Genomic DNA, 57,671 nt, shown 5'->3' on the forward strand with positions numbered 1-57,671 from the left:
GATAAAAAAGAAGATAAAAAAGAAGATAAAAAAGAAGATAAAAAAGAAGATAAAAAAGAAGATAAAAAAGAAGATAAAAAAGAAGATAAAAAAGAAGATAAAAAAGAAGATAAAAAAGAAGATAAAAAAGAAGATAAAAAAACTCCGGCGCAAAAAGAGCTTTTTGTGCTTGATGTTAAAAAATTAGATAATGGTATCTTGCTTGATTTAAGTGAAAAAATCAGCCAAAAAGACATTAAAAACTTTACTCTTAAAGGTGATAAGAATTTTCGTTATGTTGCAGATTTTGATGGAATTTTAAAAGGACCTAAGAGAACTTTTGAATTTAAAGATTTTGATATTATCGTGTCGCAATTTAACCCAACAAGTATGCGTTTGGTCTTAAGCTCAAAAAAAGAATTAAAGATCAAAATAGAGCTTAAAGATCAAAGTCTTTTTATGGGGCTTGAAAAAGTAGAAAAAAAAGAAGAACCCAAACCTATAGTTAAAAAGCAAAATGAAGTTAAAAAAACAGAAGCAAAAAAAGAAGTTATTAAAAAAGAGCCTTTATATATTTTAAAATCAAGTAAAGATAAAAACGGTGTTAGTTTAAAATTAAACAATGATATTGATATTGAAGATATTAAAATTAATTCTTTTAAAGATGGTAAAACATATCGTTCTATTGTGAGTTTTGAAGCCATTCTAGAAGGTGATAGAAAAAAAATTGATATTAACAAAAATCAATTTATTACAATAGTGCAGTTTAATAAAACCACAGTAAGAGTTGTTTTAAATTCCACTAGTGATTTTAAAGCTAGTCTTGATTTGGACGATGATGAGTTGTTTATAGGTTTTGAAAAAAAGATTAAAAAAGCATCGACAAAAACTACCTCTAAAACAACAAAAGTTACTATTAAAAAGTCAGGTAAAATCATAGTGATTGACCCAGGTCATGGAGGTAAAGATCCAGGTACTTTGGGTGATAAGGGAGTTAGAGAAAAAGATGTGGTTTTAAGTGTGGCCTTAAAACTTGGAAATGAACTAAAAAAAAGAGGATATAGAATTTATTACACAAGAAGTACGGATAAATTTATAAACTTAAGAGATAGAACTTCTATGGCTAATGAAAAAATGGCAGATTTATTTATTTCTATCCATGCAAATGCAGCTCCAAATAAACAAAGAGCTAAAACTCTTGAAGGTATTGAAACTTTCTTTTTGTCGCCTGCAAGAAGCGAAAGAAGTAAAAAGGCTGCTGAACTAGAAAATCAATCCGATTTCGAAGAGATGAATTATTTTTCTAAGCAAACCTTTTTAAATTTTTTAAACCGTGAAAAAATCGTTGCTTCAAATAAATTGGCTATTGATGTACAAAAAAGTATTTTGAGCAATGTAAGAAAAAAATATAAAGTTGTTGATGGCGGGGTTAGAGAAGCTCCTTTTTGGGTTTTAGTGGGTGCACAAATGCCTGCTATATTGATTGAGACAGGTTATATTAGTCATCCTGGTGAAAGAAATAGATTAACAAATAAGAATTTTCAAGAATTATTAGCTATTGGTATTACTAATGGTATAGAGAGTTATTTTTATAAAAATCAATGAAAAAAGCAAATATTATCATTAAAAACAATGCGCCTTTTTCTTTAGATTTTGATGATTATTATTTTAATTCTAGCGATGGTTTAAGCGAGAGTGAATTTATCTATACTAATGCTTTTGAATTTCAAGCAAAACAAACTATCATTGCAGAACTTGGTTTTGGTATTGGCTTAAATTTTTTCCTTACTTTAAAGCGTTTTATAAAAGAAAAAAAAGAGAATCAAAGACTATTTTATCTTAGTTTTGAAAATTTTTATATAGAAAAAGATAAATTAAGAGAAATTTATAAAAACCTTGGTTTTTATGAGGAATTTAAAGAGTTTTTAGAGCAGTTTTTAAAATTTTATCCCCCATGTAGAGATGGAGTTTATAGATTTTATTTTCAAGATTGTTTTTTAGATTTGGTATTTGGTGATGCTAAAGAAAAGTTGCAAAATTTAGATTTTAAAGCTGATGTTTGGTATTTAGATGGTTTTGCACCTGCTAAAAACCAAGAGATGTTTGATGAGGATGTTATAAACAAAGTTGCTAAAAATTCAAAAATAAGTACCAAGATTTTAACTTTTTCTTCCGCAAGCGTTTTAAAAAAAGCTTTGATTAATAATAATTTTCAAGTGCAAAAGATCAAAGGTTTTAGAAAAAGAGAAATGATACAAGCTGTTTTTAATGGCCTTAGTTTTGAAGATAAATTTGCTTATTTTAACACTCCAAGTTTAAAAAAAGAGATTCAAAAAATAGCTATAATTGGAGCAGGTATAGCTGGAGCGAGTATAGCTTATGAGCTTTCTTTAAGAAATATTCAAGTAGATGTTTTTGAAAAAGAAAATTCATTAGGTAAAGGTGCTTCTGGAAATATCAATGGAATTTTAAGTTCTTTGATTTTAAAACCAGATGTTTTACTGGGCGAGTTTTCACAATATGCTTTTTTAGAGGCAAGTAGATTTTATAGGCAAATTTTAAATTTAACTCCACAAGGGGTTTATGAATTTGCTCATAATGAGCTTATGCAAGAGCGTTTTAATAGTCAAAAAGATAATGTTTTATTTGAAATTATCAATAATCAAGCTTTTTTAAAAGATGGAGCATGTATAAGTCCACAAAAAGTAGTAAAAGAGCTTTTTAAAAAAAGTAAAGCTAATGTTTTTTTTGAGTATGAATTTAAAGATTATTCTTATGAAAATGAAAAGTTTTCTTTGCAATTTAAAAATCAAAAAAAATTAAAAGATTATGATGTGTTAATTTATGCTCAAGGTGCTGGTGTTAAGCAATTTTTAGAGTATAAATATATGAAATTAAGCAGTGTTAGAGGTCAATGTACTCACTTAAAACCATTTTTAAAAAATATTCATGCTCTATCTTCAAAAGGTTATATTTGCCCTATCAATGAAGAATTAAATTTGCAACTTATTGGTGCAAGTTATAATAGGCTCAATCAAGATACAACGCTTTTGAAAAACGATGATTTGCAAAATATTGAAAATATAAAAGAGTTTTTACATGATGAAAATTTAAAAATTATGGGTGGAAAAGTAGGATTTAGATCATATTCTAGTGATAGATTTGCTATAATAGGTCAAGCCTATGATGAAAATTTTTATATGCAAAATTACAAAGCACTTTTATGGCATAAAAATAAAAGTCAAGTAGCACCAAATGAATTTATTCCTTTGTATTTTTCTATCGCTCATGGATCCAGAGCTTTTGCTAGTGCTATTATTGGAGCTAGAATGCTTAGTGCATTAATCTTTGATGAGCCAAAAATAGAAAAAGATTTTTTGCACGCTACTCATCCTGCAAGATTTTTAATACGTCAATTAAAAAAAGGAAAACAATAATTTTATTTTCGCTTTATTTTTAAAAATATAATTATATATTTAATTTAAAAATACGGGGGGGGGAGCAGGTGCAAAAAAATCAACCTACAAAAAATGAAAAATTCTTTAATGATGGACAAATTATTATCTCAAAAACCGACAAAATTGGTAGAATAATATATTGCAATAGAAATTTTATCCTACTTTCGGGATATAAAGAATTTGAGCTTTTAGGGAAACCTCATAATATCGTGCGTCATCCTGATATGCCAAAGGTTGTTTTTGAAATTCTTTGGGAGGGTATAAAAAATAAAAAAGAAGTTATTGCTTACGTAAAAAATTTATCCAAAGATGGATCTTTTTATTGGGTTTTGGCCTTTATTACGCCTTCATTTGACGCTAGTGGCGAGATAGTTGGTTATCACTCTATGCGCTTAAATCCCAGAAGGGAAGCTGTTGAAAAAATAGAAAAAATATATAAAGAGCTATTGCTAGAAGAACAAAAAGGTGGGAAGAAAGCATCAAGAAAGATGTTAGATGAAATTTTAAGCCAAAAGGGGATGAGTTATGAAGAATTGGTTTTATCAATATAATATTAATCAATTTGTGAATTATTTTGCTTTATTTTTATTTTGTTTGATGGCTGTATTGGAAATAATGGAAGGTAAAACATTTGGCTTTGTTTTTTGTGTTTTAGGAACTTCTATAGTGTTATTTGGTATTGCTAGTGCTTATTATAGAAATAAAGAAGTTTTAAGATCTACTCAAGTATTGAATGAACTTGCAAAAGGTAATTTGGAAGCAAGAATTACACATATACCTTTTGAAAAATCTGGTGTAGGACAATTAAGTTGGGTTGTGAATGATTTAGCAGATCAAATAGAAGCTTTTAATAGAGAAATTCTTAATGCGATTTTAGCTGTGAAAGAGCAAAGATTTTATAGAAAAGCAAGATTAGAAGGTTTAATGGGTGCTTTTGCTTATAATGCTAAAATTATTAATGAGGCGACTTTGGAAATAGAAAAAACTCAAAACTTATCTGTAAAAAGCGTTATAGTGGAAAATGTTTCTAAGGATATGTCTAATTCTTTGCAAAAAGAATTGGCGCTTATTAATACAAAGTTGAATGAAACTGCAAATATTATGCATGAGGTGTATGATCAAGCAAATGATATTTCCATCCATTCTTCTAAAAGTGCAAAAAATGCAGAAATAATTTCAAGTGATTTGGGTAATTTGGGTGTAAATATAGGGCAAATTCATACTTTAATGGATACTTTTTCTCAACAAATTAATAGTGTTTCTTCTTTTATAGGTATTATTGAAGATATTACAGAGCAAACTAATCTTTTAGCGTTAAATGCTGCTATTGAGGCTGCGCGTGCAGGAGAGCATGGAAGAGGTTTTGCTGTTGTGGCTGATGAAGTTAGAACTTTGGCTGAAAAAACTCAAGTTGCAGCTAAGGAAATTTCTACGATGATAAATACTCTCATAGAACAAATGGGCAATATTAAAGAAATAACCAATGAAGCTTATGAGGTTGCTAAAAATTCTAATTCGAGTTTAGAAGAATTTCAGGAAGTTTTTACTGGAGTTGATAAAAAGGCTAAAATTTTACTAGATGAAATTTCTAAAACAAGTATGGATACTAATAAAATTTTACTTTATTTGGAATGTTGTTTAAAAACATATTTGGCTTGTTCTTGTGTGATTAATTCTAAAGTAGAATATATAGAAGATAAAAATTTGGCTAAATTTGATTCTAAAGATAATATTTTCATTTTAAATAAAGATTTAAATTCTTATATAGAAGGATTATTTAATTATATAAAAAATGATCAGCTTGTTAAAGAGGAAAGAAAAATTTATGCTCATATTAAGCAAATTCAAGATATAAATGAAAGGATGATAAGCGAAATAGAATATAAAAAGCATATATAAATAAGAGGTTGAGTGAAAAAATACATTTTTTTAAGCTGTATATGCATAAATGCATTTGCTTTAAATTTAGAGGAAAGTTTAAGTGAGGGCGAAGCCAACATTACTAAAAAACAAAAAGCAAATACAGTTTCTAAACAGGTATTTTTTCAAAAGCCACAAGAATATCAAACTCAAAATATTGATTTTGAATCCTTTGCTAGTAAGTCTTTGGGGCAGGTTTTAAATTTAAGTTCCAAAGATAAAACAGAAGCAAGTTTGGATTATAATGCTTTAAATGTAAATATTAAAAATATTAATTCTATACTAGATTATGATAATGCTACTTTGCTTTTAGAAAAACAAGCAAGAATAGGGCAATTAGAACAAGCTTATTCTTTGGGTCTTATTAATCGTTATGAATTTGATGAGTTTAATTTTGGCTTTAATTATTTTAATGATCAATATAAAGAAGCTTATACTAAAAATAGTTTTGGCGCTGAATTACAATTTGGTCATTATTTTAAAGCATATGCTAATCACTACAAGATTAAAGAAAACGATAGTGATGATAGTACAGAGCTTGGAGTTGTATTTGATTTACCATATTTGAATGTTTTAAATGTTAATTCTAATATAAAAGAATTGCAAAATCAATATAATATTACTTATTCTCCAATTTCTATTTTAGATTTATCACTTAATTATCAAGATGAAAAAACTAGTGCTAAAGATCAAACAGCAATGTGGGTAAGATTTAGACTAAATTATGAGCAAAGTTTAAGTAAGCAATTTTATAATAGCTTTTACCGTAAAAATAATATAGGCGAATTTAACCGTTATGATTTTGCCACTAGGGCTTATTAATTACTCATAAAACGCGTGATATCATTATAAGTTACAAACACCATTAAACTTAAAAGCAAAGCCATGCCAAAATAACTAAGATATTCAAAACATACTTTTGGTACTTCTTTTTTAAAGATTAATTCATAAAGATTAAAAAGTATATGTCCTCCATCTAGTGCTGGAATAGGAAGTAAATTTAACACTCCAAGATTGATAGAAATTAAAGCTGTGATTAAAAATAAAACCACTATGCTAGTATTTGCTGCTTTGGAGGTTATATCAACCATAGTGATGATTCCACCCATATTTTTAGCATCTAATTCCCCGCTGATGATTTTAGCAAGTCCTTTAAAAATGAGCAAAGAAGCCTCTATGCTTTCTTCATAAGCGTATTTTAAACTACTAATTCCTGGATGATAAATAGTGACAAACTCACTCTTAGGTGCTATACCTATTAATGGTTTTTGAACTTTTTGATAAAACTCATTATAGCCTTGATCAATTTGCGGGACTAGGGTGACGTTGATGAGTTTACCATCACGTTCTATGCTAAGTAAGGTTGGTTTTATATGTACAAGTTTGCCAATTTCTTCAAAGCTTTGAATTTTAACTCCATCTATAGCTAGGATTTTATCTCCAATTTGTAAATTTGCTTTTTGTGCAGCTGAGTTTGGTGCTATATTACCAATAACAGGTGCAAGTTTTTGCACACCTAAAAAACCTATGGCTACATAAAGCAAAAATGCTAGAAAAAAGTTAAAAAATGGTCCTGCAAAAAGTATGTAAATTCTAGCTAGAGGACTTAGAGTGTTATAGCTATTTGGTTCGTAATTTTTTTCACTAGGATTTAAATCATCTTGTCCTTTAAGTTTAACATAACCACCAAAAGGTAGAGCAGATAAGCGGTATTCTGTATTTTTGTAGGTTTTTTTAAAAACAGCTTTTCCAAAACCTATACTAAAAATCTCTACATCAACTCTCATATGTTTTGCGGCTAAAAAATGTCCTAGTTCATGAAAAAAAATTAAAAAAGATATAACCAAAAGTGTTATTAAAAAGCTAAAAGAATAAAATTTAAAGCCAATAGCTAAGATAATAAATAAAAATAAATATGATTTCAAATTATACCTTTTTTAAATGTTTTATATAAGCTAGTATGTATTCAAAAGCTGAATAAAGTGTAAGCACTAAAGCAATAAATAACAATGTATTAGCAAAAGACCATTGCATGATTAAAAATATAATGGCTATCATTTGAAAGGTTGTTTTTATTTTTCCTGCAAAAGAAGCACTTACATCAAATTTTTCACTCACCATAACCACTCGAAAACCGGTTATAAAAAATTCTCTTACTAAAATAATATAAATCATCCAAGGATCAGCTTTTTGGGTAAGCAATAATCCCAAAAAAGCAGCTAAAACAAGCATTTTATCTGCTAGTGGATCTATAATGGCTCCAAGTTTTGTAGTTTGATTCCAAGTTCTTGCAATATAACCATCAAAAAAATCAGTTAAGGCAGCTATACCAAAAACAACACAAGCAAAATAATTTACCCAACTAGGATGAATATTTTCAAAATCATTAATAAGCAAAAAAAACAAAAGTGGAGCTAATAATATCCTTATAAATGCTAAGATATTAGGTAAATTCATTGTTTATTAATCCTTGTGTTTAAAGAAAATACCCCAAAATGGGGTAATGAATCATTTAAAAGTTGTACCACCATCTACGATTAAGGTGTGTCCTGTGATCCAATTTGCTTTATCAGAACATAAAAATAAACATGCTCCTGCTAAATCTTGAGGCTGTCCAATACGGTTTAATGGACTAAGATTGATAGTTGCATTTTTAACTTCTTCATAATTTGTAAATGCTTTAAGTGCGTCAGTGTCAATTGGTCCACCACTTACTACATTGACACGGATGTTTTTAGAACCAAGTTCAGTTGCAGCATATCTTGCCATAGCTTCTACCGCTGCTTTAGCTGTACCGTGTCCTGCATAGTTTTCAATATGTACCAAATTTCCTGTTGAAGAAATAGATAATATACTACCCCCGCCAACTTTTTCCATTCTTTTTGCTGCTTCTTGTGCTCCAACAACAAAAGCATTTACAGTTGCTGTGAAAATATTATTTATTCCACGAGGTTTTAATTTCATAAATTTGGTATATCCACCTACAACGGCACGACCTGAGATAATAGCATTAGAGATGAAAAAATCTATTCTGTCAAAATCTTGATCGATTTTTTCAAATAACTCTTTATAAGTTTCTGGTTCAAGTATGTTAAACTCATAAGCCTTTGCTTTGATTTTATAATTATTTTCTAAATCTTTTACAATTTCTTGAGCTAAATCTGCATTAGAATTATAAGTAAAAGCTACATTAGCTCCTGCTTTTGCAAACTCATATACAATAGCTTTACCAATCCCTCTTGTTCCACCACTAATTACTAAAGTTTTATTTTGAAAAAAAGTATCCATTAAAATCCTTTGATATTATAGTTTTTCATAATCGCTTCTATTTTTGCTAAATTGCAATCACTAGGTTTACAAAGTGGCAAACGATACTCTAAAGTAGGGGTTAAACCTGCTATATACATTGCCGCTTTAATAGGTATAGGATTGCTTTCGCAAAATAAAATTTTATTGATATTATACAACTCATCATTAATTTTTTTAGCTTCAATATATTTTTCTTCTAAAGCTAGATGAGTTAATTTTGAAATCATATCAGGAAGTAAATTTGAAGTAACTGAAATCACACCTTTACCGCCATTTGAAAGTATAGGATAATTAATTGCATCTTCCCCGCTTAAAAGCATTATTCTAGGCTCATGTGCTAGCAAATCAACGCATTTATCAATACTCCCACTAGCTTCTTTTACTCCATAAATATTTTCACAATCTCTAAATAATCTTATAATAGTTTCTGTTTGAAGTTCACAACCTGTTCTTCCTGGCACGTTGTATAAAAGCACAGGTATATCTATACTTTTTGCTATTTCTTTATAATGTAAATACAAACCTTCTTGTGTGGGTTTGTTATAATATGGAGTAACGCTTAAAATTCCATCGGCCCCATGTTCTTGTGCAAATTTAGCCAAACTTACAGCTTCATGTGTAGCATTGCTTCCCGCTCCTGCTAAAACCTTACAAGAACTTCCCTTGCAAGCATCTAAAGCTATTTCTATACAAATTCTATGTTCTTCATGGGTTAAGGTGGCACTTTCTCCGGTTGTTCCAACAGGCACTATTGCATCAATTCCATTTGCTATTTGTCTTTTGATGAGTTTGTGATAAGTTTGTTCGTCTAATTTTCCATTTTTAAATGGAGTTATTAAAGCTGTCATTGCTCCTATGATGATGTTATTGTCCATTTTCACCCCTTTTTAAGATTATTGTAGTGGATTTGTTTTCATTGAAATATTTTCTAGCACAATGAATTAAATCATCTTTGCTTAGATTTTCTATATTTTTTTCATAATCAAGCAAAGGTTTTAAATCACCTTTTGCAAGATAAGATCCATAAATATTTGCAACGCTACTTGCATTGCTTAATGAAAAAATAAAATCACTTTTTACAGTATTTTTGATTTTTTCCATGATAGCATCATCAAATTTAGCATTTTTTACATCTTCAAGAATTTTCAAAAGCTCTTTTTCAACATCTTCTGCTTTTATACCTTCGTTGCAAACACAAATAAATATAAATAAATTCTCATCTATATTTTCACTTGCATAAGCGTAAAATTCATTGATAAGTTCTAATTTATCAATTAAAATTTCACTTATTAAAGAACTTTTTCCATTTCCTAAAAGTTCACTCAATGCGCAAAGTTTTGGCATATCTTCATGATTAAATGCAGGAATTTTGTATGCAAGTGCTAGTAGTTGCGTATCGCTTTCTTTGTGCAAGATCACGCGTTTAGCACCATCTTGTTCAGGTTCTTTTTCATGAACTATAGGGATTTCTTTGGTGTTTTTTATATCTTGAAAATGTTTTTTAGCTAAAGTAAAAACTTCATCTTCATTAATATCGCCACTCACAAGCAAAATAGCATTTTTGGGTTGATAAAAAGTTTGATGAAAATCTTGTATATCTTCTATTTTCCAATTTTGTATATCTTTAAAAAAGCCTATTGGAGTCCAATGATATGGATGATGTAAAAAGGCATGATTGTATAATCTAAAATATAAATATCCTAAAGGATTATTATCAGTTCTCCAACGTCTTTCTTCTAAAACTACATTTCTTTCGGGTTGAAACTCATCATCCTTTAAATTTAAATTACGCATTAATTCAGCAAAAAGCCATAAGGATTTATCTAAATTTTCACTAGAGCATTTTATAAAATAATGCGTATAGTCAAAGCCAGTGCTCGCATTATCTACTCCACCAAAACCTTTAACTATTTCATCAAATTCACCCGCTTTTAAATTTTTCGTACTTTTAAAATTTAAATGTTCAAGCATATGAGCTATGCCACTTTTTCCCATTTTTTCATTTCTTGAACCAACTTTATAAAAAATATCTATACTTATAACCCCACTTTTTTTATTTACAGGTAAAGTATAAATTTCAAGTTCATTTTCAAGGGTGATTTTTTTATAATTAATCATTTAAAATTAACTCCTATAGCTTGACTAATATGATTAAAACCATCTTGTTTTAAAAGCTCAATTAGTCCTTGATTGATATTTTTAACAATGCTTGGTCCTTTAAAAATCATAGCTGTATAAATTTGAACTAAACTAGCTCCATTTTTAATGCGCTCATAAGCAAGTTCGGCACTATCTATACCACCACTTGCTATTAAAATAGTATCTTTATAAATTTCTTTAGCTACTTCTTTAAAAAATGTCGCACTTTTTTGGGTGATTAATCTACCACTAATTCCGCCAAAGGTTCTTGTATTATCAATCAAAGAATAATCTATACTAGTATTTGCCATGATAATACCATCAGCTTTTGCTTTAATTGCACTTTTGCAAAGTGAAATTGCACTATCTATATTCATATCTGGAGCAATTTTTAAAATCACAGGTTTATTTGTAATTTCTTTTGCTTGATTAAATAAGGTGCTTACAAATTCCTCACTTTGTAAATCTCTTAAATTTTTGGTATTTGGAGAGGATATATTAATCACAAATAAATCACACAAATCTTTAAATTCTTTTAATAAAATAATATAATCATTAATAGCTTCTTCATTTGGAGTGATTTTATTTTTGCCTATATTTGCCACTAAAGGTATGCTAAAAGGATAGACTTTTTTTACTTCTTTTGCGATAGCATCTTTACCTTTATTATTAAAACCCATAGCATTTTGAATACTTTCTTGTTCAACAAGTCTAAAAAGTCTAGGTTTTTCGTTGCCACTTTGAGGTTTTGGGGTGAAAGTTCCATATTCTAAAAAGCCAAAACCTAAAGCACTTAGCGGTCTTATCATAGTTGCATTTTTATCAAAGCCACCTGCTAAGCCCACAGGATTATAAAAATTTAAATTAAAAATTTCTTGATTTAAAATTTCATCATTTATTACACAATCTTTTGCAAAAAAACTAAGCCCTCCAGGAAATATACAATCTAGCGTTCGCATGCTAAATTCAGCTAAAGCATGAGCATTTTCTGGATCTAATTTATATATTAAAGGTTTTAAGCTTTCATAAGTCATATTTTTCCTTTTTTACAAAATAGCATATTGTACTAAAAAAATGATAATTCTTAGTTTTCATTTTCTTTGACTTTATCAGTTTTTTGTGCTTTTTGTTTTAATTTTTGATAAATTTCACAATGTTGCATCAAATAAGTATCATTTCCTACAGAAGCTATTTTTCCTTTATCAAGTACAGCGATTTTATCAGCGTTTTCTATGGTGCTAAGTCTATGAGCGATGATAAGTATTAAGCGATCTTTTTTTAAGTTTTCTATAGTTTTTACTATGGCTTTTTCACTTTCATTATCAAGTGCTGAAGTTGCTTCATCAAAAATTAAAATTTGAGGATTTTTGTATAAAGCTCTTGCTATGGCAATGCGTTGTTTTTGCCCACCTGAGAGATTTTTTCCATGCTCTTTTAATTCAGTATGTATACCACCAAGCTCTTGAACAAAATCATAAGCATTAGCTTGTTTTAAAACCTCTATTACACGCGCTTCATCGTATTCTTTAGCATAAGCAATATTTTGAGCTATAGTGTCATTAAATATATAAATATTTTGAGTTACCAAAGAAACATTTTCTCTTAAACTAACAATATCAAAAGAACTAATGTCTTTTTGATTGATTAAAATTTCACCACTATCTTTTTCAAAAAAATACATTAAAAGATTGATAATAGAAGATTTTCCTCCACCACTTGATCCAACTAAGGCTAGAATTTCTCCTTTATTAAAAGAAAAATTTACATCTTTTAATACCTTTTTATCTTTTTGATAGCTTAAAGAGACATTTTTAAAATGAATATTTTGGATATTTTCTGTAAGTTTTTCTTTACCACCTTTAATCTGTGGTTCTAAATCAGTTAAATAAAAAGTTCTCTCGCTAGCTGCTACTGCATTTTGTAATCTTGTATAAAGTGAAGAAAGTCTTTTAATAGGAGTGTAAGCCATAAATAAAGCTGTAGTAAAGCTAAAAAAAGAACCTATACTTAAACTTCCATCGATTACTTCTTTACCACCCACTATAATCACCACAGCAAAACCAATTGAACCCATAGATTCCATTAAAGGGCTACTTAAAGCCTCAATTCTAATGCCTTTTAAGGAAAGTTTACAAACTTCGCTATTAGTTTGGCTGAATTTTTGCATTTCATTTTTACCTGCATTAGATGCTTTAATAAGCTCTATATTAGAAAAGATTTCACTTAATCTTGAAGTAAGATCAGAATTTTTTTCTTGAGTATTGCGTCCTATTTTTTTGATTTTTTTAGCAAAAATAGCAAGAGGGTAAATTGCTAAAGGTAAAATAACTAAAGCAAAAAAAGCAAGTTTTGGACTTTGATAAATAACAACACTTAAAAGTCCAATCGCGGTTAAACTTTCTCTTAAAATTTCAGGTATGATAGTAGAAACTATATTTTGTAAAGCTCCAATATCAGAAGTACACCGGCTGATTAATTCTCCGCTTCTGTATTTATGAAAAAAGCTCATATCTAAGCGTAAAAGATTGCCAAGAACTAATTCTCTTAATCTTCTTAAAATATCTATCCCAACATAAGATATATAATAAACTTGCATATAAGCACCAAGATTTTTTAAAGCATAAATTAAAACAACAAGTAAAGGCATATAATAAAGCAAATCAACATTTTTTTCTATAAAAATTTTATTTAAAATAGGCTCTATGATGTATGCACTAGCAGCTGTGCCACCACTAGTTAAAAGCATGCCAATAATAGCTAAAACAAAATAAAACCAATAATCTTTATAATAAGGCTTAAAGCGAGTAAATACCTCTTTAAGCTTCATTTCTTTGTAATTTTTATCCATTTTTCTCCCATACCACACCATTTGGTGTATCCATTAAAAGAATATTCTCTTTAGCTAAATCATCACGGATTTGATCTGCTAGGGCATAGTTTTTTTCTTGCTTTGCCTTGTTGCGTAGAGTGATTTTTTCTTCTATTTCTTGACATTTTTCTTCACTAATGCCAAATTGAAAATATTTTATAGTATCTATAAAACCTATACCAAAAATAAAAGCAAGTTCTTTTAAAGTTTTTTCTACTTGTATTTTATAAGCTTTGTCTTTTGAGTTTTTATCTAAATAAATATTACTTTCATTGATAAACTCATCAAGTAAAGCCAAGGCTTTAGAGGTATTTAAATCATCATTTAAAACTTCTAAGATATTTTTAGCTACTTCACTTTCTATGGTAGTTTTTTCATCTATAAAAGCATTTAAATTTAAGCGTTTTTTTAAGCGGTAAAATTTATCAAGTCTTTTTTTAGTAGCTTGTAAGTCTTCTAAAGCATAGTTAAAATGTGCTCTATAATGTACGCTTAAAAGATAAAATCTCAAAACCTCTCCACTAAAAAGTTTTAAAGAATCTTTTAGAAAAAAACTATTTCCTAAGCTTTTGCTCATTTTTTCACCATTAATTTGCACAAAGCCATTATGCAGCCAAAAATTAGCCAACTCATGATTGTTTTTACAACGACACTGACAAGCTTCATTTTCATGATGAGGAAAAAGTAAATCTATGCCCCCTGCATGAATATCAAGTTTATCTTTAAAAATACTTTCTATCATCACAACGCATTCTGTGTGCCAACCTGGTCTCCCTTTACCAAAGCTTGCAGGATAAAATTTTTCATCAAATTTCCACAAGACAAAATCGCTATCATTTTTTTTAGCCACACTTTCTTCTAAGCGCGATTGATTATCTTCTAAGTTTCTTTTAGAAATATAAAAGTATTTATCATCCTTGCTGGTATCAAAATAAATTCCATCTTCAAGTTTATAAGCTAGGTTTAACTCTAAAAGCTTTTCTATATAAGCAATCATTTGCTCAATATAAGCTGTAGCCTTTGGTTTAAAATCAGGTTCTAAGATATTAAGCGCTTGCATATCCTCTTCATATCTTTTAATATAAAAATTTGTAATTTCTTCTAAGCTTTTACCACTTTCTTGCATTTTTTTTAAAATTTTATCATCAATATCAGTGTAATTTCTAGCAAAAATTACTTCATAATCACTTGCTAGTAAAACTCTTCTTAAAAAATCAAAACACACACTACTTCTTGCATGTCCTAAATGTGCATCATCATATACAGTAGGCCCGCATAAATAAATATTTGCTTTTTTTGCCTCATGTGGGATAAATTCGCATTTTTTCTTTAAAACACTATCAAAAAAAATCATTAAAATAAGCCTTTAAAAAAATGATAAATTTCAATTAAAAATTGTATTAAAATATCTTTAATTTCAAATAAGCCTAAAGCAAATAAACTTAAAAATACTATACTTATAAGCCAAAATTTAACCCTAAAAATACCCCAAAGATTTTTAAAACCAAATTCTTTAATATTAGCATACAATAAATAAAAAGCACTAATAGATGAGGCGAGTGCAATACCTAAGCTTTTATAAGCTTCTTCTTTGATAAGTAAAATAATCACTATGCTAAAAAATGCTGATATAAAAAGTGTTTTAAAGGCTATTATAGCGGCTATTTTTTGTTTAAATTTAGCATAAAGCCATAAAGAAAAAAGTTTTTGCAAACCAAAAGGTAAAAGTCCTAAAAGATAAGCTTGTAATAAAAATGCAGTGATTTTTGTATCTTCTTGATTAAAATTTCCTCTTTGAAATAAAAACTCCACAATTTCTTTAGCTAAAATAATCCCTACTATACTAGCTAAAATCAAAAGTACGCTTAAATACTCAAAAGCTTTTTGCATAAAAGCTAAGGCTTTTTGTTCTTCATTTGCTTTTAAATGTCTTAGTATTTTTGGGAAGCTTACTTGACTTAGAGCGATTGCAAAAAGAGCTAAAGGAAGCTGAAAAACCCTATTAGAATAATACAAATACGAAATACTTCCGGCCATTAAAAAACTAGCTATAGTAGTATCTAATAATGAACTAATTTGGTTTGCTGAAGAGCCTAAAAGTCCATGGGTAAAAGTAGAGTGAAATTTATCTAAATTAGTCTTTATTTTTTTAAGTTTTATGCTTAAATACATGCTTTTTAAAATTCTAGTATTTTTTAAAGCAAAAATATGCCATATAAGTTGAGCTAGACCGCTTAAAACAGTCGCATATGAAAAATAATACAAAGCCTCTAAAGGCTCATCTTGATTGACAAAAAAACCTGCAATGACAACAAAAAGATTAAAAAATGAAGCAGAAAAAGAAGTGATGAAAAAATTTTGTTTGTAATTTAACAAAGAGCCTAAAAAAGTTACTAAAAAAATAAAAAACAAATACCAAAAATTAATAGAAACTAAAGGCGCGGCTAGGATAATCGTTTCTTTATTAAAGCCAAAGGCGAAAATTTTTGTAAAAAATTCAGCAAAAAAACTTACTAAAACACAGGTTAAAAAAACAATAATGCTAAATTGCAATAAGATATTTATGCAAAAAGCACCTTTTTTACTTGCTTTTAAAAAACTTGGTAAAAAAGCTTGTCCAAAGGCCCCTTCTGCAAAAATTCTTCTAAAAAAAGCAGGCATTTTTAAAGCTACAAAGAAAATATCACTATAAATTCCAGCTCCTAAATATAAAGCTAAAACAATATCTCTTAAAACGCCCATAATCCTAGAAAATAAAATTCCTAAGGCATTGATGATGAAATTTTTAAAAACAATATTTTTTCTCATTAATTTTCATTCTTTAAACATTAGTTTGAGTATTATAAAATTTTTTTATAGCAATAATTTTAACTAAATTTTGATTTTATTTTTGCTAAAATCAAAATTTTATATACAATAAGGAAGCTTAAGCTATGGAAGAGAAGAAAATTTTATATACTAAAGACCCTTATAAAGAGCTTTTGATGTTTGCTTCTGAAAATAAATGCGAAGTTGAAGAGCTTGATTTTAGATTGTTAAGTTTTAGCACTTCTTATACTTATGATAATCAAAAATGGATAAAAGTTAATGAAAAAGAATTGAAAATTTTTGAAGAAGATGAAAAATTTTTAAATCATGATTTAAATATAGAACAAGAGTATAAAATAGAAATTTATTTTAAAAAATTTGTACGCTCACCAGCTTTTGAGATTAGTTTGCATACCAACGAAATCTGTACTTTATTAAAAGCTAATGTTAGAGCTAGTGAAGTTATTGCCTTTCATGATAAATTAGCACTAGAGCTTTTAGAGGCCATTTATAAAGCGATGATAAAAGAGAAGTATTTGCTTGGATTTAGGAATTTTGATTTTAAAAAACAAATTATTGATTTTAATACCAAAGTTAAGGAAAAACAAAAATTTGATTTTGAAGTTGAATTTGAAGTGTGTAAGGGAGTTGATCCACAAGAGCCTACAAATGAAGAAATTAAATATCACTATCTAGAAAATCTAAAAAAACACAATGACGTGATGAATAGAAATTATGTTGCACCTATAGGAAAAGATGAGGTGGCTATTGAGAAGATTAAGCCAAAAGAAGGTAGTGATGGTAAAGATTTAAGGTTTAAAATTTTAAAAACTCTTCCGCCAAAAACAAACAAAGAAAAAGTTATTTGTTCAGATAATTTTGAAACAAAAGAAGATGATGAAAGTATAAAATATATTGCCAAAAAAGATGGTTTTATTATCCAAAGAAAATCTATTTATGAGATAGAAAATTATTTGGAATTTAATAAGGTTGATTTTAAAAGTACAGGTTCTATTTGGGCGGGTTTTGATAAGCGAGTAATTGTTGTGATCAAAAACACTAACTCATTAGAGGATGCCGTAGGTCCTAGAATTACCGTAGAAGCTCAGGAACTAGAAGTTACTGGTAATATAGCTCAAGATTCTGTTTTAAGAGGTAAAAAAGTGGTTCTTAAGGGTAATATGCATCATAAAAGCACCATTATAGGACAAAAGGTTGAAGTTAATATTTTAAGAGGATATTGTGAGGCTCAAGAACTAGAAGCTGAAACCTTGGAAAATGGAATTATTAAAGCTAAAAAGGTAAATATTAAAAAGGCTATAGGTGGGGAGATTATTGCAGATGAAATTTATATACAGGAGCTCGGAGGAAATTGTTTTTGTAGTGCTAAAAGTCTAATTAATATTGAAAAAATTCAAGGAAGTGGCAATAAACTTGTAATTCAAGATCTTAAAGCTTTTGATAAAGAAAAAAGTGGAGAAGAAATACTTTTACATATTGAAGAGTTAAAAAAAGAGCAAGAAGCCTTAGCTAAAGAAATTGAAGATACTAAGCATATTATTCATGTTAGTAAAGATTCTGTAAGAATTTTACAGCAAAAAGTAAAAGAACTAATGAGCGCAAAAAGAGCTATACCGCAAGCTTATAAAGCTACTATTAAAGATTTTAATCAAAAAATCGAAAGTTTAAGTGTTTTAGCTAACAAAATAGAAACTTCAAAAGAAGAAGAAAAAGCAAATATAGAAAAACTTAAAAAAATTCAAGATGAACTTTTACAATCTAAAATTATTAATAAAAGCGGAAAATGGACAGATCTAAATGAAATTAAATTTAATTTGTTAAATCCTAGAAAAGTGCTAAGTTATCATCCTCATAGTGAGGAAAAAATCCAATGTTTTGAACTTGAAAAAATAGATACTGAAAATGGAACGAGCGTTTATGAAATTCGCTCTATTAGCAATTACAAGGAAGAAGCTAAATGATAGTGGCGATTGAAGGAATAGTGAGTAAAAAAGATCCTACTTTTGTAATTTTGAAAACTTCAAGTGGGGTAAGTTATGGTGTTTATGTGTCGCTTTTTTGTTCAAGTAATTTTGAAAAAGGTCAAAAGGTTGAGTTTTTAATCACTCAAATTATTAAAGAAGACTCTCATAAATTATATGGATTTTTAGACATTAACGAGCAAAGAATGTTTGAATTATTAATTAAAATTAGTGGTATAGGAGCAACTACTGCTATGGCACTTTGCTCAAGCTTAGATACTAATACTTTTTATGCAGCTTTGCAAAATGGCGATGAGAGTGTTTTTAAAAAGGTTCCTGGTATTGGTCCAAAGAGTGCAAAAAGAATTATAGCTGAGTTAAGTGATGCAAAAATCAATATAGAAAATTCCAATCAAGATCAAGCACAAGCTTTAGCAGCCTTACTTTCACTTGGTTTTAAACAAGAAAATATTTTAAAGGTTTTAAGAACTTGTGAGAGTAAAAATACTAGTGAGCTTATTAAAGAGGCTTTGAAAAAATTAGCATAATAAAAGGAAAAATATAATGATATATGGTGTAATTTTTGGTGCAAATTCTTATGAGCATGAAATTAGCATTGTGAGTGCTGTAGTGTTAAAAAAAGTACTCAAAGTGCAAAAAAAATTTATATTTTGTGATAAAAATAAGGAATTTTTTCTTATAGATGAAGAAAAAATGAATGCGAAAACTTTTAGTAGTGGTGCTTATAAAAAAGAAAAAGCCTTAGTATTAAAGCAGGGTGGTTTTTTTATAAAAACTATGTTAGGTGAGAAAAAACTTGACATTGATATAGTGATAAATATTGTACATGGAAAAGATGGTGAAGATGGCAAAATAGCTGCTTTGCTTGATTTTTATGGTATAAAATACATAGGACCGCGCATAGAAGCTAGTGTTTTATCTTTTAATAAAGTTTTAACTAAACTTTATGCACAAAGTGTAGGGGTGAAAACACTTGATTATATGGTTTTAAATTTGCATAAAGAGCAAAATGTTTCTTTAGATTTTCCTTGTATTTTAAAGCCTGCAAGATTAGGTAGTAGCATAGGTATAAGTATGGTTAAAGATGAAAGCGAGCTTAAATATGCTAAAGATGTTGCTTTTGAATTTGATGAGGATGTTGTAGTGGAACAATTTGTAAGCAATATTAAAGAATATAACTTAGCAGGTTGTATGATAGGTGAAAAAATGGAATTTTCTATCATTGAAGAGCCTAGAAAAAATGAAATTTTAGATTTTGAACAAAAATATTTAAGTTTTTCAGAAAGTTCCAAAGTCAGTGAAGCAAATATTAGTGAAGAGTTAAAACAAAAACTAAGGGATAATTTTATAAGAATTTATAATCCTTTGTTTAAAGGAGCTTTGATTCGCTGTGATTTTTTTGTGATAGATGATGAGGTTTATTTAAATGAAATCAATCCAAATCCAGGATCATTAGCAAATTATTTATTTGAAGATTTTACTAATGTGATTAATAATTTAGCTAAAAATATAGAATTAGAAAAGCAAATTAAGATTGATTATGCATTTATTCACAGCATTAATGGACAAAAAGGTAAATTATAATCATGGCTACTTTTAGCAAAGATGAAATTTATACTGCAACTGAAGTGGTAAGAAATTTCAGTACTATGCTTGAAAAAACAAAAAAGAGTGAAAATGGTAGGGTAGTGATTGTAAAAAACAATAAATTTGAAGCTGTACTTTTGAACTTTGAAGAATATGAGCGTTTAAATGAAGCTGTGATGCTTTTAGAAAAGATTTACAAAGATAAAAAAGGCTAGAAATGGCAAAAACTAGAGTATATTCTAATGGGTATTTTTATAATTTAAGTTATGAAATCATCAATCCAAAATGTGAAAAAACAATTCTTATTTTACATGGTTGGGGTGCTAATAAAGAGCTTATGAAACAAGCTTTTGAAAAACCTTTGAGTGATTTTAAACAAATTTATTTAGATTTGCCTGGTTTTGGAAATTCAAGTATAGATGCACCTATGGATTCTTATGCTTATGCCAAGGTTGTAGAAGATTTTTTAACTACGATAGAACAAAAAGCAGATTATTTAATGGGGCATTCTTTTGGCGGAAAAGTTGCGACTATTATGTGTCAAAATACTAATTTTCAAGGTTTGATTTTACTCTCTAGCGCAGGTGTAGTTTTACCAAAAAGTTTTAAAGTGAAATTTAAAATAGCCTTATTTAAAATTTTAAAAAATCTTCCTTATGGGGATTTTTGGAGGAAATTTTTTATTAGCAAAGACGCTCAAGGTATGAATGAAGTGATGTATGAAACCTTTAAAAAGGTTGTTAATGAAAATTTGGAAAATGAATTTCAAAAGCTTAAAAACCCTATTTTGATTTTTTGGGGTAATGAAGATAAGGCTACGCCTTTAAAAAGTGGAGCGATTATTCATTCTCTAGCACAAAAAGGGAAATTTTTTGCATTAGATGGAGATCATTTTTTCTTTTTAAAACATGCTGATTTTATAAATGAAAAAATACATGAGGAATTTTTAAAAAATGATTAGTATGATAGCTTTTTTAAGTTTGAATTTTTTACTTGGATTTTATCTGATTTTAGTCTTACAATGGTACTCTTATAAATTCTCACGTATAATTTTACATTTTGCTAAACCCTTGTGGCATTTATATTTTTTAATAATTCCTTATTTTGCTTTTGTGTTTTCTTTATATGGTGGAAATTTTTATTTATATTTTATAGTTTTTGCTTTATCTTTGCTATATGGTGGATACTTATATAAAAATTTAGATAAAAAGCTAGTTTTTACTGCTAGAATTAAGCGTTATTTTTTATTTCTATCGCTTTTTACTTTAGTATTTATGCCATTTTTTTGGATTGGTTTAGAAGCTTTAGTAGTCGCATTTTTATTAAGCTTTTTGGTAGAACAAATAAGCCAAAATACATTTATAAAAAAGGCAAATAAAAAGATTTGTGATAATCCAAATTTAAAAATTATTCTAATTACTGCAAGTTTTGGAAAAACAAGTATAAAAAATTTTTTATACGAACTTTTAAAAGATGAGTTTAGGTGTTATAAAACTCCAAGAAGTGTTAATACTTTTATGGGTATAGTAAAAGATATCAATGAAAATTTAGAAAATAATACTGAAATTTATATCGTAGAAGCTGGCGCAAGAGAACAAAATGATATTTTAGAAATTACAGAGTTTTTAAATCCTCAAATTTGCATAGTTGGTGAGATTGGTTTGGCGCATTTGGAGTATTTTAAAACTCAAGATAATATCCGCAGTGCTAAGTTGCAAGCTTTAAAATCAAAGCGTTTGGAAAAATACTTTTTACACTCAAGCACCTTATATGAAAATGAATTTTATGATGAGTATTTAAGTGACGTTAGAGCAAGTTTAGAAGGTTTAGATTTTAAAGTAAGATTAGATGATAGTATTTATGATTTTCATGCGAATTTATTAGGTGCTTTTAATGCTTATAATATTAGCGTGTGTATTTTACTTGCACATTATTTAGAAATTAAAATAGAAAATATTATAAAAAGCGTATCGAAATTAAAAGCAGTAGAGCATCGTTTGCAAGTGATTTCTAAAGAGCCTAAATTTATCATAGATGATGGTTTTAATGGAAATTTTAAAGGTATGAGTCAAAGCTATGAGCTTTGTAAAAACTATCAAGGAAGAAAAATTTTGGTAACTCCTGGTATAGTTGAAGTTAATGAAGAAGAAAATATAAAATTATGTAAGATAATCAATGAATGTTTTGATTTTGTAATTATTACTTCAGAGGCTAATAGTGTGATTTTGCAAAAATATATCACATTAGATTTTTATGTATTAAAAGAAAAATCTCAACTTGTACAAGCTTTATCAAAATTAACCCAAAATGGAGATTTGATTTTATTTTCTAATGATGCGCCAAGTTTTATGTAAAACCATTTAGCTTAAAAAGGCCAAATGGTCTCCATAAATTTTGTCCCCCAAGGCTTACGCGTTGATTTGTCAATATCACCTTCGGTTTTGTAAAGAATTTTTGCATCAGCTATGTATTTACTATCTATCATATTATCTTGAGAAATATCATAAGGTCTTATAACCCCACTTAACTGAATGATTTGTTTTTCTCCATTGATTAAAAGCTCACGACTTCCTTCTATAAAATAATTTCCATTAGATAAAACTTTAATCACTCTAGCAGAAATGGTGGTTTGGAAATTTTCACTTCTAGTTTGGCTTCCTGTGCCTTGATATTGTGAAGTACTTGCTGTGGTATAGCCTATATTTGTATAATCATTGATAAAATCTCTAGCTTTGCTAAGTCCAGCACCAGTGGTTATTTGTCCACCGCCTAAATTAACATTATTATTTTTACTTGTGGCTTTAGAGCCTTGTGAATTTTGCGTAGCATTCTCTCTAATGACTACGGTAACTAAATCATTTACATTCATTGCTTTTTTATCAGAAAATAAAGGATTATCTCCTTTACCAAACAGCGATCCAGGGTTACTTTGAGTATTGTTGTTCTGTTTAGGAGCTAGTTCTTCTACATAGGTAGGTGGTTTCATATTAATATGTGGATCGACTGTGGCGCTACAACCAAACATTACAAAAGGTAACAAGTAAAAATTAACATTTTTAAATTTCATAGCTTTATAACCTTATATTATTGTGATGAATTTTAAAATTATTATATTACAAAAAAACAATTATTTTGTTAAAAAAGAGGAAAAAATGAAATCCATGTTTTTATTAAATTGTGTTGATGAGAAATTTTTAACACAGTCTTTAGAAAAAGTTCAAGGTAAAATAGCTTTTTATTTTCCTGTTTTTTGTGAAAAGAAGAAAGAAAAAATTGCTTTAATATGTTCAAAAACCAGTTTCAAGTTAGATTTTTTTAGTAGTTTTGAAAAAAATGATTATCAAAGTAAATTTACTCAAAATTCAAATGATTTTTTTAAAAAAATAATTCAAGATTATGAAAAAATAAAAAAAGAAAATGATTTTGTTATAGTGGTTGGAGTAGATGATTTTGGCTTGATGGGTGATTTGAGTTTAAATATAGCCTTAGCTAAAGAGCTGAATGCTCCATTATATGCAAAAAGTCAAGATGAAAATCATACTATGTTAAATTTTTTATTAAGTCAAAAGCTTGATGGTTTTGTTTTATTAAAAGAAAATGAAGATTTTACTCAAGATTTATTACAAGAATACACTTATAAAACTCAGGCAAGATTTTCTTATGAGCTTTTTGAAAAAGCAAAAGCAGATAAAAAAATAGTAGTTTTACCTGAAAGTTTTGATGAAAGAGTATTAAAAGCTAGTGAGTTTTTAATGCAAAATGAGATTGTTGATTTGATTTTACTAGGTGATAGCAATGAAATTTGTGCTAAAGCTAATAGTTTAAATATTAATATCGATGGTGTACGTATTATAAATCCTAAAAATTCTCAATACAATGAAGAATTTGAAGAGCTTTTGTATGAAGCTAGAAAAAGTAAAGGTATGAGTAAAGAAGAAGCTAAAAAGTTAGTACAAGATAAAACATATTTTGCAACCTTGCTTGTACATACTCAAAAAGCGCATGCTATGGTAAGTGGTGCAAGTACAACTACTGCTGAAACTATTCGTCCTGCTTTGCAAATTATCAAAACAAAACCTGATGTGAGTTTGGTTTCTGGTATGTTTTTTATGTCTTTAGAAGATAAGGTTTTAGTTTTTGCTGATTGTGCTGTTATGCCAAATCCTACCCCTGAACAACTTGCTGAAATTGCTTATGTGAGTGCAAATAGTGCTAAAGCTTTTGGACTTGAACCTAAAGTGGCTTTACTTTCATATTCTAGTGGAGATAGTGGGAGTGGGGCTAGTGTGGATGCAATTAAAGAAGCTACTAAAATAGCTAAAGAAAAATATCCTCAACTTGAGCTAGAAGGCCCTATACAATTTGATGCAGCATATGATATGCTAACAGCAAAAAGTAAAATGCCAAATTCTAAAGTAGCAGGAAAGGCAAATGTATATGTGTTTCCTGATTTAAATGCGGCAAATATTTGTTACAAAGCAGTGCAAAGAGCAGCAAATTCTTTAGCGATTGGCCCGATTTTACAAGGTCTTAAAAAGCCAATTAATGATTTAAGTAGAGGTTGCTTGGTGGAAGATATTGTTAATACTGTGATTTTAAGTGCTATTCAAGCACAAGAATAAGGAGAAAAATGAAAATATTAGTTTTAAATTCAGGTTCATCTTCAATTAAATTTAAGCTTTTTGAAAAAGATGAAGCCCTAGCATCTGGTTTAGTGGAAAAAATAGGCGAGCAAAGCTCTAAAATAGAACTAAAAGATTTAAAAAGTGGTCAAAAATACCAAAAAGAATTAGCGATTAAAGATCATGAGCAAGGTATTGAATTAGTAAATGAATTATTTGCTCAAAGTGGAATTTTACATGATTTAAATGAGCTTGATGGGTGTGGACATAGGATAGTTCATGGAGGCCCAAATTTAACTAAACATTGTTTGGTAGATGATGAAATTTTAAAAGAAATTGATAGGGTTTCTCACATAGCACCTTTACATAATCCTGCACATTTAATAGGTATTAAAACTATGATAAAAGCAGCTCCAAAAGTTCCTAATGTGACAGTTTTTGATACAGCTTTTCATCAAAGCATGCCTGATTATGCTTATATGTATGCTTTGCCTTATGAGTTTTATGAAAAACACCAAGTAAGAAAATACGGCTTTCACGGTACTTCACATTCTTATGTAAGCAAGCAAGCTGCACATATATTTGGTAAGGATATTAATGAATTTAATGCAATTAGTGCTCATCTTGGAAATGGTGCGAGTGTTTGTGCTATAGAAAATGGAAAATGTGTAGATACTTCTATGGGTTTTACACCATTAGAAGGTTTGATTATGGGAACTAGATGTGGAGATATTGATCCTGCTGTGTTGCCATTTTTAGCAAAAGAATTAAATTTAAATCCATCTGATTTAGATACTATAATGAACAAAAAAAGTGGTGTTTATGGAATTTGTGGGTTTAATGACTTTAGAGATATTGAAGCGCAAATTGAAGAAAGTAACGAAAAAGCAAGACTTGCTCTTGATATGTTTTGTTATCGTTTGAGTAAATATATCGGTTCTTATTTTGCGATTTTGCCTAGAGTTGATGCGTTGATTTTTACAGCTGGTATAGGTGAAAATGATAATATTGTTAGAGCAAAAGTTTGTCAAAGACTAGCGCATTTGGGATTTGATATAGATTTAGATAAAAATGCACAACTTAGAAATGGTGAGATTAGTAAAAAAGACTCTAGAATTAAAATTTTAATTATTCCAACAGAAGAAGAATTAGAAATAGCTAAAATTACTACAGAACTTATTAAAGATAAATAAACCTTGAGTTTTAAACTCAAGGTTTATTTTAAAATGCAGGAACTACTGCGCCTTGGTATTTTTCATTGATAAAGTCTTTTACTTTTTGACTTTGTAAAGCCTTTATTAAAGCTTTGATTTTAGGATTATCTTTATTATCTTGAGTAGTTACTAAGATATTTGCATAAGGGCTTTCTTTGCTTTCTATTAAAATAGAATCTTTTACAGGATTTAAATTTGCTGATAAGGCATAGTTTGAATTAATCACTGCAAAATCAACATCATCTAAAGCTCTTGGAAGTTGTGCTGCTTTTAACTCTTTAAATTTGATATTTTTTGGATTATCTTTAATATCAAGTGGAGTTTTTAATGCGCTATTTTTAAAACTAACTAGTTTAGTGCTAGCGATAATATCTAAAGCTCTGCTTTCATTTGTCGGATCATTTGGTACAGCTATAGTAGCATTTTGTGGAAGATCTTGGATATTTTTATATTTTTTAGAATAAACAGCCATTGGTTCGATGTGAACTTTTGCAACGCTAATTAATTTTGTGCCTTTATTAGCATTAAACTCATCCAAATAAGGTTGATGTTGGAAGAAATTTGCATCAAGTTCTTTACTATCTGTACTAAGATTTGGTAAAATATAATCATTAAATTCTTTAATTTCTAATGTGTAACCTTCTTTTTTTAATAAATCTTTAGTTTGTTCTAAAATTTCAGCATGAGGCACAGGTGTTGCACCTACAGTGATAACTTCATTAGCAAATAAACTTGCACCTAAAATTGTGCTTGCAGCGAGCAGTTTTAACAATTTCATTTTAACTCCTTTTTATAGTTTTTAAAATATTTGATTATATTGTAAAAATATTAATAAGATAGGAAAAGTTTTATTTTTGTTTGTTTTTGTATTCTTTGGCAAAATGCTTGAGTTCTTTTATAAAATCCGCATAACCACCCTTATGCCAATTTTTTTGAGCCTTAATGAGTGCTTGTCCGATTTTGTAAGAATAAGTATTTTGGTTTTTAATACCTTCACTTTTATAATCATCATAGCTTGATAAAGGTGGAAGTTTAAGATAAGGTTTTGTCTTTAAATCTTTTTGGTATTGCTTGGCAAGCTTTGTGTGTTTATAATAAATCTTTAATAAAGTAAAAGGCAAAAAAGGAATTTTTTTCTTATTTTTAGCACATTCTATAAAAGCATAGCCTAGTTTGTATGATAAATGATATCTTGTGCGTTGGACGGATTGTTTATTATCTTTATAAAAAGATCCTGTATATTTACTTCCACCAAGTTTTAGCCATTTTTCATAATATTCTTGCCATTTAGGCCATGTTTGATTGCAAAATTTACTATTCCAAAAACGACTATTAGTTCCACAAGCATGAACTATAGAAGCATTTTGCGTAAGATTTGTAAGATAATGAGTACTTCCTGTGTATTTGTCTTTTAAATCTTTAACTTTAAAGTGATTTTCATAAGCCATTAAGGAAAAAATTCCTTGATCTTGCCAGTTTTTAGTATTTTGTGAAAGATAATTATAGATAAACTGATAACACTGTAAAGGATTTGGTATAAGATCAGTAAAAACTAAAATCCCTGTTTGATATACACGCTTATTATTATGATTTTTTTCTAAAGGTAGAGCTGTTTGAAGCAAAGTTTTACCTAATCTTGCACCAAAATGATATTTTCTAGCTCTTAATTTGCTAAGTTCATCTATACTTTTTAAAAGTAAAACATCAAAATCAAGATAAATAATACTTTCGCATTCATCTAAAAACTTAAAAGCTTCAAATCTTGCAAAAGCCATATGCGTCCATCTTTTTAAGAAAAATAAATTATTAATATCATTTTGATTTTTACTAAGAGTGGCTAAAAAATCTTCTTGGGTAAAAGGAAGAAATTTAATTGTTTTATTTTTAACAATTTTTTGCATGATATTTTGATCATTCAAGCTAAAACCATCATGTAAAATATAAAATATATCTACTTTCTTACCCATAACATCCATGATATTAATGAGTAAAGTTCCTATGGTAAAGCTTGAATTTTTAGTTGCTGCTAGCAAAATACCAAGTTTATATTTCATTGTTTATCTTTTGGTGATTTTATAAAGAATATTTCCTATAAATTGTATGATTTGAACTAAAACAATTAAAATCACAACAGTTTGAATCATAATATCAGTTCTAAAGCGCTCATAACCATAGCGAATGGCCACATCACCCAAACCACCACCACCAACAGTTCCTGCCATAGCAGAAAATCCTATTACGATGATTAAAATCAAAGTGATACCATTAATAATGCTTGGCAAAGCTTCACTAAACATTACTTTAAAGATAATTTGAGCTTTGCTAGCTCCATAAGATCTTGCTGCTTCAATGATAGCAGGATCAATTTCTTTAAAAGCACTTTCTATCATTTTGGCTAAATAAGGCGCAATTCCTATAGTAAGTGGTACTATCGTAGCAGTTGTACCTATACTAATACCAATGAGATATTTTGTAAAAGGACTTAAAACTACAATGAGTACTAAAAATGGAAAAGATCTTAAAATATTGATAATAAAATCAAGCACACTATAAATGCTTTTATTTTCCCACAAGCCACCTTTATCAGTAACAGTAAGTATAATTGCAGGGATAAGTGCGATTAAAAAAGCTAAAAAAGTGGCTGTAAAACTCATATAAAGAGTTTCTAGTAATGCTGGATAAAGTATATTTTCAAAATTTTTTAAAATTGTTTCTAAGTTCATTATACAAGCTCCCAAATAACGCCATTTTCTTGTAAATAATTTAAAACTCTTTCTTGATCTTTAGCTTCTATATTGATCACCAAATTTCCTAAAGCATTGTTGTTTAGTTTTTCTATCTTACCCCAAACTATATTAAAATCAATATTTAAACTTCTAGCCATATGAGTGATAATGCTTTGGTTTGCTTTTTCTTTGCAAAAATATAAGCGCACATTAACTCCATTTAGTGGTAAAAAATCACTCTCACCTAAGAATTCACGCATTTTTTCACTTGGCTTTAAGAATAAATCCTCGATTTTCCCTTGACCTATGATTTGTCCATGCTCTAATAATACAGCCTTTTGTGCTATTTGTTTTACTGCTTCCATTTCATGAGTTACTAATACTACGCTGATGTTAAATTCTTGATTGATTTCGGCAATAAGTTCTAAAATGTTATTTGTAGTATTTGGATCAAGTGCAGAAGTAGCTTCATCGCTTAGTAAAATTTTAGGATTTAAAGCAAGGGCTCTAGCTATGGCTACCCTTTGTTTTTGCCCACCACTTAGTTCATTTGGATAAGCCTTGCTTTTAGCTAAAAGCCCCACAAGATCTAAAAGCTCATTAACTCTTTTTTGAATTGTGTTTTTGTCAAAATTATGAATTTCTAAAGGCATAGCTACATTTTCAAACACATTTTTTCTACTCATAAGTGCAAAATGCTGAAAAATCATTCCTATATCTTTTCTAAATATTCTTAACTCTTTTTCTTTTAAGGTAGCTATTTCTTTACCAAAAACCTCTACGCTACCACTTTGATAATTTTCCAAACCATTAATACATCTTAGCAAAGTTGATTTTCCTGCCCCACTGTGTCCAACAAGAGCATAAATTTCTCCTTCTTTAACTTCTAAAGAAACATCATTTATAACTAATTCTTTGCCATAATATTTTTTAAGATTTTGTATTTTTATCACTTATTAGCCTTCTAAATTAGAAATTTCATCATTGATTTTTTCAAGTTGAGTTTTAATGCTTTCAAGTTGAGTTTTATTTTGCTCAACAACCGCAGCTGGTGCATTAGAGATAAATTTTTCATTTTTCATCATAGCATCTAACTTGTTAAATTCTTTTTCAAGTTTTGTTTTTTGACTATTAAGTCTATTTAAAACACCGTTTAAATCAAGATCTTGAGTTGGTATAAATACTTCTAAATTCTCGCTTACATCTCTAATGGATTTTTCTAAATTTGTATTGATAAACTCGATGTTTTCACATTTTGCAAGTGTTGAGATGAAATTAGTGTAATTTTTTAACTCAGCCATTAAACTCTCATCGTTTAATTTTATACAAGCTTTTTGAATTTTTGCATTTGCAAGTTCTACTAGGGTTTTTGCACGGCGTAAGCTTACTATACTTTCTATAATGATATTGAATAATTTTTCTATTTTTTCATCTCTAGAATTAAATTTAGGATATTTTGAAATCATTATAGATTCATGAGTTTGAATAGAAGTTTTGCTTAACTCATGGTATAAATACTCACTAATAAATGGCATAAAAGGATTTAAAAGCTTTAATGCTTCTTTAAAAATGCTTCCAAGTTCTTTTATACTTGATTTTTCAGCCTTGCTAAGCTCGATCCCCCAATCACAAAATTCATCCCAGAAAAATCTATACAAGGTGTTTGCCGCATCATTAAAACGGTAATTGTCTAAATTTTCTCTTGTTTCTTTTACACATACTTCAAAACGAGATAGTATATATTTTGCCAAGTTGGTTTGAATTTTACTTTTATCTAAATCTTCAAATTTTTCTTCATTTAAGAGTAAAAATTTGCTTGCATTATAAAGCTTGTTAGTAAAATTTCTAACTTGTATGAGTTTGTCATTGCTTAATTTTATATCTCTACCTTGGATAGCTAAAAGAGCAAGGGTAAAACGCAAGATATCAGCACTGTATTCATCCACGCTTTGCACAGGATCAATGACATTACCTAAAGACTTGCTCATTTTTCTACCTTGTTCATCTTTAACCAAAGCATGCAAATATATATCTTTAAAAGGAAGCTCACTTAAGGCATTAGTACTTTGAAACATCATTCTAGCAACCCAGAAAAATAAAATATCAAAGCCAGTGATTAATAAAGAATTTGGATAAAAGTCTTTTAAATCATCTTCACGCCAAAGTGTGTTTTTGCCCCAGTCTTTATTACCCCAACCTAAAGTACTCATAGCCCAAAGACCTGAAGAAAACCAAGTATCTAAAACATCAGGGTCTTGTTTGAAATTAGTGTTTTGGCATTTTGGGCATTGACTTGGAGTTTCTTCGCTTGCCCATTCATGGGAGCATTCGCAATAATACACAGGAATTTGATGACCCCACCAAAGTTGTCTTGAAATACACCAATCTTTTAAATCTCTCATCCAAGCATTAAAACTATTAATCCAATGTGCAGGGTAGAATTTACTTCCACCAAGATTAACTTTTTCTATACTTTCTTTTGCAATTTTATTTTTTACAAACCATTGTTTAGAAATGTAAGGTTCTACTACGTTTTTACAACGATAGCAATATCCTACTTGATTGGTATAATCTTCTATTTTTTCAACAAAGCCTTTTTCTTGTAATTCTTTTATAATAATATCTCTTGCTTCTAATCTTTCTAAGCCTTTAAAATGCAAGCAATGCTTATTTAAAATGCCTTTTTCATCAAAGATAGTAATAAATTCAAGTTTATGTCTTAAGCCTACTTCATAGTCATTATGATCATGTGCTGGGGTTACTTTCACAAAGCCTGTACCAAATTCCATATCTACATGCTCATCAGCAATAATAGGAATTTTTCTATCTATTAAAGGTAAAATGACATTTTTGCCTATTAAGTGTTTAAATCTTTCATCGTTTGGATTAACCATCACAGCGCTATCGCCAAAATAAGTTTCTGGTCTTGTGGTGGCTACTACGATGTATTCTTGAGAATTTTCTAAGAAATATTTTAAATAATATAATTTTCCTTTATTTTCTTTGTGTTCTACTTCTATATCACTTAATGCTCCATCATGGGTACACCAATTTACCATATAATTTCCACGCACAATAAGCTTTTTATCATAAAGATCTACAAAGGCTTTTTTTACTGCATTTACTAAACCTTCATCCATGGTAAAGCGCAAACGACTCCAAGCAGGAGTAATACCCAAAATTCGCATTTGCTTAACTATGGTACCACCGCTTTGTTCTTTCCATTCCCATACTTTTTTTATAAATTCTTCTCTACCGAGTTCTTCTTTTTTAATACCTTGAGCTAAAAGTTGTTTTTCTACAACATTTTGTGTTGCAATACCTGCATGATCAAGTCCTGGCTGATAAAGAGTTTTATAACCATCCATTCTTTTATAACGCGTTGTGATATCTTGTAAAGTACAAGTTAGAGCATGGCCTATATGTAAAACACCTGTTACATTAGGTGGTGGCATCATAATACAAAAGTTTTTGCCTTTTTCTTGAATTTTTTCATTACCATTGATTTCAAAATATCCGCGTTCTTCGCAAATTTTATAATATTCTTTTTCTAGTGATTTATCATACATAATTGTTACCTTGAGAATGAAAATAAATTGTTATGTTAGCTTAAAATTGTTAAAGAAGTTTTGAAATTTAGAAATTAGTTATAAAAAACTAATTTCTACTTTACGATTATTTTGTCTTTGAGAATCGGACTTATCTTTAGTAGGATAGGTGTCTTTTCCTAAAGATTCTATTTCTATAACCTCAGTAAAACTAAAGAAATGTTTAGCCACATTCATTGCTCTATTTAGTCCTATCATATAGTTTGCAAAAGTACTACCTCTATCGTCTGCATAACCTTGAATTTTAACTCTTTTGAGTATATCTTCTCTTGCTAGGTTTTGATTGATTTTTTCAAGTAGATTTTCATTGCTGTATTCACTATATCCATTTCTTTCAAATAAAAATTTCAAATCAGAAATTTTAACATCCACATAATTGTATTTTTTCTTATTTTTAGCAAAAACAATATCTTTATTATATATGCTTAATTTCATATTGTCATTTGAAAGCATATCGATAAAAATAGTTAAATTATAATCTTTGGAATTAGCTTTAACAGGATTAATCATTTCTTTTAACATATCAATTCTATAATCACTTAAACTTTTTCCATCTAATACATAAACTTTAACAAAATCATCACTTAATCTTGGCTCATATCTACTAGTTTTACCTTTTGCAATGTATTCTTGCATAGTATTTTTATATTTTGTTGTTTTTTCTTTTTTTACGCTTGTTTGTTTGTTGTTTTCAACGAGAACTTTTTGTTCTTCTTGGGCTACTTTAGGTGCAATAATTTCATTTTTAGAAATTTCGGCTGTGTTTGTTTGAGTCGTTGGCGTGACTTCTTGAGTGCTTGTATTTTCATCTATGATAGGATTATTTTGCACTGGAGTTTCTTCTTTTAAAGACTCCGGATTTATTTGCTGTGATGGATAATAAGTATTATCACTTATATTATTTCTTTCTTGATTGTATTGAGTACTTGGCGGAGTGTAGCTTTGATAAGAACTACTTTTTTTATAATCATATACATAAGTATTTGAATCATCTTCAAAATACCACATATAAAAACCAATACTAGCGCCTATTAGCACCACAAAAGCTATACTAAAAGCAATAATACTTTTCATTTTTATCCTTTGTGAAGTCCTTAAAAGGACTTTGATTATTTATAATTTTTAATAGAATTTTCTAAAATTTCACATGCTTTTTCAATGTCTGCAAATTCTTTTACTTTTACCCATTTATTAGGTTCAAGCATTTTATATGTTTCAAAGAAATTTTTGATTTTATCTAAGCTTGCTTTTGGTAAATCATCTAAACTTTTAATATTATCATATCTTGGATCAATTTTACTTACAGGAACAGCTAGTAATTTTTCATCCATACCGCTTTCATCTTCCATTAACAATACTCCTATTAAACGACAAGGAATCACAGCTCCTGCTTGGATAGGGTATTCATTTAATACTAAAACATCAATAGGATCGCCATCATCTGCAAGAGTATTTGGTATAAAACCATAGTTTGCTGGATAAAACATAGCTGAATACATCACGCGATCAACCATGATAGCTCCGCTTTCTTTATCAAGCTCGTATTTAATGTTTGATCCATAAGGAATTTCAATAACTGCATTAAGTTTGTTTGGTACTTCTCCAACTTTGATTTTGCTAATATCCATTTTTTATCCTTTATTTTAATAAATCATTGATTAAATTTTTCATATCAGTTACGATAGCTTCAATACTTCTTTCACCATTGATTACATGGTGGATATTTTCTTTAGTATAGAAATTTGTTATTTCTTTTAAAGGTTCTAAATAAACTTTCATTCTATTATTGAAAACTTCTTCGTTATCATCAGCACCTCTAGCACGTCCTAAAACTCTTTCTCTAGCAACTTCTTCACTAACTTTAACTTCTATAACACCTTTTAAATTTACTTCATTTTGATTTTTTAATACCTTATCAAACTCAAGCATTTGTTCAACACTTCTTGGATAACCATCTATTAATATAGTATTAGTTGGTGCATTTTTTAAAGCAGTGATGATAGTATTAACTACTACTTCCAAAGGAACTAAATTTCCTTTAGAAATAAAACTATCAATAGTCTTTCCAAGCTCACTACCACTAGCCACTTCTGCTCTTAGTAAATCACCTGTAGAATAATGAGTAATGTTTGCATCATCTTTAGCTATGATGCTTGCATCGGTTGTTTTACCACTACCTGGTGCACCTATGATTAAAAATAATTGTTTCATTTAGTATTCTCCCTTAATCTTATACCTAGTTCTCTCATTTGTTCATTGCTTACTTCGCTTGGAGCTTGAGTCATAAGACATTGTGCTCTTTGGGTTTTTGGAAATGCTATGACTTCTCTAATGCTTGAAGATTTTGTTAAAAGCATGATAAGTCTATCAAGGCCTATCGCTATACCACCATGTGGCGGTGCTCCAAAGCTTAATGCATCAAGCAAGAAGCCAAATTTCTTTCTTTGTTCTTCTTCATCAATATTTAAAAGCTTAAAGACTTTTTGTTGGATAGGGCTTTTATGAATTCTTATGCTACCACCACCTAATTCTACACCATTTAATACCACATCGTGTGCAATAGAATTAATTTCTTCTAAATCTTGCTCATCAATATTTTTTGGCATAGTAAATGGATGGTGCATTGCAGAATAGCTTCCATCATCATTTTGCTCAAACATAGGAAAATCAATAACCCATAAAAATTCTAATCTATCCTCATCAATAATTTTCATTTCATCAGCAAGGAATAATCTAAATCTACCCATATAATCAAGCACAGTTTTCTTAGCTCCTGCACCAAAAAATACTACATCTCCAACTTCTAATTCACATCTTTGAATTAAAGCATTCAAATCCTCTTCGCTAAAGAATTTACAAAGTGGACCCTTAGGACCATCTTCTTTCATTTGTATGAATGCAAGTCCTGCTGCTCCAAATTTGCGCACAAATTCTTCAAATCTTTGCATTTGGCGTTTAGAAAAAATCGTATCGCCTTTTGGAACTCTTAAAGCTTTAATACGATTTTTCTTTGTGTCTTTTGCAATATTTGCAAAAATTTCGTTATTTGATTTTGCAAAAATATCAATCACATCAATAAATTTCATATCAAATCTTAAATCAGGTTTATCAGAGCCATAATTTTCCATAGCTTCTTTGTAACTCATTTGTCTAAAAGGTATGCTAATTTCTTTTCCGCAAGCTTTGAAAATATCTTTGAGTAAATTTTCTGCCATAGCTATGATATCTTTTTGCTCACAAAAACTCATTTCTATGTCTATTTGAGTAAATTCAGGTTGACGATCTGCTCTTAAATCCTCATCTCTAAAACATTTTGCAATTTGAAAATATCTATCAAATCCTGAACACATTAAAAGTTGTTTGAAAAGTTGAGGACTTTGAGGCAGGGCATAAAATTCACCTTGATGTACGCGTGATGGTACTAAATAATCCCTTGCGCCTTCTGGAGTTGCTTTAGTTAAAATAGGGGTTTCAACCTCTAAAAATCCCATTTTTGCTAAAGAATTTCTTGTTGCAATACAAGCAGTTGATCTTAGAGCAAAATTATCATAAAGTTTTTTGCTTCTTAAATCTAAAAATCTATATTTTAATCTTAATTCTTCATTTACACTTTCATCGCCTATAGCAAAAGGTATTACAGCACTTTCATTTTCAATAGTAAGTTTGCTTATAACAACTTCTATTTCTCCGGTTTTTAATTTTGGATTTACAAGTCCTTCACCACGTGGGCGAATTTTACCTTGTGCTATTAAAACATATTCATTTCTCACCGATGAAGCTATATTATGTGCTTCTTGATTATCTGCAGGATCACATACTAACTGTATAAGTCCGCTACGATCTCTAAGATCGATAAAAATTACACCTCCATGATCACGGTAAGAATTTACCCAACCACATAATGTTACTTCCGCGCCAACATTTTGTATGTTAAGCTCTGTATTATAATGAGTTCTCAAAATTTTTCCTTAGCTTAATTTTGTTCAATTTTGTTATTATAGTATTTTATTCTTTTGCTTAGCTAAGTTTTGTTATAATTTTTTTATGAAAAAAAATATAAATATAGAAAAAATTCAAAAAATAGGCTTATTTTGCAGGTTAAATACAAATTTAAATGAGCAAATTGCTTTTTTAAAAACAATTTTTTTGCAAAAAAATATAGAGCTTGTGTTATTAGATCAAGAAAAAATTAATCTAAAAGATTTAAAAAAATTAGATTTTTTGATTTCTCTAGGTGGGGATGGCACGCTTTTATCTTTATGCAGACAAGCTTATCAAGCAAAAAAGCCTATTTTAGGTATAAATGCAGGAAATTTAGGTTTTTTAACTGCTTTTTCTTTTAGTGAGGTAGAAAGTTTTTTTAAAGATTTTTTTAAAAATGATTTTAAAATAGAAAAAGCCAAAATGCTTCAAATATCACTTTGTAAAAAGAATAAAATCATTAAAAAATTTGCTTTTAATGACGCAGTTTTTTCTCGTGATAATGCTTTAATGGCAAATGTGGAAGTTTTTTTTGAAAATAAACTTTTTAATGCTTATTATGGAGATGGTTTAATCATAGCTAGTTCAAGTGGTTCAACTGCTTATAATATTAGTGCAGGTGGGCCTATAGTACATCCTTGGAATGAAATTTTTGTTCTAACTCCAGTTTGTTCTCATTCTTTAACTCAAAGGCCTATAGTTTTACCTTATGGTTTTGAACTTGAATTAAAAGTTGAGCATTGTTTGTTATATTTAGATGGACAAGAAGTGATTGATCCTAAAGAATATGATAAAATTCTTATAGGACTTAGTAAAAAAGAACTTAGTTTTATACATAAAAAAGATAGAGATTATTTCCAAGTTTTAAAAGAAAAGTTAAATTGGGGTAAGTAATGATAGAAAGCATTTTAATTAAAGAAAATTTAGGTTTTAAACAAGCAAAATTAGACTTAGAAGCTGGACTTACTGTTTTTACTGGCTTAAGTGGTGCTGGAAAGTCTGTGCTTTTTAAGGCTATTTTAGCAGCGTTTGCTTTAAGTGAGAGTGAAGCTAAAATGGTGGAAGTTTTATTAAATGATGAGCTTGAGTTAGATGAGTTTGGTATTGAAAATGAAGAAATAAATGTATTTAAACTTTTAAAAGATAAAAGTTCACGTTATTTTATCAATAATCAACTTATTTCAAAAAAGAATTTGGCTTTACTTTCTAAGAAATTTGTAAAACATCTTTCAGCTAAAGAAAATAATGAGTTTTCAAATGAAAGGTTTTTAAACTTACTTGATTTTATGCAATCAAAAGAAGATAAGAAATTTCAAGATTTTTTAAATGAATATAAAAACATTTATAAAGAATATATAGAAAATAAAATTAAATTAGAAAAAATCCAAGAAGAAGAAAAAAAAGTAGAAGAGTTAAAAGAATTTACTAGCTTTGAAATACAAAAAATCCAAAGTATTAACCCAAAAATTGGTGAATTTGATGAATTAATGAGTCTTAAAAAAAGGCTTTCAAAAAAAGACAAAATTGATGCTGCTTGGAATAGGGCAAGTAGAATTTTTGAGTTAGAATCAGCAGTGGTTGAAGCTTTACAAATTAGTGATGTTGATAGTTCATTTTTTTCAGAATGTTTAAATGAGTTAAGGGTGGTATGGGAAAATCAAAGTTTTGATGATTTTGATTTTGACATAGAAGAAGTGCTTGATAGGATAGAAAAACTTTCTTCTTTGATTTCAAAATATGGAAGCATAGAAGAAGCTTTAGAAGCTTTAGGGAAGAAAAAAGCAGAATTAGCTCATTATGAAAATTTAAGTTTTGAAAAAAAGGAATTAGAAGAAAAAGTACAAAACACTAAAATACTTTTAAATGAGAAAAGTCAAAAATTAAGCACTTTGCGTAAAAAAAGATTAAAAGAGCTTGAAAAATTACTTAATTTTTATCTTGAAAAACTTTATATGAAGGAAGTTAAATTAGAACTTAAAGACTGTGCTTTGAGTGTTTTAGGTAAAGATGAAGTGAGTTTAAATATCAATGAAGCTAGTTTGAAAAATTTAAGCTCGGGTGAGATAAACCGTCTAAGACTTTCTTTTATTGCAACTGAATGTAATGTCACTAATAAGGCTAGTGGGATAATATTTTTAGACGAAATTGATGCAAATTTAAGTGGCAAAGAAGCTATGAGTATAGCTGAAGTATTAAAAGAACTTGCAAAATTTTATCAAATTTTTGCAATTTCACATTTACCGCAGCTTTCATCAAAAGCAAGTAATCATTTTTTAGTAGAAAAAATAGGAAATGAAAGTAGGGTAAGAAAAATAGAAAAAGAAGAAAGAGTAAGAGAGCTTGCTAGAATGGTAAGTGGGGAAAATATCACACAAGAAGCTTTGGAATTTACTAGAACTTTACTTTAAAAATAAAAAGTAAATTTCTATATGATATAATTATATTTTAAATTGTTAAAGAGAGTTAATTCATGGAACAAAAAATTTTAATTATTGATGATAATAAAATGCTTACAAAACTTTTGGCGAAAAAAGTGGAAAATACTTTAGGTTTAAAAGTAGATGTTGCTTTTGATATGAATAGTGCTAAAGAATTGGTGAAAAATGATTATTTTATGGCCTTTGTGGATCTTTGCTTGCCAGATGCACCTAATGGAGAAGTAGTGGATGTAATTTTAGAAAAAAATATTCCTGCTATAGTTCTTACAGGAAGTAGCGATGGACAAACGCGTAAGAAATTTATGGAAAAAGATATTATTGGTTATATTCAAAAAGAAAGTGAAAGCTGTATTGATGAAATGCTAAACTCTATTAGAATGCTTCAAAAAAACAATAAAACCAAGATAATTTTAGCAATCGCAAATGTAACTTTACGTGCAGAAATGAAGAAAAATTTAAATAATCAACTTTTTAATGTCTTAGCAGCAGCTCATGGAGAAGAAGCGCTAAGTTATTTAAGTGATAATCCTGATACAAAATTAGTAATTTGTGATGCAACTATGCCAGTAATTAATGGAGAAGATTTACTTGTAGAAATTCGTTCAAAATATTCTAAAATAGAGCTTGGTGTAATTATGGTTGGAGATAAAGATGATGCATTGGAAGCAAGGGCTTTTAGAAAGGGTGTGAATGATTACGTTATTAGACCTTTTCAAAAAGAATCGCTTAATTGCAGGGTAAATAATTGTTTAGATTATATGCAAAAATGCGTTTTACTTGATGAATATAGTTTGGGTAAGGATTTGCTAACAGGACTTGATGATTATGCAAATTTTGAAAAAAGATTTTTAGATTACTTAGAAGATATGCAAGAAAACGAAGAGATGGCTTTGGCTTTGATTGATATTGATAATCTTGCAACAATTAATTATGAGTTAAGCTATGATTGTGGTGATGGAGTGATTAAGCACACGGCTAAAAAAATCAAAGACCAAATTCGCGGTATGGATTTAGCAACCAAGATTGAAGATGGTAAGTTTTACGTGTTGTTGAAAAATACTGGACATAAAGAAGCTTTAAAAGTGTTTTCAAATATAAGAGTTAATATTTCCAAAGAAAGCGTTTTAATAGCTTTAGATGAAGTAGATTATAGTGTTTCTGTAGGAGTTGCTTTTGGTGCTAAAATAAGTCAAATGCAAGATTTATTAGATAATGCTCAAAAGGCACTAGATTTAGCTAAGTCTAATGGTAAAAATAGGGTAGAGGTATGTTTTTAGATTGTGATTTTAGTGAAAAAATCATAGACACGCATTGTCATCTAGATAGTCAAGCTTATTTTGGATATTTAGATGAAATATTAAATCATGCTTTTGCTAATGGAGTAGATAAAATCATCATACCCGGTGCAGATATAAAAGATTTACCAAGAGCAAGAGAAATTACACATAATTATAAAAATGTGTATTTTTCTTGTGGGGTACATCCTTACGATATAGATGATTTTGATTTAGAAGTTTTAAAAGAATTTATAGATGATAAAAAATGCGTTGCAGTGGGTGAGTGTGGACTTGATTATTATCGTTTAAAAGCAGATGAAGAAGAAATAAAAGCAAAGCAAAAAGAAGTTTTTATAACCCAAATACAACTAGCTATTGAATACAAAAAACCTTTGATTGTGCATGTGCGTGAAGCCAATGAAGATAGTTTTAATATTTTAAAAAAGTATGCAAAAGATTTACAAGGCGGTGTTTTGCATTGTTTTAATGCTAGCGAGCTTTTACTTCAGTTAGCTGATGAAGGATTTTATTTTGGTATAGGTGGAGTTTTAACTTTTAAAAATGCAAAAAAATTAGTGGAAATTTTACCTAAAATTCCAAAGGATAAACTAGTCTTAGAAACAGATGGACCTTATTTAACTCCAGAACCATATCGTGGTAAGGTAAATGATCCTATTTTGATGCATTTTGTAGCTCAAAAAATGGCTGAGCTTTTAAAATTATCTAAAAATGAAATAATAAAACTTACTAATTTTAACGCTAATCGTTTATTTTTCCAAGGTTTATAATGAAAAAAAGTTTTTTATTTTTTATTTTAGTATTATTATGTTTAAATGCTAAGGCCTTACAATTTACTCCAGAGCATTACATACAACAAGCACAAATTTTAAGAAATTTAGATATAGAAGCAAGCTATCTTAGTGATATGATTTTTTTAGAATTTAAAGAATCTTCCATAGATATGCATTCTAAAACTTTGGTAGATACTATGAGGGAATTTTACAAAATTACCCCGATTATCCGCAAAATCTTAGAAAAAGAAAATATCCCTCAAGAATTTTTATACTTAGCGATTGTAGAATCTGGTTTGAAAATTCACAGTATTTCAAGAACTAAAGCAGTGGGTGTTTGGCAGTTTATGAAGCCAACAGCACAAACTTTAGGCTTAAGGATAGATCCTTATGTAGATGAGAGAAAAGATTTAGTAAAATCAACTTATGCAGCTATTACTTATTTAAAACAACTAAAAGAGCAATTTGGAAAATGGTATTTGGCTATTTTGGCTTATAATTGTGGTGATGGCAAATTACGCCAAGCTATAAAAAAAGCAAAAAGTGATGATTTAAGAATCTTACTTGATCCTGATAAAAAATACTTACCATTAGAAACTAGGATTTTTATTAGAAAAATTCTTACTATGGCATTTTTGGCAAACAATAATGACTTTTTGATTTCTCAAGATAGTGCTTTGCTTAATTATGCCCTATCAAGTGAGGTTAAAAAAATTTCAGTTCCACCAAGTGTTTCTTTAAGAGAGCTTGCTAAAGTAGCCAAGATGTCTTATAATGAATTTAAGCGTTATAATCCACATTTTAATTATGACTTTACTCCACCTGATAAAAAAGATTATTATATGTATATCCCTTTAAGCAAAAGCGTGGCAGTAGAAAAGGCATTAGAGAATGTAAAATTAGCCAAAGTGGATACAACCATTCCACATACAAAAATTTATATAGTAAAAGAGGGTGATAGTCTTTATACTATTGCAAGAAAACACAAAATTAGCGTTGAAAGTATTAAAGAATATAATAAAATTAAAGGAAATTTAATCAATATTAATCAAAAACTTGTGTTAAAAATTAAGGAGAATAACAATGCAAAAATCAAAACTACTCAAAAATTACCAAAAAACTCTCATACAAAAGTCGTTAGTCGTTAGTTGTGTAGGAGTTTTATTTAGTGCTTGTAGTATGGTGCCTATTAGTACGCCTACTGTGTATTATCCAGAGAGGGACTTTAAAAGTATAAAACATAACAACACTAGTTTAAAAGGCACTATGAAGCCTTATACTATTAATGGCAAAACTTATTATCCAACTGTAGTAGAAGTAGGTGAGACTGCTGATGGTATAGCTAGTTGGTATGGACCGGGTTTTCATGGTAAAAAAACTTCTAATGGTGAAACTTATGATCAACATGCTTATACTGCAGCTCATAAAACTTTACCTATGAATACTATAGTAAAAGTAACTAATTTAAAAAATCACCGTCAAACTACTGTTAGGATTAATGATAGAGGACCTTTTGTGGCAGGTAGGATTATAGATTTATCTAATATGGCTGCAAGAGATATTGATATGATTCAAGCAGGAACAGCTCCTGTAAGACTTGAAGTAATTGGCTTTGGAACAAGTGCAAACTCAGGTTCAGTGCATACTAATTCTAATTTAGGTAGTAGTGGAGAGATTGCTGATAGTGGCCATATTTTCCAAGGTGGATCTTTTATGGTGCAAATTGGTGCATTTAGAAATAAAAGCGGTGCAGAGTTAATAGCAAGTAGGTATAAAAACTATAACTCTTACACTTCGACTATACAAACAAGTGCTAAAGATGGTTTACATAGAGTATTTTTAAAAGGCTTTAGAAGCGAGCAAGAAGCAAGAGATTTTGTTGATAGCGGATCTTTTCCAGGTGCGTTTATAGTAAGAGAGTAAAATTATGATAGAGCTTATTTTTTTAGATGTAGATGGTTGTCTAACAGATGGTAAAATCATCTACACACAAAATTATGGTGAAATTAAAGAGTTTAATGTAAAAGATGGCGCAGCAATTGAGGCTTGGCAAAAGCTTGGTAAAAAAGTTGCTATTATTACAGGCAGGACTAGTGAGTGTGTGTATTTTAGAGCTAGAGATTTAAAAATTGATCTAGTATATCAAGGTATTAGCGATAAACTAGCTTGTGCTAAAGAAATTTTAGAAAAATTAAATTTAGATTTTTCTCAATGTGCTGCTATTGGGGATTATTATAATGATATGAGTTTACTTGAAGCAGTTGCTTATAGTTTTAAGCCAAAAGATGCACATAAGGCTTTAAAAACTGATAAAGTTTTAAACAGAAAAGGTGGTAATGGGGCGGTAAGTGAGATGATAGAAATTTTAATTGAACATAATAATATGCAAGCTCAATGGGATAAACTTTGGCGATAAAAATTTTTGCTATATTAATGAGTTTATTTGCCTTTGTTATGGTGATTTTAAGTACTCAAGATCCTTATTTATTTGCCATAAAACCGCAAAAGGTAGATGTGGCAAATATGCAAGCGTTTGATGTGTTTGATTATGAGCTTAATACATCTGTTACAAAAGCTAGCTATCAAGCAAGTCGTTGGGTAAAATACCAAGATAAAGATATTTTTGATGATTTTAAAGTGCAAGCACTTGATTATAATTTAAGTTCGGATTTATTAGTAAGAAATGATGAAAAATCCATTTTAGAAGGTAATGTAAGTTATTTTGATCATAATCAAACTTCTATTTTTACCCAAAAAGCAACTTACGATATGAAAAATAAAATTTTATTTTCTAATGATAATTTTAAAGCATATGTAGGTTTAAATGAGATTTTTGGGGATAATTTTTTATATGATGTGAATCAAAAAGAATTAAAAATTCAAGGAATAAAAGCATGGTTTTTAGAGCAATAATTTTTTTGTGTTTGTTAAATTTATTTGCATTTAGTGCGCAAAAAATAGAAGTTTATGCTAAAGATTTTTATTTAGATGAAAAAAATGAAACAAGTGTATTAACCGGTGATGTAGAAGTTAAAAAAGGTAATGATGTTTTAAATTCGCAAAAATTAGTCATTTATATGAAAAATAAACAACCTATTAAGTATATAGCTACTAAAGATGCTAGATTTAAAATCATGATGAAAGATAAAACTTATCATGGAAGTGGTGATGAGTTTATTTACAATGTAGCTAAGGATACATATGAGATTAATGGCAATGCAAAAATTATAGAAGTACAGTCAAAAAAGGAACTCATAGGGGATAAAATCATAGTAGATAGAAAAAATATGACTTATAGAGTAGTGAGTAAAGATAAAAAACCTGCTAAATTTGTATTTGAAGTAAAAGAATGATATTAAATGCTAAATTTTTAATTTCTGCTTCTAAAATAGATGAAGCTCCACAACCTATATACACTGAAATCGCTTTTTTAGGACGCTCTAATGTGGGTAAAAGTTCTTTGATTAATACACTATGCAAAAATAAAAATTTAGCAAAAAGCTCTTCAACTCCGGGTAAAACCCAACTCATTAATTTTTTTGAAGTTGATTGTAAAAAAGATGAGGATAAATTTAAACTAATATTTATTGATTTGCCTGGTTTTGGTTATGCTAAAGTGAGCAAAAAAACTAAGGCTATTTGGAATAAAAATTTAGACGAGTTTTTAAAAGAGCGCAGTTCTATCAAGCTTTTTATCCATTTAATAGATTCAAGGCATGAAAATTTAGATATTGATGCAAATTTGGATTTATATTTAGATTCTTTTATTAGAGCTGATCAAAAAAAAATAACAGTTTTTACAAAAGCAGACAAGCTCAATCAAAGTCAAAAAGCAAAAATTTTAAATGCAAATAAAAATGCCATTTTGGTGTCAAATTTGAAAAAAAGTGGTATTGATAAATTAGAACAAAAAATTATTTTAGAGAGCTTGGGTTTTAATGAGGAGTAGAAATTTAGTAAAAAATAGATTTGATTTTTCTTATTTATTTTTTTATTTATCTTTGATTTTTTATCAAGTGCTAAGTTCTGTGTATTATTGGATGCCTCCTTTGTTCGGGGTATTTTTTTGTTACATGATAGTGCTTTTAAAAGAAAAAGAAAGAACCCTTAATAAGCTTGATTTTAGATGGTATTTTTCTTTGTTTTATCTTTTATTAATTGATATTATCCATGGATTTTATCTTTTTAGTTCTTGGATAGCCTTTTTTATCTTTTATCATTTTTTTGTCGATTGGTTTAAGAGCAAGTTAAAGTTAGGGCATTATTTACTCGTTATATTTACTTTTTGTGCTTATATTTTTATCTATCTTTTTGATGTGTTTTTGGCTTATTTGGATAATAGTGAAATTTTAAAATTTGGTATTGAATATTTATGGTTTTTTGCTGTTGAAGCTTTGATTTCTTTTGTTATTTTTAAAGGGAAAATCTAATATGCGTATGCGTTTAGTAATGGGTTTTATAGCTTGCTTTTTTATGCTTTTACTTGCTAGAGTGTATTATATAAGTATAAAATCTAATGTTTATTATGAAGAAATAGCCAAGCAAAATGCCATTAAAACACAATTTTTAGCGCCTGTAAGAGGGCAAATTTTAGATGTTAAAGGCAGACCCTTAGCGGTAAATAAATTAGGTTTTTCAATCTCTATAAAGCCATATTTGCATATAAAAAAGAAAAATAGAAATCTTTTAGAGCAAGAATTGCAAGCCATAGTAGAAGCTTTTCCTGATTTAAATATAACCAAATTAAAACGAAATTATATAAAAGCTGATTCTTATTACAATCAAGATTATATAGAAGTGGTGCCATTTATAGAATATGATGCGATGATTAAGCATTTTACTAAACTTAATTTGCGTGAAAATATGCAAGTTAAATCTACTACTCAAAGATTTTATCCTTATGATGCTTTAGCTAGTCATGTTATAGGTTATGTTGGAAAAGCAAATTTAAACGATATGAATGAAAATGAAATTGCAAGATTAACTAGCTATGTAGGACGTAGTGGAATAGAGCGTTCGTATAATGAAATTTTGCAAGGTCAAAAAGGTGAAAAAGTTAGCAAGGTAAATGCGTTAAATAAAGAAATAGAAGAACTTTCTTATAAAAAACCTACTTCAAGCAATATCACTTTAAGCATAGATCTTGATTTACAAGAATACTTAGCTAGTATTTTTGAAAATTTAGCAGGTGCGGCTATAATAATGGATGTAAAAAGTGGAGCTATTTTAGCAGCGGGTAGTTTTCCTGAGTATAATCTTAATCCTTTTGTTACAGGTATTAGCCAAGAAGAATGGGATAAACTTTCTAATGATTTAAATCATCCTTTTACTAATAAACTTATTAATGGTCTTTATCCTCCAGGTTCAGTTGTGAAAATGGGTACAGCTTTAGCTTTTTTAGATAGTGGTAAAGTAAATGAAAATCACAAATATTTATGTGATTCTAATTTTGAGCTTGGTGGTAGAAAATTTAGATGTTGGAAAGCTATAGGTCATGGTTATGTAAATATGAATGATGCTATTAGGGAAAGTTGTGATGTGTATTTTTATAAAGGCGCTTTAGAGGTAGGTATTGATACCATTAGTTCTGTTTTTGAAAGAATAGGTTTTGGTACAAAAACAGGAGTGGATTTACCTAATGAATTTATAGGAACAGTACCTAATAGAATATGGAAAAAGGAAAAATACAACCAACCATGGTATCAAGGTGAAACTTTAAATACAAGCATAGGACAAGGTGATTTTCTTGCTACTCCTATGCAAGTGGCTAAATTTACAGCTATGATTGCTACAGCTAAAAATATCACACCGCATTTTTTACATAGTGTTGATGATAATGTTACTAAGGTAAATTTTGACAATAATGAAAGTGTTTTTACGACTTTTGAATTATCAAAACTCCCACTTTTAAGGCGTGCGATGTATGAGGTGGCCAATGTTGATGGTGGAACTACGGCAAGATTTTTAAGAAATTCTCCTATTACTATAGCAGCTAAGACAGGAACAGCTCAAGTAGTTGGAATTTCCCAAAGTGAAAAAAAGCGTATTAAAGAAGAGGATTTAGAGTATTTTTTAAGATCTCATGCTTGGATTACTTCTTATGCGCCTTATGAAAAACCGCAGTATGTAGTAGTGGTTTTAATCGAACATGGAAAAAGTGGTAGTAGCACAGGAGGACCTATACTGGCTAAAATTTATCAAAAACTTATAGATTTGGGTTATATTGATAAAAAATATATTAAGAAAAAGACTAAATAATTAGCATTCCATCACCATATGAGTAAAAACGATAGTTGTTTTCTATGGCTTTATGGTAAAGCTCTAAGGTTTTTTCTCTACCTATAAATGCTGCTACAAGCATAATTAAAGTCGATTTTGGTAAGTGAAAATTAGTAAGTAAATAATCAAGTCTTTGTGGAGTGTTTTGTGGGTGTAAAAACAAATCACAAAAACCTTCTTTTATTTTTTTTCTATGATAATACTCTATGCAACGAGTAACGGTAGTGCCAACACCTAGTACTTTCTTAGAAGAATTAATCAAAGCACAAGTTTCATTATTAATATGAAAAAATTCTGAATGCATTTTATGCTCACGTATATCTTCACATTCTACACCTTTAAAAGTTCCTGCGCCAACATGTAGTGTGATAGTATGGATATTGTGGTTTATTTTAAGTTCATCAATCATCGCTTCATCAAAGTGTAAGCTCGCAGTAGGTGCGGCAACTGCACCTTGGTTTTTAGCAAAAATACTTTGATAATTAATGCTATCTTGTGCTTCATCTGCTCTTTTAATATAAGGTGGTAAAGGTATATGGCCTATTTTTTCTAAAATTTCAAAAACTTCATGATGATTAAGTTTTTTATCATCATTAAAAAATTCCACTTCTCTTGTACCATCATCGTGTAATTTTTTGATTTTAGTTTTTAAAGAATTTTCAAAATATAAAATTTGTCCTTCTTTAACCTTACCGCGAATTTGCACTAAAAAATCATTGTTTTTTAAAGGGTGGTTGATAAAAAGTTCTATTTTACTACCACTTTCTTTATTCCCATAAATTCTTGCTTTTATTACTTTAGTATCGTTAAAGATGATTTCACAAGGTGGTAAAATTTTAGCCAAGTCCTTAAAATGTAAATGTGAAATTTGATCTTTACATCTTTCATAAACTAAAAGCTTAGCATTTTCTTTGGGTAAAATAGGAAAATTTGCTATAAGTTCATTAGGTAAATCATAATCATAACTAGAAAGTAAAAGATCTTTATCAATCATTTTCATCATCTTCTTTTTGACTAGGATTAACTTTTTTAGCTATATAAATAGAAATCCCATAAAGTCCACACAAAGGAACGGCCATTAAAAATTGTGATATAACATCAGGTGGTGTCATCATAGCCGAGAAAACAAAAATCACTAAAACAGAAACCCTAAAATGTTTTTTTAAAAAAGTATCATCAACAAGTCCAAGTTTAGCAAAGAAAAATGTTATTACAGGCATCTCAAAAGCCAAACCAAAAGCAATTACTAATTTAGTAAAAAAACCTACATATAAACCTATACTAATTAAAGGTTTAAAATCTTGAGTTTGCACCCCAAAATCAATCAAAAATTTAAAAGCCAAAGGTATAACTATGTAATAACAAAACAAAGCACCAAGTGCAAACATAATACTAGCAAAGCTTACAAAAGGCACTACTAATCTTTTTTCATTATCATAAAGTCCAGGTGCTACAAACTTCCAAAACTGCCAAAAAATAACCGGTAAAGAAATCAAAAAAGCTGTAAAAAATGAAACTTTCATCGCAGTAAATAAAGGCTCTTGTAACTCAACGAAGGTCATTTGTCTTGAAATTTCAGGTAAGGCTGCTTCAACAGGCGCTTTTAGTATGTCTATGATATAACTATTAAAACTAAAACATACAAAAAACATCACAACAACACAAGCAACACTTATAAATAATCTTTTTCTAAGTTCTACTAAATGCGGTTTTAATTCTTCAAACATTCTTGGCTTTCCATTTTCTGAGTATTTTTTTCATCTTTTTGAATTTTTTCTTCAAGATTAGAAAGTTCTTGTATATCTTTTTCTAAATCATTAATTTCACTTTTTAATTCTTTAGTATTATTTAAAATATCTTCTTTGAGTTGATCAAATTCTTCAAAACTTAGTTTTTTTCTGATATTTTCATTAGTTTGTGAAAATTCATCTTTGTATTTTTGTGCTTCATCTTTTAATTCTGCTATTTTTAGTTCTTTATTAATACTTGCTTTTGCTTCATCAATATTGCTTTTAATGGCTTTTAAAATTTTTGCAATTTCAACTATGGTTGAAGGTAATTTTTCAGGCCCAAGCACTAAAATAGCTACAACTAAAATAACTAAAATTTCACCAAAACTCATTATTTTGTCTTCTTTCGCTTGAATATATGGTCTACATTTTACATAAAAATACTTAAAAATATTATTACTTTTATTATATCAATATATAAAGATATCTTGATATATTGATATATTTTTGTTATAATGAATTAAAAATAAAAAGGAAAAAGCATGGAAAAATTAGTTTTTATTTTAAAAGATTTTTTGATTTTATTCATAGAAATATCTGTTTTATTTGTTTTAGTTAGTATGCTTATTGCTTATTTAAATGAGCGCTATGCTAAATTTTTCAATGAGCATTTAAAGAAAGATTCTTTTACAAGCTATATAAAAGCCATACTTTTAGGCTGTTTAACTCCATTTTGCTCATGCTCAAGCATACCGCTTTTAAACGCATTTTTAAAAGCTAAAGTACCACTTGGGGTATGTATAGCTTATTTAATCACCTCGCCTTTAATCAATCCTATTATAGTAGTGATGTTTGTGGTGAGTTTTGGCTTAAAAATCTCTTTATTTTATGTGGGATTTTTATTTTGCGTGATTTTATTTCTTGCTTTTTGTGTTTCTAAAATAAACACTCAAAGATTTTTTAATGAAGACTTTTTAAAAAATGATTTAGAGCAAAAGTCAAGTTGTTGTTCTAATAATACTTTTCAAAACTCATATTGTCAAAAATCTAGTTCTATTTTTGTTAAAAATTCTAAAGTTAGCGGTAAAGTTTTGAAATTTAAGTCTAAGACAAAAGACAATAAAATCAAAATGCTATTTATGCAAAGCTTTAAAGAATATAAAAAAATATTACCTTATATTGTTATAGGTATGGGTATTGGAGCTTTTATACACGGCTTTTTCCCGCAAGATTTTTTCCAAAATTATATGAAAGATTATGGAGTATTTGGCATATTTATAGCAGCTTTTATAGGGGTTTTACTTTATATGAATTGTACGGCTATGATACCTGTAGCACTAGCTTTAACTACCAGTGGAATTCCACTTGGTATAATGATGAGTTTTTTAATAGCAGGAGCTGGGTGTTCTTTGCCTGAGCTTATTTTACTTAAAAGAATTTTTAAAACAAGCTTTTTGATTTTATTTGCAAGTATGATTGTTTTTATAGCAATTAGTTTTGGACTTTTAATATTTTTCATATAAGGATTTTTATGCAAGAATTTTTAAAAATAACAAGTGCGATTAATGATGAAAGTAGGATTTTCATCTTAGCTTTTTTACAAAAATATGGAAAACTTTGTGTATGTGATTTACAAAGCTCTTTAAATATGAGTCAGTCAAGGCTTTCAAGGCACTTAAAAATTTTAAAAGAAGCTAATTTTTTAGAAGTAGATAGACAAGGTGTTTGGGCGTATTATGGGGTAAAAGAAAATTTAAATAATTTTTGTAATGATGTGTTAAAAAACATCAATGAGCTTTCCATAAAGCTTCCTGAGCTTAAAAGGTTTTCTTGTGAATGTCCTAAGGAATAAAATGAAAATAGCTTTTATTTGTATTCACAATAGTTGTAGATCTCAAATAGCTGAAGCTTTGTGTAAGAAAATATGTAAAGAACTTGGTTTAAATTTAGAGATTTATTCAGCTGGAAGTGATATTTCTAAGGGAATTAATCCTAAAGCTATAAGGATTTTAAAGCAAAAATATGCACTTGACATAAGTACTTATAAAGTAAAGAGCTTTGATAGTTTGCCTAAGGATTTAGATATTGTTGTAGGAATGGGTTGTGGGGTAGCTTGTCCAAATATTGGAGCAAAGTTTCATTTTGATTTTGGCTTAGAAGATCCTAGTAATTTTGAAGATGAGGATTTTATTAAAGTGGTGGAAAGTTTAGAATTAAAACTTAAAGAGCTTTTAGAAAAAATCACACAAGGAGAGCTTTAAATGCTTGGTTTTATAGATAGATTTTTGACTTTGTGGATTTTTATAGCCATGGCTTTAGGTTTGTTTTTGGGGTTTATCTTTCCTAATATTACAAATTTTTGGGAGAGTTTTAATTATAATCAAAATAATGTTTTGCTTATGGTGTGTTTGGTTTTAATGATGTATCCACCTTTGGCTAAGGTTGAGTATAGAAAAATATTTAAAATTTTTCACTCTATTAAAGCTTTAATACTTTCTTTGTTTTTAAATTGGATTTTTGGTCCTATTTTAATGTTTATATTAGCTTGGGTATTTTTAAAAAATGATCTTGATTATATGCAAGGTATTATCATCATAGGTTTAGCTCGTTGTGTAGCTATGGTGGTAGTTTGGAGTGATTTAGCTAAGGCTGATAAAGAGTACACCGCTGCTTTAGTGGGTATTAATACTATTTTTCAAATTTTGTGTTTTGCTTTTTATGTGTACTTGTTTTTAGAATTTTTTCCTTCTCTTTTGGGCTTGAGTTTTCAAAATAACCTAGAAGTAAAAATGGATGAAATTTTGAAAAATGTGGCAATTTATCTTGGTTTACCTTTTTTATTAGGGATTTTAAGTAGGGTTATTTTCATTAGTTTAAAAAGCAAAGAATGGTTTGATCAAAAATTCTTACCCAAAATTAGTCCTATTACACTTATTACTTTGCTTTTTACTATCATTATTATGTGTTCTTATAGATCAAGTGATATTTTCAGTTTACCTTTGGATGTATTTAAAATTTGTATTCCTTTGTTTTTATATTTTGTGATAATGTTTTATAGTTCTTGGTTTATAAGTAAAAAACTAGGTTTAAACTATGAAAAAAATACAGCTATTAGTTTTAGTGCTAGTGGTAATAATTTCGAACTTGCTATAGCTATATCCATTGCATCTTTTGGTATAAGCTCATTACAATCTTTTGCTGCTATTATAGGTCCATTGATTGAGGTGCCTGTTTTGATTTTACTTGTTAAATGGGCTTTGAGGTTTAAGTACTAATATACAAAGCTAATTCATCGCTTAAGAGGTAGTTGGTGTTATAAAAAATTCCATTTTTATAGACTAATTTTCCTTTTTTGCTAAGAAACATTGCCTTTTCTTTTTCTAAAGGTTCTAGCTTTATTTCATCCACCCCTATAATACTTCTAAGTCCTAGAAAAATATGCTCTAAACGCAAATCTTTTGAATTTAAATTTTCAATCTCTCTAAAACAAGGATTTGCTATATAATCTTTTAAACTTTTTTTAGTGTAAAATCTTTGATTTTTTAAAAATCCTACTGCACTTAAGCCACAGCCTATATAGTCTTTTCCTTGCCAGTAAGCAAGGTTGTGTTTACAAATTTGTCCAAAATTACTGATTTCATATTGTTTATAGCCAAGGCTTTCAATTGCTTTAATAAAATGCTTTGCAAGGCGCGGAGCGTTTTTTTTATAATGAAATTTTTTAGCAAATCTAGTTTTTTCTTCTATAGTTAAATTATAAGCACTCACATGGCTAATATCAAGCAGGGTTAGTTTAGAAATTTCATAATCAAGCATTTTTTTATCATCAAGTTTTGTATCATAAATTAAGTCCAAATTTATATTATTAAATCCTGCTTTTTTTGCATTTTCTATACTTGTAAAAATACTTTTTTGATCATGAATACGTCCAAGAAATTGTAATTTTTTTTCATGAAAACTTTGCGCGCCAAAAGAAATACGGTTAAAACCTAAATTTTTTATTTCTTTAAGCCATGAAAAATTACTCGAGTTGGGGTTGGCTTCTATACTGATTTCACTATCTTTTTGTAAATAACTTTGTAAAAAAATAAATATTTTTTCATAAAAACTAACTTCCATCAAACTAGGCGTGCCACCACCTATAAAAATAGTTTTTATAGAATTTTTGTCAAGTTTAAAAAAATCTAGTTGATATTTTATATCTTGCATTAAAGCATTTAAATAATCTTTTTCAAAGTCCTTTTTTTTAAGCGAGGTAAAAGAACAATAAAAACACTTACTTTCGCAAAATGGTATATGTATATATAAATGCATAAAACTTCTTTAAAATGTGATTATAAATTCGTATTTTTTTGTTAGAATTATATTATTTAAAAGTCAAGGATAAGAAAATCATGGAAAAAGAAAAAAAATATAGGCCAAATGTAGCCGCCATAATATTATCATCAGCTTATCCTTTTGAAAGTAAAATTTTACTTGCTAAACGTAATGATATGGAAGATATATGGCAATTTCCTCAAGGTGGTATAGATGATGGTGAGGAAATTAAAAGTGCATTATTTAGAGAGTTAAAAGAAGAAATAGGTACAGATGAGGTTGAAATTTTAGCTGAACATCCTGAGTGGATTAGTTATGACTTTCCGGTTAAGGTTGCACAAAAAATGTATCCTTACGATGGTCAAATCCAAAAATATTTTTTAGTTAGATTAAAAAATAAAGCTATTATTAATCTAAACACCAAAAATCCTGAATTTGATGCATATAAATTTGCTTCATTAGAAGATGTTTATGATATGATTAACCATTTTAAAAAACCTATATATATCAAGGTTTTAAAATATTTTAAAGAAAGGGGGTATATTTAATGCTGATCGTACAAAAATATGGAGGAACGAGCGTAGGAACGCTTGAACGTATTGATGAAGTTGCTAAAAGAGTGGCAAAAAGTAAAAAAACTTGCGATAAACTAGTTGTAGTAGTTTCAGCAATGAGTGGAGTGACTAATGAGCTTATTGATTTTGCTCATCATTTTAGCAAAAATCCTTCGGGTCGTGAGATGGATATGCTTTTAAGCAGTGGCGAGCGCGTAACTTCATCTTTGCTTGCTATTGCATTAAATGAAATGGGTTTAAAAGCTACTGCATTTTCCGGACGCAATGCAGGGATTATTACAGATGATGTTTATACTAAAGCAAGAATTGAACATATTGATACTACAAACATTAACAAAGCCTTAGATGAGGGGTATATTGTAGTAGTTGCTGGCTTTCAAGGTATTGATAGAATGGGTAATGTTACTACTTTGGGTCGTGGTGGAAGTGACTTAAGTGCGGTAGCGCTAGCTGGAGCTTTAAATGCTGATTTGTGTGAAATTTACACTGATGTAGATGGGGTATATACCACTGATCCTAGAATTGAGCCAAAGGCTAAAAAGCTAGATAAAATTTCTTATGAAGAAATGCTAGAGCTTGCAAGTTTAGGAGCTAAAGTTTTACAAAATCGCTCTGTAGAGCTTGCTAAAAAATTAAATGTAAAATTAGTTACTAGAAGTAGTTTTAATGAAAATGAAGGTACGATTATTACTAAGGAGGAAAATATGGAACAAGCTTTGGTTAGTGGCATAGCACTAGATAAAAACCAAGCAAGGGTTACTTTAAGAAATATTGATGATAAGCCAGGAATTGCTGCTGAAATTTTTGGGACTTTAGCAAATGAAAATATCAATGTAGATATGATTATCCAAAATGTAGGTGTAGATGGAGCTACAAATTTGGGCTTTACTGTGCCTGAAAACGAGCTTGATTTAGCAACTAATGCTATGAAAAAAGTTTTAGGTGCTAATGCTAATATAGAAACAGATAGTGCTGTAGTAAAAGTTTCAGTTGTGGGTGTGGGTATGAAATCACACTCTGGAGTAGCTTCGGCAGCTTTTAAAGCATTAGCAAATGAAAATATCAACATACAAATGATTTCTACAAGCGAAATTAAAATTTCAGTCATCGTGCATGAAAAATACGGCGAATTAGCTGTAAGAGTATTGCATGAAGTTTATAAACTAGATGTATAAATGAGTAATAGTTTTTTAAAATTTACCCTAGAGCAAATCCGAGAAAACGGCACTTATGCAAGTTGGTTAGAAGAAAGGCGTCTTGAATGGTCGCCTTTGATAGCTTCTAAATTAGCTTTGCTTTTACAAGGTTATACTTTTATTGTGATTACTGATGAGCAAAGAGCTTGGTTTGAAGAGTATTTTTTAAGCCAAATTAATGCTAACACCACAAGACCTTTAGTGCCTTTTGTGTCTTTAAAAGGAATTTATAATAAGGCTTGTAATACCCAAGAAGATATAGATTTACTAAACGATCTTTTGAGTATTTCTTTTCCTAATGGCTATGCTTTTTTTTATATAGGAACTAATACAGGTTTTAAATTTAAAATTGCTAATTCTAAAGAAGAAAGTATGCTTTGGCTTTTTGATGAGCAGTTGCAAAATAGCTTTTATCTTTCCTCACGCGATAAGGAATTAGACTATAAACTTATTTCTTTATACAAAGTATTTGAGCAAAGCTTAGAGGCTGTGCTTTTTTCTAAGGTAGAAATTTGAACCTAAAAAATAAAATCATTATTCATAATGATTTTGAGTTTATGCAAGAAAAGCTTACAGAAGAATATGGTCAAAAAAATCTTAGATTTTTCATACCTAAAAATCCTGACTTAGAATTAAGATTAAATGACTTAACCTATGACAAAAACGGCCAAGCAACAGCAAGAGCTATTATGAAAGAAAGCTATATGGCTGAAGCACAAGCTAAAATCATTGTTATACTAGCTAGATCTTTTCGTGAAGAAGCACAAAATTTTTTATTAAAAGTTTTTGAAGAGCCACCAAAAAATGTGTATTTTATCATCGTAGCTCCTTCAAAAAATGTTTTTTTGCCTACTATACTTTCAAGATTTATCGTAGAAAAACATAAAATTCAAAAAGAAAAAATGTCTTTAAATTTAGATCTTAAAAAAATAGATCTAGCTCAAATTGCTTCATTATTAAAACAATATGAAAATATAGACAAGCATGAGTGTTTAGAGCTAATTAGTGCTTTAAGTCATGAATGTTTTAAACAAGATATAAAATTAAATGATGAAGAAATTGAATTTTTTTATAAGGCTTATGAATTAGCTAAATTAAATGCAAAGCCAACTATTTTACTAAGCACCATAGCTTTAATTTTACACGAGAGAAAAAATGAAAATCATTAAAATCAATCCTAATACAGACTTTGAGCAAATTTCTAAATACATAAAGCCACACAAAGCAGGTGAGAAAATTATGAGTGAAAAAACTCAAATTCATTTCTTTCTTATTAAAGAATTAAGAGCACCTGCTGCAAATATACTCAAACAAGATGCACTAAGAGTTGGAGCTGAACTTGTAACACATAAAGAAGTTATACTAGGTAAGGAACATACTAATGCCTTGCTTATGGTAACGCAAGATCAAGCTAAAAAGCTTATAGAAAAAGAAAAATTACAAGATTTTAAACTTAAAAATTTAGCACTATTTTTAAAGTCTAATTTCGCTAAACCAAAATATGCAAAAATCATGGGTGTGATTAATGTTAATGAAGATAGTTTTAACGCTCAAAGTAGGGTTAAAGAAAATGAAGTTTTGGAAAAAATCGAACTCATGATTTCTCAAGGGGCTGATTATATAGATATAGGCGGGGTTTCTTCAAGACCTGGTAGTGTGTATTGTGGGAAAGAAGAAGAGTTTAAACGCTTAAAAAATACCCTAGATTTAATTTATAAAGAAAAACTTTATGAAAAATGTATTTTTAGTTTAGATAGCTTTGATGAGTATTGTTTAGAATATGCTTTAAATAAAGGCTTTAAACTTATTAATGATATCACCGGTTTTAAAAATGAAAATTTAGCCAAACTAGCTTTAAAATACAAAGCCACTTATACACTCATGCATATACAAAATACCCCACAAAATATGCAAGATAATCCTTTCTATGAAGATGTATTAGCCGAGCTTGATGATTTTTTTGCACAAAAGCTAGAAAGACTAGGTGAGCTTGGTTTAGATGATGTGATTTTAGATGTTGGCATTGGTTTTGGCAAAAGTCCTTGGCATAATATGATGTTAATCAAACATTTAGAGCATTTTTTACGCTTTGAAAAAGAACTTTTGATCGGAGCTAGTAGGAAAAGTGTGATAAATGCTTATTTTAACTCAAGTGTTGAGCAAAGACTAGCGGGTACGCTTTATTTGCATTTGGAGGCTTTCAAAAATGGTGCAAGCATTATAAGAGCACATGATGTGTATGAGCATAAGCAAATGTTTGAACTTGCAAAAGCTATGGATGAACTTTCTTTGGAGTAATGATGACTTATCAAGAGTATTTAGAAAAGGTAAAATTAGCAAAAGAATGGATGAGGGCTTATTATGAAGATGATGAGCCTTTAGCAAGTGATGAAGAATACGATAAACTTATAAGAGAGTTAAAAGCATTTGAAACGCTTCATCAAGAAAAGATTTCTAAAGACTCTCCAACACAAAACATCGCTCCTATTATACAAAGTGAATTTCACAAACTTGCACATAGTGCAAAAATGTGGTCTATGGAAGATGTTTTTGATGAAACTGAACTTAGAGCTTGGGCAAAAAGAGCTAAATGTGAGTTTGGTTTTTTCATAGAGCCTAAGTTTGATGGAGCAAGTTTAAATCTTACTTATGAAAATGGTATTTTAATCAGCGGCGCTACAAGGGGTGATGGAGAAGTGGGTGAGGATATTACTTTAAATGTGAAAGAAATATCAAACATACCTCAAAAAATTCCTTATAAAGACAAGATAGAAATTCGTGGCGAAGTGGTGATTTTAAAAGAAGATTTTGAAAAAATCAATGAAAAAAGAGCTAAAGATGGCTT

The 57,671-nt window shown here is 28.9% G+C and carries 57 protein-coding genes and 1 pseudogene (1 of these 58 running past the window's edge); 35 read left to right on the forward strand and 23 right to left on the reverse strand.

Annotation, left to right across the window (positions count from 1 at the left end; genetic code table 11):
• The 5 genes from CAMP5053_RS04780 to CAMP5053_RS04800 all read left to right on the forward strand — a co-directional run.
• The coding region (locus CAMP5053_RS04780; RefSeq protein WP_337217373.1) for an N-acetylmuramoyl-L-alanine amidase at positions 1-1,584 on the forward strand (1,584 nt) is incomplete at its 5' end.
• On the forward strand, positions 1,581-3,416 hold the full coding sequence (gene mnmC / locus CAMP5053_RS04785) for a bifunctional tRNA (5-methylaminomethyl-2-thiouridine)(34)-methyltransferase MnmD/FAD-dependent 5-carboxymethylaminomethyl-2-thiouridine(34) oxidoreductase MnmC (protein ID WP_337217374.1): 1,836 nt from the start codon (positions 1,581-1,583) through the stop codon (positions 3,414-3,416). The genes CAMP5053_RS04780 and mnmC, both read left to right, overlap by 4 nt.
• A gap of 68 nt (positions 3,417-3,484) precedes the next feature.
• Positions 3,485-3,988, forward strand: a complete 504-nt coding sequence (locus tag CAMP5053_RS04790; RefSeq protein WP_047208186.1) for a PAS domain-containing protein — start codon at positions 3,485-3,487, stop codon at positions 3,986-3,988.
• Positions 3,989-4,538: 550 nt separating this feature from the next.
• Complete coding sequence (locus tag CAMP5053_RS08655) at positions 4,539-5,336, forward strand: methyl-accepting chemotaxis protein (protein ID WP_261544901.1); 798 nt, start codon at positions 4,539-4,541, stop codon at positions 5,334-5,336.
• A 12-nt stretch (positions 5,337-5,348) separates the two neighbouring features.
• Positions 5,349-6,179 (forward strand): inverse autotransporter beta domain-containing protein, encoded by an 831-nt coding sequence (locus tag CAMP5053_RS04800; protein ID WP_214100063.1) that lies wholly within the window; start codon positions 5,349-5,351, stop codon positions 6,177-6,179.
• Here the strand turns inward: CAMP5053_RS04800 and rseP are convergent.
• The 9 genes from rseP to murJ are packed head-to-tail and all read right to left on the reverse strand — an operon-like array spanning position 6,176 to position 16,482.
• A complete protein-coding gene (rseP, locus tag CAMP5053_RS04805) occupies positions 6,176-7,282 on the reverse strand; it encodes an RIP metalloprotease RseP (protein WP_214126294.1) in 1,107 nt (368 codons plus the stop codon). The genes CAMP5053_RS04800 and rseP overlap by 4 nt on opposite strands.
• Before the next feature lies 1 nt (position 7,283).
• Positions 7,284-7,814, reverse strand: coding sequence for a CDP-diacylglycerol--glycerol-3-phosphate 3-phosphatidyltransferase (gene pgsA / locus CAMP5053_RS04810; RefSeq protein ID WP_257912493.1), 531 nt, complete (start codon positions 7,812-7,814; stop codon positions 7,284-7,286).
• 51 nt (positions 7,815-7,865) lie between these two features.
• The gene (locus CAMP5053_RS04815) at positions 7,866-8,645 is read right to left on the reverse strand and encodes an enoyl-ACP reductase (protein ID WP_039618024.1); all 780 of its coding nucleotides are present in this window, start codon (positions 8,643-8,645) and stop codon (positions 7,866-7,868) included.
• The gene (dapA, locus tag CAMP5053_RS04820) at positions 8,645-9,541 is read right to left on the reverse strand and encodes a 4-hydroxy-tetrahydrodipicolinate synthase (RefSeq protein ID WP_087699058.1); all 897 of its coding nucleotides are present in this window, start codon (positions 9,539-9,541) and stop codon (positions 8,645-8,647) included. The genes CAMP5053_RS04815 and dapA overlap by 1 nt, the downstream gene beginning before the upstream one ends.
• Positions 9,531-10,784, reverse strand: a complete 1,254-nt coding sequence (locus CAMP5053_RS04825; protein WP_337217375.1) for a M16 family metallopeptidase — start codon at positions 10,782-10,784, stop codon at positions 9,531-9,533. The genes dapA and CAMP5053_RS04825 overlap by 11 nt, the downstream gene beginning before the upstream one ends.
• Complete coding sequence (locus CAMP5053_RS04830; RefSeq protein ID WP_337217376.1) at positions 10,781-11,839, reverse strand: quinone-dependent dihydroorotate dehydrogenase; 1,059 nt, start codon at positions 11,837-11,839, stop codon at positions 10,781-10,783. Before CAMP5053_RS04830 ends, CAMP5053_RS04825 begins: the two co-directional genes overlap by 4 nt.
• Before the next feature lie 50 nt (positions 11,840-11,889).
• On the reverse strand, positions 11,890-13,653 hold the full coding sequence (locus CAMP5053_RS04835) for an ABC transporter ATP-binding protein (protein WP_337217398.1): 1,764 nt from the start codon (positions 13,651-13,653) through the stop codon (positions 11,890-11,892).
• Positions 13,646-15,028 carry a cysteine--tRNA ligase gene (cysS, locus tag CAMP5053_RS04840; protein WP_337217377.1) on the reverse strand — a complete coding sequence of 461 codons (1,383 nt, stop codon included), beginning with the start codon at positions 15,026-15,028 and terminating at the stop codon, positions 13,646-13,648. The genes CAMP5053_RS04835 and cysS overlap by 8 nt, the downstream gene beginning before the upstream one ends.
• Positions 15,028-16,482, reverse strand: coding sequence for a murein biosynthesis integral membrane protein MurJ (gene murJ / locus CAMP5053_RS04845; RefSeq protein ID WP_263667507.1), 1,455 nt, complete (start codon positions 16,480-16,482; stop codon positions 15,028-15,030). The genes cysS and murJ overlap by 1 nt, the downstream gene beginning before the upstream one ends.
• Positions 16,483-16,607: 125 nt before the next feature.
• Between murJ and CAMP5053_RS04850 the strand changes: the two genes are divergently transcribed.
• From CAMP5053_RS04850 to CAMP5053_RS04875, 6 genes are read left to right on the forward strand one after another with little or no spacing between them, the layout of a single operon-like run.
• Positions 16,608-18,464, forward strand: a complete 1,857-nt coding sequence (locus CAMP5053_RS04850; protein WP_214126288.1) for a flagellar assembly protein A — start codon at positions 16,608-16,610, stop codon at positions 18,462-18,464.
• Positions 18,461-19,012 (forward strand): Holliday junction branch migration protein RuvA, encoded by a 552-nt coding sequence (gene ruvA / locus CAMP5053_RS04855; RefSeq protein ID WP_039628233.1) that lies wholly within the window; start codon positions 18,461-18,463, stop codon positions 19,010-19,012. Before CAMP5053_RS04850 ends, ruvA begins: the two co-directional genes overlap by 4 nt.
• Before the next feature lie 16 nt (positions 19,013-19,028).
• Positions 19,029-20,069 (forward strand): D-alanine--D-alanine ligase, encoded by a 1,041-nt coding sequence (locus CAMP5053_RS04860; RefSeq protein WP_337217378.1) that lies wholly within the window; start codon positions 19,029-19,031, stop codon positions 20,067-20,069.
• A gap of 2 nt (positions 20,070-20,071) precedes the next feature.
• The gene (locus tag CAMP5053_RS04865) at positions 20,072-20,287 is read left to right on the forward strand and encodes a type II toxin-antitoxin system Phd/YefM family antitoxin (protein WP_087699049.1); all 216 of its coding nucleotides are present in this window, start codon (positions 20,072-20,074) and stop codon (positions 20,285-20,287) included.
• 2 nt (positions 20,288-20,289) lie between these two features.
• Complete coding sequence (locus CAMP5053_RS04870; protein WP_087699048.1) at positions 20,290-21,033, forward strand: alpha/beta fold hydrolase; 744 nt, start codon at positions 20,290-20,292, stop codon at positions 21,031-21,033.
• Entirely contained in the window at positions 21,026-22,426 is a 1,401-nt protein-coding gene (locus CAMP5053_RS04875; RefSeq protein WP_337217379.1) for a UDP-N-acetylmuramoyl-tripeptide--D-alanyl-D-alanine ligase, read from the forward strand. Before CAMP5053_RS04870 ends, CAMP5053_RS04875 begins: the two co-directional genes overlap by 8 nt.
• Before the next feature lie 11 nt (positions 22,427-22,437).
• On the opposite strand, the gene flgH is transcribed toward CAMP5053_RS04875, so the two are convergent.
• Positions 22,438-23,139, reverse strand: coding sequence for a flagellar basal body L-ring protein FlgH (gene flgH, locus CAMP5053_RS04880; RefSeq protein WP_039668276.1), 702 nt, complete (start codon positions 23,137-23,139; stop codon positions 22,438-22,440).
• 85 nt (positions 23,140-23,224) lie between these two features.
• On the opposite strand from flgH, the gene pta reads away from it, so the two are divergent.
• Both pta and CAMP5053_RS04890 read left to right on the forward strand, forming a co-directional pair.
• Entirely contained in the window at positions 23,225-24,694 is a 1,470-nt protein-coding gene (gene pta, locus CAMP5053_RS04885; protein WP_337217380.1) for a phosphate acetyltransferase, read from the forward strand.
• 8 nt (positions 24,695-24,702) lie between these two features.
• On the forward strand, positions 24,703-25,887 hold the full coding sequence (locus CAMP5053_RS04890) for an acetate kinase (RefSeq protein WP_337217381.1): 1,185 nt from the start codon (positions 24,703-24,705) through the stop codon (positions 25,885-25,887).
• Between the two features lie 28 nt (positions 25,888-25,915).
• On the opposite strand, the gene CAMP5053_RS04895 is transcribed toward CAMP5053_RS04890, so the two are convergent.
• From CAMP5053_RS04895 to aspS, 9 genes and pseudogenes are all read right to left on the reverse strand, one after another.
• The gene (locus tag CAMP5053_RS04895; protein WP_337217382.1) at positions 25,916-26,686 is read right to left on the reverse strand and encodes a MetQ/NlpA family ABC transporter substrate-binding protein; all 771 of its coding nucleotides are present in this window, start codon (positions 26,684-26,686) and stop codon (positions 25,916-25,918) included.
• 70 nt (positions 26,687-26,756) lie between these two features.
• The gene (locus CAMP5053_RS04900) at positions 26,757-27,962 is read right to left on the reverse strand and encodes a glycosyltransferase (protein ID WP_337217383.1); all 1,206 of its coding nucleotides are present in this window, start codon (positions 27,960-27,962) and stop codon (positions 26,757-26,759) included.
• A gap of 9 nt (positions 27,963-27,971) precedes the next feature.
• A pseudogene (locus CAMP5053_RS04905) lies at positions 27,972-28,634 on the reverse strand (methionine ABC transporter permease); the annotation flags it as partial.
• Entirely contained in the window at positions 28,631-29,587 is a 957-nt protein-coding gene (locus CAMP5053_RS04910; protein ID WP_337217384.1) for a methionine ABC transporter ATP-binding protein, read from the reverse strand. The gene CAMP5053_RS04910 and the pseudogene CAMP5053_RS04905, both read right to left, overlap by 4 nt.
• A 3-nt stretch (positions 29,588-29,590) precedes the next feature.
• Entirely contained in the window at positions 29,591-32,203 is a 2,613-nt protein-coding gene (locus tag CAMP5053_RS04915; protein ID WP_337217385.1) for a valine--tRNA ligase, read from the reverse strand.
• 78 nt (positions 32,204-32,281) lie between these two features.
• Complete coding sequence (locus tag CAMP5053_RS04920; RefSeq protein ID WP_337217386.1) at positions 32,282-33,316, reverse strand: hypothetical protein; 1,035 nt, start codon at positions 33,314-33,316, stop codon at positions 32,282-32,284.
• A gap of 35 nt (positions 33,317-33,351) precedes the next feature.
• A complete protein-coding gene (gene ppa / locus CAMP5053_RS04925; protein WP_337217387.1) occupies positions 33,352-33,870 on the reverse strand; it encodes an inorganic diphosphatase in 519 nt (172 codons plus the stop codon).
• Between the two features lie 10 nt (positions 33,871-33,880).
• Positions 33,881-34,453 carry an adenylate kinase gene (locus tag CAMP5053_RS04930; protein ID WP_087699035.1) on the reverse strand — a complete coding sequence of 191 codons (573 nt, stop codon included), beginning with the start codon at positions 34,451-34,453 and terminating at the stop codon, positions 33,881-33,883.
• Positions 34,450-36,201: an aspartate--tRNA ligase gene (gene aspS / locus CAMP5053_RS04935; RefSeq protein WP_214100081.1), complete on the reverse strand. Its 1,752-nt coding sequence runs from the start codon at positions 36,199-36,201 to the stop codon at positions 34,450-34,452. The genes CAMP5053_RS04930 and aspS overlap by 4 nt, the downstream gene beginning before the upstream one ends.
• A gap of 85 nt (positions 36,202-36,286) precedes the next feature.
• On the opposite strand from aspS, the gene CAMP5053_RS04940 reads away from it, so the two are divergent.
• The 12 genes from CAMP5053_RS04940 (at position 36,287) to mrdA (ending at position 46,987) form a co-directional block, all read left to right on the forward strand.
• Positions 36,287-37,117, forward strand: a complete 831-nt coding sequence (locus CAMP5053_RS04940; RefSeq protein WP_337217388.1) for an NAD(+)/NADH kinase — start codon at positions 36,287-36,289, stop codon at positions 37,115-37,117.
• A complete protein-coding gene (locus CAMP5053_RS04945) occupies positions 37,117-38,631 on the forward strand; it encodes an AAA family ATPase (protein WP_337217389.1) in 1,515 nt (504 codons plus the stop codon). The genes CAMP5053_RS04940 and CAMP5053_RS04945 overlap by 1 nt, the downstream gene beginning before the upstream one ends.
• A gap of 62 nt (positions 38,632-38,693) precedes the next feature.
• Positions 38,694-39,938: a bile resistance response regulator CbrR gene (gene cbrR, locus CAMP5053_RS04950; protein WP_087699031.1), complete on the forward strand. Its 1,245-nt coding sequence runs from the start codon at positions 38,694-38,696 to the stop codon at positions 39,936-39,938.
• Positions 39,929-40,726, forward strand: a complete 798-nt coding sequence (locus tag CAMP5053_RS04955) for a TatD family hydrolase (protein ID WP_337217390.1) — start codon at positions 39,929-39,931, stop codon at positions 40,724-40,726. The genes cbrR and CAMP5053_RS04955 overlap by 10 nt, the downstream gene beginning before the upstream one ends.
• The gene (locus tag CAMP5053_RS04960) at positions 40,726-41,877 is read left to right on the forward strand and encodes a lytic transglycosylase domain-containing protein (protein ID WP_337217391.1); all 1,152 of its coding nucleotides are present in this window, start codon (positions 40,726-40,728) and stop codon (positions 41,875-41,877) included. Before CAMP5053_RS04955 ends, CAMP5053_RS04960 begins: the two co-directional genes overlap by 1 nt.
• Positions 41,813-42,652 (forward strand): septal ring lytic transglycosylase RlpA family protein, encoded by an 840-nt coding sequence (locus CAMP5053_RS04965; RefSeq protein WP_087699028.1) that lies wholly within the window; start codon positions 41,813-41,815, stop codon positions 42,650-42,652. The genes CAMP5053_RS04960 and CAMP5053_RS04965 overlap by 65 nt, the downstream gene beginning before the upstream one ends.
• A gap of 4 nt (positions 42,653-42,656) precedes the next feature.
• Positions 42,657-43,145, forward strand: coding sequence for an HAD hydrolase family protein (locus CAMP5053_RS04970; RefSeq protein ID WP_087699027.1), 489 nt, complete (start codon positions 42,657-42,659; stop codon positions 43,143-43,145).
• Positions 43,136-43,642 (forward strand): hypothetical protein, encoded by a 507-nt coding sequence (locus CAMP5053_RS04975; RefSeq protein ID WP_087699026.1) that lies wholly within the window; start codon positions 43,136-43,138, stop codon positions 43,640-43,642. Before CAMP5053_RS04970 ends, CAMP5053_RS04975 begins: the two co-directional genes overlap by 10 nt.
• Entirely contained in the window at positions 43,624-44,082 is a 459-nt protein-coding gene (gene lptA / locus CAMP5053_RS04980; protein ID WP_337217392.1) for a lipopolysaccharide transport periplasmic protein LptA, read from the forward strand. The genes CAMP5053_RS04975 and lptA overlap by 19 nt, the downstream gene beginning before the upstream one ends.
• Positions 44,079-44,678: a ribosome biogenesis GTP-binding protein YihA/YsxC gene (gene yihA / locus CAMP5053_RS04985; protein ID WP_087699024.1), complete on the forward strand. Its 600-nt coding sequence runs from the start codon at positions 44,079-44,081 to the stop codon at positions 44,676-44,678. The genes lptA and yihA overlap by 4 nt, the downstream gene beginning before the upstream one ends.
• A gap of 124 nt (positions 44,679-44,802) precedes the next feature.
• A complete protein-coding gene (locus tag CAMP5053_RS04990; RefSeq protein WP_250322431.1) occupies positions 44,803-45,159 on the forward strand; it encodes a hypothetical protein in 357 nt (118 codons plus the stop codon).
• A 1-nt stretch (position 45,160) separates the two neighbouring features.
• Positions 45,161-46,987, forward strand: coding sequence for a penicillin-binding protein 2 (gene mrdA / locus CAMP5053_RS04995; RefSeq protein ID WP_337217393.1), 1,827 nt, complete (start codon positions 45,161-45,163; stop codon positions 46,985-46,987).
• Here mrdA and queA read toward each other — a convergent pair.
• The 3 genes from queA to tatB are packed head-to-tail and all read right to left on the reverse strand — an operon-like array spanning position 46,980 to position 49,130.
• On the reverse strand, positions 46,980-48,008 hold the full coding sequence (gene queA, locus CAMP5053_RS05000; RefSeq protein WP_337217394.1) for a tRNA preQ1(34) S-adenosylmethionine ribosyltransferase-isomerase QueA: 1,029 nt from the start codon (positions 48,006-48,008) through the stop codon (positions 46,980-46,982). The two genes, mrdA and queA, sit on opposite strands and share 8 nt — an antisense overlap.
• Positions 47,995-48,735: a twin-arginine translocase subunit TatC gene (gene tatC / locus CAMP5053_RS05005; protein WP_214126268.1), complete on the reverse strand. Its 741-nt coding sequence runs from the start codon at positions 48,733-48,735 to the stop codon at positions 47,995-47,997. Before tatC ends, queA begins: the two co-directional genes overlap by 14 nt.
• Positions 48,720-49,130 carry a Sec-independent protein translocase protein TatB gene (tatB, locus tag CAMP5053_RS05010; RefSeq protein WP_087699019.1) on the reverse strand — a complete coding sequence of 137 codons (411 nt, stop codon included), beginning with the start codon at positions 49,128-49,130 and terminating at the stop codon, positions 48,720-48,722. The genes tatC and tatB overlap by 16 nt, the downstream gene beginning before the upstream one ends.
• A 150-nt stretch (positions 49,131-49,280) precedes the next feature.
• On the opposite strand from tatB, the gene CAMP5053_RS05015 reads away from it, so the two are divergent.
• From CAMP5053_RS05015 to arsB, 4 genes are read left to right on the forward strand one after another with little or no spacing between them, the layout of a single operon-like run.
• Positions 49,281-50,261 carry a permease gene (locus tag CAMP5053_RS05015; protein WP_087699018.1) on the forward strand — a complete coding sequence of 327 codons (981 nt, stop codon included), beginning with the start codon at positions 49,281-49,283 and terminating at the stop codon, positions 50,259-50,261.
• 8 nt (positions 50,262-50,269) lie between these two features.
• Positions 50,270-50,590: an ArsR/SmtB family transcription factor gene (locus CAMP5053_RS05020; RefSeq protein ID WP_087699017.1), complete on the forward strand. Its 321-nt coding sequence runs from the start codon at positions 50,270-50,272 to the stop codon at positions 50,588-50,590.
• Position 50,591: 1 nt separating this feature from the next.
• Complete coding sequence (locus tag CAMP5053_RS05025) at positions 50,592-50,999, forward strand: arsenate reductase/protein-tyrosine-phosphatase family protein (protein ID WP_087699016.1); 408 nt, start codon at positions 50,592-50,594, stop codon at positions 50,997-50,999.
• The gene (gene arsB / locus CAMP5053_RS05030) at positions 51,000-52,013 is read left to right on the forward strand and encodes an ACR3 family arsenite efflux transporter (RefSeq protein ID WP_337217395.1); all 1,014 of its coding nucleotides are present in this window, start codon (positions 51,000-51,002) and stop codon (positions 52,011-52,013) included.
• Here the strand turns inward: arsB and hemW are convergent.
• The gene (hemW, locus tag CAMP5053_RS05035) at positions 52,003-53,052 is read right to left on the reverse strand and encodes a radical SAM family heme chaperone HemW (protein ID WP_261530060.1); all 1,050 of its coding nucleotides are present in this window, start codon (positions 53,050-53,052) and stop codon (positions 52,003-52,005) included. The genes arsB and hemW overlap by 11 nt on opposite strands.
• Before the next feature lie 80 nt (positions 53,053-53,132).
• On the opposite strand from hemW, the gene CAMP5053_RS05040 reads away from it, so the two are divergent.
• The 6 genes in view from CAMP5053_RS05040 to ligA are tightly spaced (at most 41 nt apart) and all read left to right on the forward strand, a layout consistent with a single transcriptional unit that may run on beyond the window.
• Positions 53,133-53,603, forward strand: a complete 471-nt coding sequence (locus CAMP5053_RS05040) for an RNA pyrophosphohydrolase (RefSeq protein ID WP_261530062.1) — start codon at positions 53,133-53,135, stop codon at positions 53,601-53,603.
• Positions 53,603-54,805: an aspartate kinase gene (locus CAMP5053_RS05045; protein ID WP_087699012.1), complete on the forward strand. Its 1,203-nt coding sequence runs from the start codon at positions 53,603-53,605 to the stop codon at positions 54,803-54,805. Before CAMP5053_RS05040 ends, CAMP5053_RS05045 begins: the two co-directional genes overlap by 1 nt.
• Entirely contained in the window at positions 54,806-55,342 is a 537-nt protein-coding gene (locus CAMP5053_RS05050) for a HobA family DNA replication regulator (RefSeq protein WP_087699011.1), read from the forward strand.
• Positions 55,343-55,383: 41 nt separating this feature from the next.
• Positions 55,384-55,995 carry a DNA polymerase III subunit delta' gene (locus CAMP5053_RS05055; protein WP_315903300.1) on the forward strand — a complete coding sequence of 204 codons (612 nt, stop codon included), beginning with the start codon at positions 55,384-55,386 and terminating at the stop codon, positions 55,993-55,995.
• The gene (folP, locus tag CAMP5053_RS05060) at positions 55,982-57,124 is read left to right on the forward strand and encodes a dihydropteroate synthase (RefSeq protein ID WP_337217396.1); all 1,143 of its coding nucleotides are present in this window, start codon (positions 55,982-55,984) and stop codon (positions 57,122-57,124) included. Before CAMP5053_RS05055 ends, folP begins: the two co-directional genes overlap by 14 nt.
• A gap of 2 nt (positions 57,125-57,126) precedes the next feature.
• Positions 57,127-57,671, forward strand: the start of a protein-coding gene (ligA, locus tag CAMP5053_RS05065; protein ID WP_337217399.1) for an NAD-dependent DNA ligase LigA. The gene runs 1,411 nt beyond the window's last position; the window shows 545 of its 1,956 coding nt (coding positions 1-545); its start codon is at positions 57,127-57,129; its stop codon lies beyond the right edge, outside the window.

Origin of the sequence: Campylobacter sp. S4:11 (assembly GCF_024723695.1) — a bacterium.
Lineage (GTDB): Bacteria > Campylobacterota > Campylobacteria > Campylobacterales > Campylobacteraceae > Campylobacter_D > Campylobacter_D jejuni_C.

Coding starts and splice junctions, on each gene's coding strand:
- mrdA (WP_337217393.1), top strand. CDS start 45,161: ATGCGTATGCGTTTAGTAATGGGTTTTATAGCTTGCTTTTTTATGCTT.
- CAMP5053_RS04850 (WP_214126288.1), top strand. CDS start 16,608: ATGGAAGAGAAGAAAATTTTATATACTAAAGACCCTTATAAAGAGCTT.
- CAMP5053_RS04920 (WP_337217386.1), bottom strand. CDS start 33,316: ATGAAAAGTATTATTGCTTTTAGTATAGCTTTTGTGGTGCTAATAGGC.
- pta (WP_337217380.1), top strand. CDS start 23,225: ATGAAATCCATGTTTTTATTAAATTGTGTTGATGAGAAATTTTTAACA.
- CAMP5053_RS04875 (WP_337217379.1), top strand. CDS start 21,026: ATGATTAGTATGATAGCTTTTTTAAGTTTGAATTTTTTACTTGGATTT.
- cysS (WP_337217377.1), bottom strand. CDS start 15,028: ATGATTTTTTTTGATAGTGTTTTAAAGAAAAAATGCGAATTTATCCCA.
- CAMP5053_RS05045 (WP_087699012.1), top strand. CDS start 53,603: ATGCTGATCGTACAAAAATATGGAGGAACGAGCGTAGGAACGCTTGAA.
- yihA (WP_087699024.1), top strand. CDS start 44,079: ATGATATTAAATGCTAAATTTTTAATTTCTGCTTCTAAAATAGATGAA.
- pgsA (WP_257912493.1), bottom strand. CDS start 7,814: ATGAATTTACCTAATATCTTAGCATTTATAAGGATATTATTAGCTCCA.
- CAMP5053_RS04835 (WP_337217398.1), bottom strand. CDS start 13,653: ATGGATAAAAATTACAAAGAAATGAAGCTTAAAGAGGTATTTACTCGC.
- tatB (WP_087699019.1), bottom strand. CDS start 49,130: ATGAGTTTTGGTGAAATTTTAGTTATTTTAGTTGTAGCTATTTTAGTG.
- tatC (WP_214126268.1), bottom strand. CDS start 48,735: ATGTTTGAAGAATTAAAACCGCATTTAGTAGAACTTAGAAAAAGATTA.
- CAMP5053_RS04915 (WP_337217385.1), bottom strand. CDS start 32,203: ATGTATGATAAATCACTAGAAAAAGAATATTATAAAATTTGCGAAGAA.
- CAMP5053_RS08655 (WP_261544901.1), top strand. CDS start 4,539: ATGCATGAGGTGTATGATCAAGCAAATGATATTTCCATCCATTCTTCT.
- CAMP5053_RS05015 (WP_087699018.1), top strand. CDS start 49,281: ATGGAAAAATTAGTTTTTATTTTAAAAGATTTTTTGATTTTATTCATA.
- CAMP5053_RS04955 (WP_337217390.1), top strand. CDS start 39,929: ATGTTTTTAGATTGTGATTTTAGTGAAAAAATCATAGACACGCATTGT.
- arsB (WP_337217395.1), top strand. CDS start 51,000: ATGCTTGGTTTTATAGATAGATTTTTGACTTTGTGGATTTTTATAGCC.
- CAMP5053_RS04825 (WP_337217375.1), bottom strand. CDS start 10,784: ATGATTAATTATAAAAAAATCACCCTTGAAAATGAACTTGAAATTTAT.
- CAMP5053_RS04940 (WP_337217388.1), top strand. CDS start 36,287: ATGAAAAAAAATATAAATATAGAAAAAATTCAAAAAATAGGCTTATTT.
- CAMP5053_RS04830 (WP_337217376.1), bottom strand. CDS start 11,839: ATGACTTATGAAAGCTTAAAACCTTTAATATATAAATTAGATCCAGAA.
- CAMP5053_RS04865 (WP_087699049.1), top strand. CDS start 20,072: ATGGCTACTTTTAGCAAAGATGAAATTTATACTGCAACTGAAGTGGTA.
- flgH (WP_039668276.1), bottom strand. CDS start 23,139: ATGAAATTTAAAAATGTTAATTTTTACTTGTTACCTTTTGTAATGTTT.
- ppa (WP_337217387.1), bottom strand. CDS start 33,870: ATGGATATTAGCAAAATCAAAGTTGGAGAAGTACCAAACAAACTTAAT.
- CAMP5053_RS05050 (WP_087699011.1), top strand. CDS start 54,806: ATGAGTAATAGTTTTTTAAAATTTACCCTAGAGCAAATCCGAGAAAAC.
- CAMP5053_RS04960 (WP_337217391.1), top strand. CDS start 40,726: ATGAAAAAAAGTTTTTTATTTTTTATTTTAGTATTATTATGTTTAAAT.
- mnmC (WP_337217374.1), top strand. CDS start 1,581: ATGAAAAAAGCAAATATTATCATTAAAAACAATGCGCCTTTTTCTTTA.
- cbrR (WP_087699031.1), top strand. CDS start 38,694: ATGGAACAAAAAATTTTAATTATTGATGATAATAAAATGCTTACAAAA.
- CAMP5053_RS05020 (WP_087699017.1), top strand. CDS start 50,270: ATGCAAGAATTTTTAAAAATAACAAGTGCGATTAATGATGAAAGTAGG.
- CAMP5053_RS04930 (WP_087699035.1), bottom strand. CDS start 34,453: ATGAAACAATTATTTTTAATCATAGGTGCACCAGGTAGTGGTAAAACA.
- CAMP5053_RS04815 (WP_039618024.1), bottom strand. CDS start 8,645: ATGGATACTTTTTTTCAAAATAAAACTTTAGTAATTAGTGGTGGAACA.
- CAMP5053_RS04870 (WP_087699048.1), top strand. CDS start 20,290: ATGGCAAAAACTAGAGTATATTCTAATGGGTATTTTTATAATTTAAGT.
- murJ (WP_263667507.1), bottom strand. CDS start 16,482: ATGAGAAAAAATATTGTTTTTAAAAATTTCATCATCAATGCCTTAGGA.
- CAMP5053_RS04965 (WP_087699028.1), top strand. CDS start 41,813: ATGCAAAAATCAAAACTACTCAAAAATTACCAAAAAACTCTCATACAA.
- dapA (WP_087699058.1), bottom strand. CDS start 9,541: ATGGACAATAACATCATCATAGGAGCAATGACAGCTTTAATAACTCCA.
- lptA (WP_337217392.1), top strand. CDS start 43,624: ATGGTTTTTAGAGCAATAATTTTTTTGTGTTTGTTAAATTTATTTGCA.
- CAMP5053_RS04970 (WP_087699027.1), top strand. CDS start 42,657: ATGATAGAGCTTATTTTTTTAGATGTAGATGGTTGTCTAACAGATGGT.
- hemW (WP_261530060.1), bottom strand. CDS start 53,052: ATGCATTTATATATACATATACCATTTTGCGAAAGTAAGTGTTTTTAT.
- CAMP5053_RS04860 (WP_337217378.1), top strand. CDS start 19,029: ATGATATATGGTGTAATTTTTGGTGCAAATTCTTATGAGCATGAAATT.
- folP (WP_337217396.1), top strand. CDS start 55,982: ATGAAAATCATTAAAATCAATCCTAATACAGACTTTGAGCAAATTTCT.
- CAMP5053_RS04890 (WP_337217381.1), top strand. CDS start 24,703: ATGAAAATATTAGTTTTAAATTCAGGTTCATCTTCAATTAAATTTAAG.
- queA (WP_337217394.1), bottom strand. CDS start 48,008: ATGAAAATGATTGATAAAGATCTTTTACTTTCTAGTTATGATTATGAT.
- CAMP5053_RS04990 (WP_250322431.1), top strand. CDS start 44,803: ATGATAGTGCTTTTAAAAGAAAAAGAAAGAACCCTTAATAAGCTTGAT.
- ruvA (WP_039628233.1), top strand. CDS start 18,461: ATGATAGTGGCGATTGAAGGAATAGTGAGTAAAAAAGATCCTACTTTT.
- CAMP5053_RS05055 (WP_315903300.1), top strand. CDS start 55,384: ATGCAAGAAAAGCTTACAGAAGAATATGGTCAAAAAAATCTTAGATTT.
- CAMP5053_RS05040 (WP_261530062.1), top strand. CDS start 53,133: ATGGAAAAAGAAAAAAAATATAGGCCAAATGTAGCCGCCATAATATTA.
- CAMP5053_RS05025 (WP_087699016.1), top strand. CDS start 50,592: ATGAAAATAGCTTTTATTTGTATTCACAATAGTTGTAGATCTCAAATA.
- CAMP5053_RS04900 (WP_337217383.1), bottom strand. CDS start 27,962: ATGAAATATAAACTTGGTATTTTGCTAGCAGCAACTAAAAATTCAAGC.
- CAMP5053_RS04895 (WP_337217382.1), bottom strand. CDS start 26,686: ATGAAATTGTTAAAACTGCTCGCTGCAAGCACAATTTTAGGTGCAAGT.
- CAMP5053_RS04945 (WP_337217389.1), top strand. CDS start 37,117: ATGATAGAAAGCATTTTAATTAAAGAAAATTTAGGTTTTAAACAAGCA.